Source organism: Endoryza foliicola (genome assembly GCF_050589245.1).
In the GTDB taxonomy this organism is placed as follows: domain Bacteria; phylum Bacteroidota; class Bacteroidia; order Chitinophagales; family Chitinophagaceae; genus Endoryza; species Endoryza foliicola.
The window spans coordinates 115,343-173,013 of the sequence record NZ_JBOBEW010000006.1 but is presented as its reverse complement, the minus strand read 5'-3'; the positions used below and the strand labels follow the sequence as shown (position 1 = coordinate 173,013).

Below are 57,671 nucleotides of genomic sequence, written 5' to 3'. Positions count from 1 at the left end.
CACCTGCTTTTTATCATAACCAAAATGTACCGTCATCCTTACTTATTTTTTAGTTCCTTTTCACTGATCGACCAAGTGCCCATCACTTCTCCTTTGATGCTAACAAACTCAACTTTCATAATTCTTTCACCGGTTTTACCACTAATGGTAATACGAGTATAATTCTGCGCTTCTACCAAGGTATTGGCAATGCGAGCCGGATTGTCTTTTTCAGTTCCAAACACTCGTCCAATTCCGGATGTTAAAGGAGAAGAAGTGATATCAAAGAGTGGATATTTGTCTTTACGCGCATATTTAATTACTTCACTGTGGTGGCGATCCCCTGTTAAGAACACAACACCGGAAATATTCTCAGCATCCAAAAAAGCCATCAGTTCTTCGAATTCAACCGGATAGTCTTGCAAGCAATCAAATGGTGAAGCCGGGTTCAATGTTTGACTACCTGTAACAATGAATTTAAAAGGAGCCTTACTATTGAGAAGGGCATTTTTAAGCCATTCCATTTGAGTGGGGCCCCACATTCTTTTATTAGGGTTGGGTTTGCCATAAACAGTGGGAGTCATATCATCACTGCTTCTATAAGTTCTATCGTCCATTAAGAAGAAATCACAATCGTTCTGGCTCATTCTGGAATAAATGCCTTCGCCATTGAATCCATAGGCCGCATTTGCCCAATAGTTGGTAAACACTTTCCTGCTTTCTTCTTTTAAGGAAAAGCTTTTATCTGCGTCATTTGAACCATAATCGTGGTCATCCCAGATAGCATACTGTGGCATTGCTTTCAGGAAATCCTTTAAAATAGGCATGCTGCGATCTCTGTGAGCACGATACCAAATCCCCCATTTGCTAAAATAGTCGGGCTCTCGTAAATACCAGTTATCTCCCAACCATAGCATGAATCCCGCTTTTTCTTTTGCCATGGTTTCAAAGATCGAAGAGTCGCCACCATAAGGCTTTCCAGGTCGATCGTATTGAGGTTCGTTGAAATAGGCACAACTTCCGGCGAGGAAACTGAAATCAGGAGCAGGTTTTCTCCACTGCCACAATTCAGACGTAGTAAAGGTTCCTTTCCCTGCTACCACTGGCTTCTTCTCTCCCACTCCGGTTACCAAAACTTCATAATCGTAGCTCGTGTTCATGTCTAGACCCACCACATCAAAAGTTACCGGTGCATACCAACTTGATTTACCGGTAGTTTCAGACGTTTTAAACACTTCTTTTCCATCTTTTGTTGACTTCACAACTATGGTAGCCGTGGAGCCGGGCACGAGTTCCACCCAAATCTTAGCCGTGCGTAGTTCAGTATGACCAAGCATGGGGCCTGAAACCAACTGAGCATCTGCAGTATTAATTAAAAAAAGAAGGAGAAAAGTAAAAATTGATGGGAAGAGTCTAAAGCGAACCATAATTTTGGGGATTAAGAGACACAAAGTAAATAAACATCATGAAGAAGCCCTTAATTTCTGCGTTATTTTTCCTCGGAATCTTGACCCTGATTGCTTGTAAACAAGACCGTAAAGTAACCCGAGCCATGTACTATTGGAAAACGGTGTTGGCCGCCAATCCTTCCGACAAGGCTCCCATGGCAGAACACAGCGTTCGGAAATTGTATGTCAAATTTTTTGATGTTACTTGGAATGCCAATTTGAACCGTCCTGATCCGGCGGCAAAAATTCAAATCATTCCCCAAGCTGTGGATTGGCTTCAAAACGACAGCATCGAACTGGTGCCCGCCATTTTCATTACCAATGAATGCATGAAAATGATTGCAGCCAATGCAACCGATGAACTAGGAGAACGCATCAATTATTTGTTAGGCGGAATGCTTACGGTTCAAAACCTTCCAAAAGTAAAAGAGATCCAAATTGATTGTGATTGGACGGAAGAATCGAGGGACAAGTACTTCGCTTTACTTACCTATTTGAAAACACTTCCACTGTTTATGGATTCGAAATTATCGGTAACCGTTCGAATGCATCAGTGCAAGTTCAGTACTAAGATGGGAATTCCTCCAGCAGATAGAGGCCTATTGATGTGCTATAACATGGGGAATTTAAAAGACAGCAAAACCGGAAACTCCATTCTTGAAGCCAATGAATTGGAAAAATACATCGAGAATCTTAACAGCTATCCTCTTCCATTGGATATCGCCCTTCCTTTATTCGAGTGGAAAGTATTGTTCCGTAACAATCAATTCGACGGTATTATTTCAAACATTTCAGATTCAGCTTTGGCGGGCGTTGCCACGGCCTCAGGAAACAATTATACGTTCAACAAGGATACGTTGTTAGTGGGTTATCCTTTCAGAAAAGGCGATGTGTTAAGAGTTGAAAAAAGTTCTTACAACGAAATCATTAAAACCGCCAACTTACTCAGTCCAAAACTGAGAACTGAAGAATTCACTTTATCCCTATTCCACTTAGACTCGACCGTTCTGTCAAAATTCAGCAAAAATGAACTGGAAACGATTTATAACAGCCTCAATAAGTAGTAGTGTTGCAATACTCTTCCCATACAACATTATAGGATGCGCGGGAGGAGACCCGGACCCTTACGATTATTATGTCAATTTCTTTCAGCAGAAGATCAATGGCGACAAGGCCCTAGAGCCCTTCCTGTATACTAATTACCGCTTCCTCTACGATTCTCAGGAGCCGGTTTCAACTGCGGAACTGCTGAGCGAAGAATGGAGCGATTGGTCGAAAAATAGTTTTTCAAAAAAAGATGCGTATTCTTTTCTGATTAACTTTTCGGAAAAGGAAATCAATCAGCTTTATCAATACATCAACAAGAAAACAGCACTCAAAGTTCCTGATTCCGTGAAAGCTAATAAGATGACTCAATTCTTCCTGAATACCAACAATCAGGAAGCTTTGAGATATCTTGTGTATACCAAAAAACTTGAGCCGCTGGTAACAGCCACTTGGAACAGTTGGGAACCGGTTGAAAGAGACCAAGTTAAAATGAATGCGCTTATAACAGAAGGGCAAGAACTTTTGAAAACGTGCAGCAACCCCTTTCTTCAACTTCGATATGGATATCAACTTGTAAGACTGGCTCACTACAATGATCGCTATGAAGATTGCATCAGCTATTATGATGCTTATATCAAAAACAATAAAGAGAAAAGCGTTCTGCACGATTTGAGTGTAAGCTTGAAAGCGGGGGCGCACAAAAGACTTGGACAGAATCAAATTGCCGCCTACTTGTTCAGTCAACTCTTCGCAAATACCGATACCAAGAAAGTTGCCAACTATTTAAGTTTCGTATTTGCCACTTCACGCTTTAGTCAAGCTGAACGAGATAAAAATTTGATATGGTGCAAGAATGGTAAGGAAAAAGCGGCGATGTTAGGACTATATGCACTGGGAAGCAATGCGTCTGAGTTGGCCACTTTGCAGAAAATCTATCAATTAGACCCAACCTATCCCAAACTATCGGTATTGGTTACAAGAGAACTCAACAAATTGGAGGAGTACTACTATACACCCACTTTGAATTTGAATGCAGGTAGAACCTACTATAACTATTCATATGAACAAGTAGAATCAACCGATTCCACCTATTTATCATGGCAGAAAAATGGTAAGAACTTGCTCGAATTTTGTGAGTTGATGGGAAAAAGCAATGATGCAAAAAAGGGCTTCTATACTACGGCAGCAGCTCATACTGCTTATGTAATAGGTAATTTCAGCAAGTCGCAAGAATTGATAAACCTTGCCCAACAACAGTTTACATCAGATGCAGAAAAAGATCAATTACTGATCACTCAAATTCTTGTAACGCTGCAAAATAAAGAATTGAATGAAACACAGAAAGAAGCGCAATTGGTAAAGAGTTTGGAATGGATGGAACAGAAGTCGAAAAAGGACATTGAATTTGCAAAGTTCGCACGCCGTATTCTAACCGAACTAATGGCTCCTTACTACAAGTCAACCAACAACCGAACAAAACAAGCTTTGTGTTATGGTGTTGCCGATAAAATTCAAAAGGGTCCTTTAGCTGAAAGTTGGGGTGGCTATTTCCCTATGTCTATTCAATTCATTCGTGATTCTTTGAGCGGGAAACAAGCGGAAGAATTTGTGGCGTATTTGAACACTCCGAACAAATCGGCCTACGAACAGTTCCTCATCAAACGCAGCGAGTTTACTAAGAACGATCTATTAGATGTTGCGGGGACTGCTTATTTGAGAGAGTTTGAATTCAAGAAAGCAGCTGAATGGTTTCAGAAGATTCCTGCTTCTTATTACAAGGCAGAACCTTATAAAAGTTATCTCGCCGCGAATCCGTTTTCAGATCTTTTAAACGATACGCACAGTCCTACCAAACAAGATACGGTAAAGTATACCAAGCTTTCATTTGCCAAGAAAATGGATCAACTGCTTACTAAATTAATAGGTACGAAGGTGCCGGAAGAGCAAGCGAAAATTTCTTATGAATTGGCAAAAGGCTATTACAATATGAGCTATTGGGGGAACAGTTGGTTGTTGGTGCGTTATAGTTGGTCTACGGGTGAGACCTATGATTTTGAGGGGCAAAAAAGACCAAGTGCTATGGGCGATTACTATACTGTTCAGAAAGCAAAGAATGCTTATTTAAAAGCGAAGGAATTAAGCCTTGATAAGAACTTCCAAGCTAAATGTCTTTACATGGCTGCCAAATGCGATCAAAAAGTATTCGGTAATATTCCATATATGGGCTGGGATGACGAAAAAGGAAAATACAACAAAGAACTACGAAAATGGATCTTCGATTTCAATAGAGAATACAAGTATTACTCGCAGTTGAAGCAATACCAAAACACTCCTTTCTACAAAGAAGCTTTCAATACCTGTGTGTATTTAAGAGATTTCGTGAAAGCAGGAGGAAAATAACTTAACGAACGTAACGTCCACATTTAGCTTTGCCGTTGGCAGCCTGAAAAGGCGTAATGGCTCTGCTACAAGAAGATACAAATACTACTACAGTAGCTACCGCTACTGCTAATCGAATGGTTTTAAACATACTGTCCAGTTTTGATGCGTACGAAAGAGAGAACGAAAATACTCTTTTATAATTGTGGTGCAAGTAAGCGGCCATATTTTAACGAAACAAGTTGGAAGGGGTGGCGGTGGTTGGTTTGAGATGGGGGTATGGGGCTGGTTTTCAGGGAGATAGGAGGGAATTAAGAATTAAGAGTTAAGAATTAAGAATTATGCGCCTTCGGCGCGGAATACAATTTAACGCAAAGGTTAATTTCTGAATTTCGAAGAGTCTTTTACTTAAGATCGTGAAGCCGCTGCGCGGGAATGCGCAACCACGGGGGCACAGGGGCACGGAGGAGTTTTTTCTTATTTCATTTTATGCTTGTCTACTTTTTAACCGTTGCGTCATCTATTGTCCCTCCAAAGCTCCACCAAAAATTCCTTCTAGATCAAGTTTTGAGTGATTGAGTTCTATGTAGTAGGCATTGAGTCTTAAGCTTTTTTTGACCACAGAACACACAAATTAGTACGGATTCCCCCAGATTAGCATCCAATACTCAATCAACCTGACTGCCGGCTGTTTCATTATTAATTATTACTTATTAATTATTAATTAACCCTGGCTGTTCCATTATTAATTCTTAATTCTTCATTATTAATTAAAAAGGGGATCATCTTTTCAGACAATCCCCTTGGTATTTTCAGAAGGACAACGCGTGATTAGCTACAACCCATGCTGTTACCGCAGTTCAAACATTTGTAACAAGTGCCACTTCTGATGGTAATATGTCCACAAGTGTTACAAGCAGGAGCATCGCTTTGCATGCTCTTTGCCGCTGCGTTTACAGCATCCATACCTACTTCGGCTTTCATGGTTTTCACCGCTTTCACAGGTTCAACTTCGGCGGGTTTTGCTTTAGGAGCTACAACTCTTACTTCGCTTAACTCAGGAGTTTTTTTTTCATACTCCAAAGAGGTAGGAATTTCATCCCAATCGTCAGTGCCTGTATTCAAAATCTCAGGTTTGTCGAGAACGTGAACGAGGTCTGTTCTTCCCAAATATTCGTAAGCCAAAGCTCTGAATATGAAGTCTACGATTGAAGTAGTTGTTTTGATATTCGGATGGTCTACCATTCCGGCCGGCTCGAAGCGAGTGAACACAAACTTCTCTACGAATTCTTCTAAAGGCACACCGTATTGCAAGCCGATAGAAATTGAAATCGCGAAACAGTTCAACATACTACGCATGGTAGCACCTTCTTTCGCCATATCGATGAAGATTTCTCCTACAGTACCATCACCGTATTCGCCGGTACGCAAGAACAGGGCTTGACCGTTGATCTTTGCTTTCTGGGTAAATCCGCGACGCTTAGAAGGCAATGTTCTGCGTTCCACAATGCGCGCCAACTCACGTTTCAATTTGGTATCAGGAGAAGCTTGTACACGTTTTTGTACTTCTTCCAACAATTCTTTGATGGTGAGTTGTCCAAGATCAACAATCTGGCTTTCAGTAGCGGCAGGAGCAGCAGTTTCTGCAGCAGCTTCAGCAGTAGCATCTGATTTTTTCTTCTTGTCACTCTTGTTACTCAAAGGCTGACTCAACTTAGAACCATCGCGGTACAAAGCACAAGCTTTCAATCCCAACTGCCAGCTCATCAAATAAGAGTCAGCAATTTCTTCAACAACTGCTTCATTTGGCAGGTTGATGGTTTTTGAAATGGCTCCGCTTAAGAAGGGTTGAGCTGCAGCCATCATACGGATGTGTCCGTGTGCATGGATATAACGCTCACCTTTCTTACCACATTTGTTAGCGCAATCAAATACTTTCAAATGCTCGTCTTTCAAGTAAGGTGCACCTTCAATGGTCATGGTACCGCATACATAATCGTTTGCTGCATCAATATCATCGTCGCTGAATCCTAATGCTTCCAACAAACTCCACTCAAAGTTGAAGTATTGTTCAGGTTTGAAACCTAAGCGTTGCAAGCACTCTTCACCTAATGTATATACGTTGAATACAAATCCAATTTCGAAAGCGGTTCCAACAGCAGCATCCAATTTCTTGATCTCTTCTGCGATGAAGCCTTTTTCACTCAAAGTTTGATGGTTGATACCAGGCGCGCCTGCAAAGGTTCCCGCACCAACTGCGTACTTCACAATTGCATCAATTTCCTTTTCTTTATAACCTAGGTTCTTCAATGCCGTTGGTACACTTTGGTTGATGATTTTGAAATAACCACCACCACTCAACTTTTTAAACTTCACCAACGCAAAGTCTGGTTCAACACCTGTAGTATCGCAATCCATCACCAAACCAATGGTTCCGGTTGGAGCAATTACGGTAGTTTGAGCGTTGCGGTAACCATATTTTTCACCCAATTGCACTGCTTCGTCCCAAGCCTTGGTAGCGGCTTTCAACAAATAGTCGGGGCAATATTGAGCTTTGATACCTTGAGGCTTTACGCTTAATTTTTCATACTCATCAGCATCGTAAGCGGCCAAGCGGTGATTGCGCATTACACGCATCATGTGCTCTTTGTTTTCTTCGTAACGAGCAAATGGACCTTGTACTGCTGCGAGTTCTGCTGATGTTTTGTAGGTGATACCGGTCATGATAGCGGTAATAGCACCTGCAATACCGCGAGCTTCTTCGCTATCGTAAGGAATACCCATTACCATCAACATACTTCCCAAATTCGCATATCCCAAACCGAGGGTGCGATAATCGAAACTCAATTGAGCTACTTCTTTACTTGGGAATTGAGCCATTAATACAGATACTTCTAATACCACAGTCCACAAGCGGCTCATGTATTCAAATCCTTCTACATCGAAAGTATTGTTCTCTTCGTTGTAGAATTTGCGCAAGTTCACTGAAGCCAGGTTACAAGCGGTATTGTCGAGGAACATGTATTCGCTACAAGGGTTGGAAGCGCGGATAGGACCACCTTCAGGGCAAGTATGCCATTCATTGATGGTAGTATCGTATTGAGTACCGGGGTCAGCACAACGCCAAGCCGCATACGCAATTTGATTCCACACTTCACGAGCAGGAATTTTCTTCATTACACGACCATCGGTACGTGCTTTCAATTCCCAATCTTCTCCTTTATCTAATTTCTCAAAAAACTCGTTGGGGATACGAACAGAGTTGTTGCTGTTTTGTCCGCTCACTGTTCTGTAGGCTTCACCCTCATAATCGCTCGGATAACCCGCGTTGATCAAAGCACCTACTTTTTTCTCTTCTTCAACTTTCCAGTTGATGAAGTCCATGATTTCAGGGTGATCGAGGTCTAAGCAAACCATTTTCGCAGCACGACGGGTAGTACCACCGCTCTTGATGGCACCGGCAGCGCGGTCACCAATTTTCAAGAAGCTCATCAAACCCGAAGAAGTACCGCCACCGCTTAGTTTTTCACCTTCGCCGCGGATATTTGAGAAGTTGGTACCTACACCGGAACCGTATTTGAAGATACGTGCTTCACGAACCCAGAGGTCCATGATACCACCTTCATTCACTAAATCGTCTTCAACGCTTAAGATAAAACAAGCGTGAGGTTGAGGACGCTCGTATGCGGAAGTAGACTTTTTCAATTGTCCATCTACCTGATCAACATAATAGTGACCTTGAGGCTTCCCCTTAATTCCATAGCTTTCGTGCAAGCCGGTATTGAACCATTGCGGACTATTGGGAACACAAGCTTGGTTCAAAATGCTGTACACTAGCTCTTCGTAAAACACTTGTGCATCTTCGCTGCTAGCAAAATAGCCATAGCGTTCACCCCAAACCTTCCAGCAATTAGCCATACGATGTGCTACTTGTTTTGCAGAAGTTTCTCTTCCCAATGAACCATCGGGTTGAGGTACACCGGCTTTACGGAAATACTTTTGGGCCAAGATGTCCGTGGCAATCTGACTCCATCCTTTGGGCACTTCACAATTGGTCATTTCAAACACAATTTCTCCACTAGGGTTGCGGATCACGGAGGTACGATAATCGTACTCGAATTGGTCATATACATTCACATCCTCACGTGTGAATCGGCGACTGAACTTCAGGCCTTTCATAGATTGCATAGTGTTCGACATAAGGTTGCCTTAATTTGTTGTTTACGAATTTGATTTTCCAAAAGGGGGAAAACGAAAATAACTGCCCTCAAGGGTTTTTTTCGGTCAGAGATATGCACAGCCTGTGGAAAATAGAGTCTTAAAAATTCGTAGTGCCCGCCCGTGGGCTATTAGGCCATAGAACAGGGTTTTACGCACAAAAGGTGGCAAAAAAATTTTTGGCTGATACCGGAAAAATAGCTAGCCTTTATCAATTCATTAACAATTTCTTAATAATTGTAAAGCAGCGTTTTTCACTTCCAATTTGGGAACCATAGATTTCATGCTCGTTTCACCCATGCAGAATTAATACTATATGATTTTTTGGAGGAAGAAACCCGCATTCCAAGCGGTTTTGAGGGTATTCATTTCTCAATTTCAAATGCATACTTGCCAAAAAATCAAGATTTTACGCCTGTTTCACAGTATTTATTCCTTTTTTTGCGCTATGAAAAAACGGCTTCTCGGTGTCTTCTTTCTTGTTTTTGTTAGCAGTCAATTGGTAAAAGCTCAGGTTCAAGATCGTCATGTAGGATGGTATGGCCTCGTTACTAGTGTGAATCTGAATAAAAAATGGTTTTTCAGCACTGATATCGCGCTTCGCTCGTCAGACAAATGGGCCCATTTTCAAACTGTTTTCTTTCGTCCGGGAATTGGTTATAGAATCAACTCCAAAGCAAGTGTAACTATTGGTTACAACCTTCTTCATTCAAGAGTAGTACTTAGCAATATTGGTGGCTACACCGATGAACACCAGTTCTGGCAACAGCTTGTATTCCGCTGGCCATTGAAACATGTATTACTAACGCAGAGGACTATGTTAGAAGAACGCATCGTTCCAAAAGCTGTATTATCGGGCAACAAAGTAAGCACCGATAGCTATTCGTTTGCAGGAAGAACTCGTATCATGATTCGTGCGATGTTTCCTTTCAAAGGAAATGGTTCCTTTACAAAAGGCTTCTATGCGTTGGCGCAAGAGGAAACCTTCTTCAATCTCTGGAATAAAAAAGCCACAAATAATAGCGTATTTGATCAATCAAGAAACATTGTAGGATTGGGACGACGCTTTTCTACTCACCTCGATATGGATCTCGGGTATCAGTACCGAAGAATTGTTGGGGCTGCGGCAAAGTTCAACGACCATATCATACAATTAGGTATGAATTTGCGTTTATAATTTAGAAATAGCCTTTTTGGAAAAGTTTTTGCATTTTTGCACATAACCAATTATCCGGTCGATGTCAGTGAATACCTACCAATCCATACAACAAAAGAAAGCCAGCGGGAAGAAATCATTTGCCGTACTCATTGATCCGGACAAGATCACTGTTGATGGACTTGATAAGTTGATTCGTTTGGCCGAAGACGCGAAAGTAGATTACATCTTTGTTGGCGGAAGCTTGGTTATCACGAACAGACTCGACGAAGTGGTGCTTCAAATCAAACAACAATCTTCCATTCCTGTAGTATTATTCCCCGGTAGTCCCTCTCAAGTAAGCAAATACGCCGATGCTCTTTTGTACCTCTCATTGATTTCTGGAAGAAATCCGGAACTTCTGATTGGTCAGCACGTAATTTCAGCAGCAGCTGTTAAAAAGAGCGGTTTGGAAATCATGTCTACCGGTTATATGGTGATCGATGGCGGCGCTCCTACCACGGTTTCCTACATTAGCAATGCAGCACCCATTCCTTCCGACAAAAATGAAATTGCCATGTGCACGGCGATGGCCGGCGAAATGTTGGGTATGAAATTGATTTACATGGATGCCGGTAGCGGTGCAAAGAAACCGATCACTGAAAGCATGATTGAAGCCGTTTCAAAAGTAATTGAAGTGCCTTTGATAGTTGGAGGCGGCATCAAAGATCCGGAGAAAGCATACCTCAATTGCAAAGCCGGAGCTGATATGATTGTGATTGGCAACGCCATCGAAAAAGACCCGCAATTGATTTTAGATATGAGTGCTGCGATTCATGGGTTGAGTATCGTGAAATGAGGTGTTAGGCTTTAGGTATTAGGCTTTAGGTGTTGGCGTTCTGAGATTACAGTCAGTTTACTCTACCCCAAAGCTTGAACGATCGCAAAGGTTCGCAACGAATATCTGTATTTCCTTCCTCTTCTTTCACCAAAGTTTTGTTGACTTTCCGAATGCCTCAAAAATAGTTTTGTGTATTTTACCGCAGCGGCGCAGCGGTAACGCAGCGTTGACAGGCTCTCTGTCTTTCCTCGTTCCTCGCTTCCTCTCATCCTCGTCTCCTCATTACCTGTATTCCCCCTGTTCCTCCTCTTGTTCTTTCTCCCCGTCTTCATTCAACGCGATAAATCGACGGCGGATCTTAACCAATATCACTCCGTTCATTCATAAATATCTTCCTCCCCTGTCTTTCCTCGTTCCTCGCTTCCTCTCATCATCGTATCCTCATTTCCTGTATTCCTTTTGTTCTTTCTCCCCTGTATTTCCTCCCTCCTCTATCCTCCTTCCTCCCTCCTGTATTCCGGCTGTTTCATTATTAATTATTAATTGATTAATTATTAATTGTTTTACTACCGTTTGTTCACTTCTAACCCGCGCCACAACTATTTTTCCTTAGTAACCAAATTTTAACCGAAAAAACCGGCATTTATTAAAAAAAATGATTTCTTTTGTGCCGTTAAACTTTTAAGCAACAAGTCATTCTTATCTAGAAGATGCAAAAAAATCTCACCATAATACTCGCTGATGTGGTTGCCAAGGCTACCACTATATTGCGTGGGGTTTTTCCTGTACGCCCTCGTACAGTTTTTGTTAGCCGCCCAATTCCCGTTGTGGTGCGACGTTGATACTCACTTACCATAGTGTCCTTTCAGGTATCGGAACTATGCTCCTTTAGGGAGATTCTATCTTTTTCTTAGTACGTTAACGATTGTATCTCAACCACTTATTTCATTTGAAATGGAACAGCAACAACGCTTCTCTATAGTGATCGCAAACGAATCTCATTGCAGCTTCGCTCAAATTATTTGCGATGAAATGGCTTCCTCTGCCAAAGCCCGCGGAACCGGTATCGCCAAACGCACACCTGAATACGTTCAGGAAAAAATGCGCGAAGGCAAAGCCGTGATCGCTTTCAACCAAGATGGTATCTGGGCCGGCTTCTGTTATATTGAAACCTGGGGACATGGTGAATATGTAGCCAACTCCGGACTTATTGTAGCCCCTGCCTTCAGAAAAGGTGGATTGGCCAAAGCCATCAAAAAGAAAATCTTCGAATTAAGTCGCGCAAAATACCCCGAATCAAAGATCTTCGGTCTTACCACCGGCTTGGCTGTTATGAAAATCAACAGCGAACTCGGATACGAACCTGTTACCTACAGTGAACTTACACAAGACGAAGCTTTCTGGGCAGGCTGTAAAAGCTGTGTGAACTACGACATCCTCATGAGCAAAGAGCGCAAAAACTGCTTGTGCACGGCCATGTTGTTCGATCCAAAAGATCATTATACCCCTCAGGAAACAACACAATACTTCGAAGAAAACAAATCATCCTTCGAGCGTTTGTTCCGTTTCAAACAATGGAAACTATTGAAGCCTTTCCGTAAAAAAGACGGTAAATCAGGTGAGGGTAAGCCCAAATCATTATTACAACTGTTTTTCAACTTATAAATTTCTCCAGGCAAAAATGAGTAAGAAAATTGTTCTCGGTTTCAGCGGTGGATTGGATACCACTTTCTGCGTAAAATACCTCAGTGAAGAAAAAGGATACGAAGTACACAGTGTAATTGTAAATACCGGTGGCTTCACAGAAGAAGAACTTCAGAAAATTGAAGCACACGCTTACAATCTTGGAGTGAAAACTCATACCACGGTAAATGCGGTAAAAGGTTATTACGACAGAATCATCAAGTACCTGATTTTCGGAAACTGTTTAAAGAACAATACCTACCCATTGAGCGTATCGGCAGAACGTTTGAGTCAAGCGTTGCACATCGCAGAGCATGTAAAAAAACTAAACGCCGATGCAGTGGCACACGGTAGTACCGGAGCAGGTAACGATCAAGTTCGTTTCGATATGATCTTCCACATCATGATTCCCGGTGTAGAAATCATCACTCCGATCCGCGATTTGAAATTAAGCCGTGAAGCAGAAATTGAATACTTGAAAGGCAAAGGCGTCAACATCAATTTCGAAAAAGCCATGTACTCCATCAACAAAGGACTTTGGGGTACTAGCGTAGGAGGAAAAGAAACATTGAACTCAAAGGGTATGCTTCCTGAAGAAGCATGGCCAACACAAGTAACCAAATCGGGTTCTGAAGAAATCAAATTGCATTTCGATAAAGGCGAATTGACCGGTGTGAACGATCAAAACTTTGAGCACCCTTCTGAAGCCATTCAATACTTACAAAGCATTGTTGGACCTTATGGCATTGGTCGTGATATCCATGTTGGCGATACCATCATCGGTATCAAAGGTCGCGTGGGTTTTGAAGCAGCCGCACCCATGATCATCTTAAAAGCGCACCACGCTTTGGAAAAGCACGTGCTTACCAAATGGCAATTGCAGTGGAAAGATACCTTGGCTCAGTTCTACGGAAACTGGATGCACGAAGGTCAAATTTTGGATCCTGTAATGCGCGATATAGAAGCCTTCTTGGAAAACAGTCAGCACAATGTAACAGGTGATGTTTTCGTACAAGCCATGCCTTATCGTTTCCAAGTAATTGGAATTACCAGTGCGTTTGATTTAATGAGCAGCAAATTTGGTAAATACGGTGAAATGAACACCGGCTTCACCGGCGACGATGTAAGAGGTTTCTCAAAAATATTCGGCAATCAAACTTCTATCTGGAACGCCGTTCAAGAAGAAAACAAGCAATAAGATGAGCATCAAAGTTGGAATCATAGGTGGCGCAGGTTATACCGGAGGTGAACTCTTGAGAATTCTCATTCATCACCCGGAAGTAAGTTTAACCCATATTCACAGCAGAAGCACTGCGGGCAAACCCATCAGTACTGTGCACAGTGATTTGGAAGGCGACACCGATCTAATCTTTACCGATGATACCAATTTCGTTTCTAATGGAAGTATCGATGTATTGGTTCTGTGTTTAGGTCACGGCGAGTCGAGAAAGTTTTTGCAAGAACATACAGTAGCCGCCAACACCAAGATCATTGACTTAGCGAACGATTTCAGATTAAAACCGCAATCCACACACAACGACATTCAATTCGTTTATGGATTACCGGAATTAAATAAAGAAGCAATTAAATCAGCCAGAGCAGTGGCCAATCCAGGTTGTTTTGCTACTACCTTGCAACTAGGGTTGTTGCCTTTGGCAAAAGCAGGATTACTAAGCGCTGTGTACACTACCGGAATTACGGGAAGTACCGGTGCCGGACAAAGCTTAAGTGCCACTTCTCATTTTAGTTGGAGGGCCAATAATATTCAAGCATACAAAACATTAACGCATCAGCATTTGGGAGAAATCAACCAATCGATTCAACAATTGAATGGCAATCAACCGGTGTCTGTTAATTTCGTACCCTGGCGTGGCGATTTCACGCGCGGTATTTTCATCAGTTCTCAACTCAGCTGCGATGCATCGCTCGCCGAATTGGAAACCTTGTACCGTGAATTCTACTTAAACCATCCTTTTACGCATCTCATCAACACTTCTTTACACCTAAAGCAAGTAGTGAATACCAACAAGTGCTTGATCCAATTAGAAAAAATAGAAAACCAACTCGTAGTTCACAGCGCCACCGACAATTTGCTCAAAGGCGCCAGCGGACAAGCCGTTCAGAATTTGAATTTGATGTTCGGGTTGGACGAGGGAATGGGGTTGAGGTTGAAGGGGAGTGGGTTTTAGGTGGTAGGTGGTAGGCTTTGGGCTTTGGGCTTTAGGCTTTGGGCTTTAGGCTTTAGGTGTTAGGCTTTAGGCTTTAGGCTGATGCCGCATAAAGAAAGGTTGTATACTACAAATAAGAGTTTTTAGTCCGCATTTTGCTTTCATACTTTGATTGAAATTGCAACATGCGAAATTATCGAGACCTCAATATTTGGGTGAAAAGCCATCAGTTAAATCTAACGATTCGTAAGAATATAGTCCAGCACTTGCCTTCTGAAGAAAAGTTTGTGTTGGGAAGCCAATTAAGTCGAGCTGCTTTATCTGTACCCCTGAACATAGTTGAAGGTTGTTCTAGGGATAGTAAAAAAGATTTTGTTCGATTTCTTGAATATTCAATTGGTTCACTACTCGAAACTCAATATTGCTGCTTGCTTGCAAAAGAGTTAAACTATATCTCTATTGAGTTATTCAATGAGATAGACGATAACATTACTCAACTTTTAAAAATGATAAATAGCTTCATTCAAAGCTTAAAACAATTTATAAACGAAAAAAGGCCCAAAACCTAAAGCCTAAAGCCTATCGCCTTGGATGCCAAACTAAAAAACTAAACAACTTAAAACATATAACTTCTATAAACGGCCCAAAGCCTAATGCCTAAGGCCTAAAGCCTATAGCCTTGGTCACCAAAAAAACTAAATAACTAAATAACTTAAAAACTCTACTTAATGCTTCTCTTCGACGTCTACCCCATCAACAACATCTCAATCGTTAAGGCAAAAGGTTCCTATGTGTGGGACGATAAAGGCGAACAATACCTCGACCTTTATGGTGGTCATGCAGTGATTAGTATTGGACATACACATCCTCATTGGGTTAAACGAATTGAAGGTCAGCTGGAACAGATTGCATTCTATTCGAATTCAATTAAAATTCCTTTGCAGCAACAATTAGCTACCAAGCTTGGCAAAATGACCGGCAAAGAAGATTATCAACTCTTTCTTTGCAACAGCGGTGCTGAAGCAAATGAAAACGCTTTAAAGTTGGCTTCTTTCCATACCAACAGAAAGAAAGTAGTCGCTTTTTCAAAATCATTCCACGGTCGTACTTCTCTCGCCGTTGCTGTAACCGATAACAAAGCCTATACAGCTCCGGTGAACGAAACCGATAATGTAACCTTCCTGCCTTTCAACGATGAAGCAGCATTGAACGCTTACTTTAAAAAGCATGGCGATGAAACTGCTGCAGTTATCATTGAAGGTATTCAAGGTGTAGGAGGTATTCATGTGGCTGAAAACAGTTTCTTACAAGCTATTCGTAAGAATTGTGATCAGTACGGAGCCGTTTACATTGCCGATAGCGTTCAGTGCGGTTATGGAAGAAGTGGTAAATTCTTTGCTCACGATTTCGCCGGTGTAAATGCCGATATTTATACCATGGCCAAAGGAATGGGCAACGGATTCCCGGTAGCAGGTATCATCATTGCTCCCCATATCAAACCAAAGCATTTCCAATTGGGAACTACTTTTGGTGGCAACCATTTGGCTTGCGCCGCAGCATTGGCTGTATTGGAAGTAATTGAAGAAGAAAAATTATTAGGTAATGCCGTAACAACCGGACATTACTTGAAAGAAGAATTGAAGAAAATTCCTGAACTGCAAAATGTAAGAGGAAAAGGATTGATGATTGGATTTGATGTTCCGGAAGAACTGAAAGACTTAAAGAAAAATCTCTTATTGAATCAAAAGATATTTACAGGAGAAGCAAAGCCAAATGTAATCCGTTTGTTGCCCTCTTTGGCCTTGAAAAAACGTGATGCGGAAGATTTTATCGATGCGATCAAAGAAGAGATCGAAAAACTCAAGAACAACTAATCAATCGAATATTTTCAAACCCGGTCAACGCACATGAATCAGTTCATTTCAGTTCACGACCTGCCCAACATTAACGAAATGGTGAAGCAGGCGCTTGCTTACAAAGCCAATCCCTTTATAGACCAGCACTTGGGTAAAGGGAAACGCATGGGATTGTTATTTTTAAATCCAAGTATGAGAACCCGATTGAGCACGCAAATTGCTGCGCAACAATTGGGCATGGAAGCCATCGTATTTAATGTGGGACAAGAAGGTTGGGCCCTAGAATTTGAAGAAGAAGCGATCATGAGCGGTACCACCGTAGAACACGTAAAAGACGCGGCTCCTATTCTTGGTAAGTACTTTGATGTTTTGGGCATTCGCACTTTCCCTTCTTTGAAAAACAAAGAAGACGATTACAGCGAGCTCTACATCAAACAATTTATCAAGTACGCCGGCATTCCGGTGGTGAGTTTGGAAAGTGCTACCCTGCATCCATTGCAGAGTTTCACCGACATCATCACCATCTCGGAACAATTGGCCGCAAAGCCATTGAACAAAAAACCGAAGATCGTACTTACTTGGGCACCTCACGTAAAGCCATTGCCGCAATGTGTGGCCAATAGCTTTGCTCAATGGGTAAACGCTTGGGGAGAAGCCGATTTTGTGATCACGCATCCCGAAGACTATGAATTGGATCCGCAGTTCACCAAAGGTGCCACCATTACTCACAATCAAAGTGAAGCATTGAAAGATGCGGATTTTGTTTATGTGAAGAATTGGAGTACGTATGCTGATTATGGTCGTATTTACTGCAATGATCCGGAATGGATGCTCACTGCAGAAAGTTTGGCTTTGACGAACAATGCCAAAGTAATGCATTGCTTACCGGTAAGAAGAAATGTAGAATTGAGTGATGAAATTTTGGACGGACCCAATAGCATCGTTACACAACAAGCCAGTAACCGTGTGTGGGCCGCTCAAACAGTATTAAGTACTATTCTTAAATCCCGATAGAATTCGTTTATGGAACCGCTGTACGTCATAAAAATTGGAGGCAATATTCTCGATGCAACAGAACCACTGCAAGCTTTCTTGAAGTCATTTGCAAGCGTTCCGGGCAAGAAAATATTGATCCATGGTGGTGGTAAAATTGCCACGCGTATCGGCGATCAATTGGGAATTGAATCGAAATATGTTGACGGAAGAAGGATCACCGATGCAGCTACCATTGATTTGGTAACCATGGTGTACGGAGGACTGGTAAACAAACAAGTTGTAGCACAGCTACAAGCATTAGGCACCAATGCCATTGGCATCACCGGTGCCGATGCAAATCTTATCCCGGCCAAAAAGCGACCGGTAAAAGAAATTGACTATGGCTTTGTAGGCGATGTAAAAAGCGCCGCCATACCGCCTGCCTCTTGGCAGGTACTCATTAACAATGGCTGGGTGCCGGTAGTGGCCCCGCTAACACACGACCAAGAAGGACACATTCTCAATACCAACGCCGATACCATGGCGCAGGAAATCGCAAAAGCATTGGCCCCTTATTATAAGGTTCAATTGATTTATTCTTTTGAAAAAGCCGGTGTATTGCTGGATGCGAACGACGACAGTACTGTAATACCGGAAATCAAACCCGACCATTACGAAACATTGAAAGCATCGGGCAAAATATTTGCAGGAATGATTCCTAAACTAGACAATGCATTTGCAGCAGTAAGAGACGGAGTAAACAAAGTGATCATTGGAAACGCTGCGCAACTGGAACTCTTAATCGCCGGTAAAACCGGTACAAGCATCGTACATGAGTGAGTCAATTCAACAACTGCAACAAAATGCAGTAACCTTATTACAACAGTTGATCGCTACTCCTTCTTTCAGTAAAGAAGAGCAGCAAACAGCAGATATTATTGAACGCTTTTTAGAATCGAAAGGAGTGCGTACCAAAACGCATCTCAACAATATCTGGGCACAGAACAAACATTTCGATCCCAATAAACCTACCATCCTTCTTAATTCTCACCACGACACGGTAAAACCCAACAAAGGCTATACCCGCGATCCATTCAAGCCGGATATTGAAGAGGGAAAACTATTTGGTTTGGGCAGCAATGATGCCGGAGGTTGTTTGGTTTCACTGATGGCGGTATTCCTCCATTACTATGAAGAAAGCAATTTGAGCCACAATTTCGTTTTTGCCGCAACAGCAGAAGAAGAAATTTCAGGTCACAATGGAATTGAAGCCTTGGTGCCTAGATTGGGACATATTGATTTCGGAATTGTAGGTGAACCCACCCTTCTTCAAATGGCCGTAGCCGAAAAAGGATTGTTGGTGATGGATGCCACGGCAAAAGGCAGAGCAGGACATGCGGCTCGCAACGAAGGTGAAAATGCGTTGTACAAAGCATTGAAAGATATTGAGTGGATACAATCCTATCAATACCCCAAAGTATCTGACTTATTAGGTCCCGTAAAAATGACCGTTACCGTTATTGAAACGGAAAACAAAGCCCACAACGTAGTGCCGGCGCATTGCAAATTCGTGATTGATTGTAGAGTGAACGAACTCTACACGTTTGAAGAAATACTCGAGATCATTCGTGCAAATGTAGGCAGTGAGATACAACCGAGAAGTACACGTTTGCGCTCTACATCCATTGCATTGGATCATCCATTGATCAAAGCAGGAATCAATTTAGGATGCTCTTATTATGGCTCCCCTACTACTTCCGACAAGGCCTTGATGCCTTTCCCTACTTTGAAAATGGGTCCCGGCGATAGTGCGCGCAGTCATACGGCCGATGAGTTTATCTTTGTAGAAGAAATTCATCAAGGCATTGAAAAATACATTCAACTACTCGATCAAATAGTACGTTAAACCAAGCATCTGTTATGAAACTTTGGCAAAAAGAACAAACCAGTACCGCGGCAATTGTAGAGCAATTCACGGTGGGTCGCGATAAAGAATTCGATCTTCACCTCGCTAAATACGATGTGCAAGGTTCTATTGCACACGTAACCATGCTGGGTGAAGTAGGTTTGATGAGCAAGGCTGAAGCTGACTTAGCAGTATCGGGGTTGAAAGAAATTGCTGCAATCATCGAATCCGGTGCCTTTCAAATTGAAGACGGCGTTGAAGATGTTCACTCACAGGTGGAACTGATGTTGACCAGAAAGATTGGCGAAGCCGGTAAAATGATTCACAGCGGAAGAAGCAGAAACGATCAAGTGGCGGTTGATATCAAACTTTATTTGAGAGCTGAGATTCTGGCCATCAAAAAATCGGTTACCGCTTTATTTGAGTGCTTGCAAACGCAAAGCAATAAATTCAAAGACAAACTCATTCCCGGTTATACCCATTTGCAAATTGCCATGCCTTCATCGGCCGGTATGTGGTTGGGTGCTTATGCGGAAAGTTTGGTAGATGATATGGAATTCCTAGCGGCAGCGTATCAAGTGGCGAATAAAAATCCCTTGGGAAGCGGCGCCGGATACGGATCTTCCTTCCCTTTGAATAGAAAAAGAACAACGGAACTTCTTTGCTTTGGCGATTTAAACTGGAATGCCGTGTATGCGCAAATGACCAGAGGGAAGACAGAAAAATTAACCTCAATGGCATTGAGTAGTATTGCTGCCACAGTTGGTCGTTTGGCTATGGACGGATGTTTGTACCTGAATCAAAACTTTGGATTCTTATCGTTTCCGAATGAACTTACTACAGGAAGCAGTATCATGCCGCACAAGAAGAATCCCGACGTTTTTGAATTGATCCGTGCGAAATGCAATCGCATTCAAAGCATTCCCAATGAATTGAATTTATTGTTGGCAAACCTGCCATCAGGATATCATAGAGATTTACAACTCACTAAAGAAATTCTCTTCCCTGCTATCAATGAATTGAAAGCCTGCATCGATCTAACCATCTTAATGCTTTCGAACATGGAAGTAAAAGACGGTATTTTAGACGATGAAAAATACAAGTACTTGTTCAGTGTAGAGGCAGTGAACGAATTGGTAAACAAAGGCATTCCTTTCCGCGAAGCGTACAAGCAAGTGGGTAATAGCATTGACGCGGGAACCTTTGATTTCGATTATACCAAACAATTGCATCACACGCATGAAGGCAGTTTGGGAAATCTTTGTAATGAGGAGATTAAAGGGGCGTTTGAGAGGGTGAGTGGGAAGTTTGTGTAAGGCTGGGATTTAGGTATTAGGCTTGGGGCCGTTTATAGTTAATAAAGCATTTTCATTTCATAAAGAAAAGAGCCATCGGTTTAAACTTTTTAGTAGTAAACTGATGGCTCTTTTTATTTTTAAATTCTTTTTTCTTCACCGCAGCGGCGCAGCGATCGCAGCGGAAACGCAACGCTCCCCTTGCTCCTCTTCCTGTTCTTTCTCTGTATCTTCCTCGTCTCCTCTCATCCTCGTTCCTGTATTCCCCCTGTTCCTCTTCCTGTTCTTTCTCTGTATCTTCCTCGTCTCCTCTCATCCTCGTTCTTGTATTCCCCCTGCTCCTCTTCCTGTTCTTTCTCCCTCTCTTTCTTAATTCCTCAAATTCCCTGCCTCCACTCTCGTTGGCGTATCTTTCCCTGCTACAATTGTATTCGAACTGATGGCGATGGCGCGGATGATGGCGGCCATGTTCTTCATATCGAGTGTTTCAATTTCATCATCGAGGGTGTGGTAGTATTTGTCGACTTCTTTGTTGAAAGCAGTTGGATCGGGTTCCATACGCGATGTTGAAATGGTATGGGCAGGTACTCCTAAACGAGCCAAAGTGGCATTGTCGGAGCGATAAAACAAGTTCTGTGTTTTGTATGGATCGGGATGGAAAGTGAAATCACTTCCTTGCAAATTCTTTTGCAAGATCTCACCCATGCTCGATTTGTCGTAACCGGTAATATAAGCGGCATTCGGGCCCCACTTACTTTCCGTACCAATCATTTCAATATTGAACATGGCCATTACTTGCTCCGGCTTAAATTGGCGAGAGAAGTACTGTGCTCCGTATCCACCTACTTCCTCAGCTGTGAAAGCTGCAAATATGATGGTACGTTCGTTGTCTTTCTTCTGTGCGAAATAATGCGCCAACATGATCACAGCGGTTGTTCCGGCCGCATCGTCATTTGCTCCATTGTAGATCGAATCACCGGCAGCATTTGGCTTAGCTATTCCCAAATGATCGTAGTGACCACTGAAAATAACATACTCTTCTTTCTTCGATTTTCCGGGAAGTATGCCCACCACATTTTTCAATGGCATGGGTGTGATCTCTTGTTTGAAGTTAATAGCATAGGTAGAGGGCTTCTCTGAACTCAACACCAAAATGATGGAGAAATCGGAAGCAAACATTTCTCTGCGCATGCCTTTCAAGCTATTGAATTGGCGTCTGAAACTGGTATCAACCGTTACCACTGCATTCTTTTTCGCAGCTTGCAAGCGACGCACCACATTGAACAAGGTATCTTTCGGACCTACTGAAACCCAATCGTATCCTGATTTCTCAGTGATGCTCACAGAAGGTTGTGTAGTCAATCCAACGATGTCTTTGCTATCAACAGCAGTTCCATTGATAGTACCATCGGCAGCTACAAATTTTGTGCGCACCATGCTAAACTCCTGAAAATAAGAAGCTCCATTCACGGGCTTCAATCCTGCTTTCTTGAATTCCGATGCAATAAAATCGGCGGCTTTGTCAATGCCGGGAGAGAATGTTCTTCGTCCCTGCATATCATCAGCGGATAAAATTTTCTCAATGCGTTCTACTTCGGCCGGATTAATGATCTTGTCAATATTCTGCGCAACGAGTTTTCCCGAGGCCACTAAAAACAAAACCGGTAACAGTAATTTTTTCATAAAAGAAGATTTAATAAAAAACACGCCGTGTCAGCGTGTTCTTTATTGTTGATTATTTAAAGACTTATAAACTCATCATTTCTTTGAACTTCACCGTTTGTCTGCGGCTCACTTCAATTTTCTCTCCGCCCTTCAATTCCAATAACAACCCGCCATTGAAATAAGGTTCAATTTTTTCAATCAAGCGAAGGTTCACAATATGCTTTCTGTTGGCACGGAAGAAAGTTTTTTCATCCAAACGCTCTTCCAGCGCATTGAGTGATTTTAAGATCAAAGGTTTGTTCACGCCGAAATACACTTTCGCATAGTTACCAACGCTTTCGAACAAACGAATTTCATTCAATTTCACAAACCAGCATCGTTCGCCGTCTTTCACGAATACCTGATCGTTTTCGGAAAGAATGGAACGATTCACATTTACATTTGGATTAACAGGCGCATTGTCTTTTTCTTCCTGCATTTGCAGTTTCTGTATAGCATCGGCCAAGCGTTTGGGCTCTACAGGCTTCAATAAATAGTCCAAGGCATTCACTTCGAACGCCTTCAATGCGTATTCATCATAAGCAGTGGTGAAAATAACATGTGGGGTGCGATCGAGTTCGCTCAATAAATCAAATCCGGTTTTGCCGGGCATTTGAATATCGAGGAAAATTAAATCGGGGTTCAATTGTTCGATCTTCTCCAATCCCTCTCCCACATTGGTGGCTTCGGCCACTACTTCAATTTCAGGGTAGTCGGACAACAATTTTTTCAATTCGTTACGAGCCAAACGCTCGTCGTCAATGATTACAGCTTTTACCATTTCGCAACTTTAGTTTATAGATACAGGAATCATCACTTTCACTTGTACCATGTTTTTGGATTCCTGTGTAATTTGAAATTCAGAATTCGTACCAAATAAGAGCTGAAGTCGGTTTCGCGTGCTGGAAAGGCCAAATCCTTCTCCTTTTATTTCATCACTCAAAATTCCGGGATTCTGTACAATCAGCTCGTGAAATCTTCCATTGTAATCGGAAATGATCCGAATCAAGCCTCCCTTCACTTCTTTTCCAATTCCATGTTTGATGGCATTTTCTACCAAAGTTTGCAGCATCATAGGCGGAACGGGAGAATCGAGCGTGTCTTCATCAATCTGATATTCTACTTTCAACCGGTCTTCAAATCGAATGTATTCGAGCGCCAGATAGTCTTTCACAATATTCAGCTCTCTCTCAAAAGGCACGGTCTCCAACTTTTCAGCCTGCATACTGCTGCGCAGAATATTGCTCAATTCGGTAATGGCATCTCTCGCCCTACCCGGATTTTCATCAATCAAGGCCCTAATACTATTCAAGGCATTGAAAATAAAATGCGGATTGATATGAGATTTGATGGTTTTTAGCTCCAATTCCTTCACCAAACTCTGCAATTTCAGGTTATTCAGTTGCTGACGGCGGCTGCTCTCAATGTAATGATAGAAATAATAGATCAGCATCCAGGGTGTGATCAGCAAACCGGTATTCAAAACCATACCCGTTAATCGAGTAGTGAAATCCTTTGCGCTCTCCTTAACCGCCAGTACTTGGAAGAAAAGGATGATGATCAAACTGTAGAAAATACTGGTTACAATGATGGCCAGCAGCAGGCGCGGGATCATTTTCTCGATCGACAACTGCATCCATCCCTTCTTTTTCAGGTAACTTCTCATCAGGTGGGTACTAATGATCCCCCCGAAAAAGAACACCGAAATACGAGCCAGGTCGAGGAAGCTCAGGTTCTCTCGAAATCCCACTTTGTAGAAGATCATGGAAAACACAATCAAGCCCCAGCCACCAAGCTGACACAACCAATAATTTGATATCCTCGAAAACAGTCGCATAATCAGAGCAAATCTAAAAAATAGGGGCGGCTATGCCCGCCTTTTTGGATATAAGGTGAATTCAGCCCTCTATCGGCCCAAAAAAACCATTAGAAGCAGGAAAATACGGCATTTTCGCAAATATTTGGGCATTCCATTGAACCCCTTTTGGGTAATTTTGTTCTAGCTTTAATACGCTTATTTTTTGGTAATTTTGAACATAAACTAGCACCGATGGAAATAACCCCAGGTCCTTTACTGAAAACCATTGATTCTCCGGCCGATTTGAAAAAACTCAGCCGCGAGCAATTGCATCAGGTTTCGGAGGAATTACGCCAATACATTATCGACATCGTGAGCGTCCATGGCGGTCACTTTGCAGCCAGTTTGGGCGTGGTGGAACTATCGGTAGCACTTCACTATGTTTACAATACCCCTTACGATCAACTGGTATGGGACGTGGGTCACCAAGCTTACGGTCATAAGATCTTAACCGGTCGTCGCGATCAATTTCACACCAATCGTAAATACAAAGGTCTTAGCGGCTTCCCCAAAAGAACGGAAAGCGAATACGACACTTTTGGTGTAGGACACTCTTCAACCTCCATTTCTGCCGCCTTAGGTATGGCCATTGCAGCGAAGTACAAAGGAGAGAACAGAAAAAGTGTTGCTGTAATTGGAGATGGTTCTATGACTGCAGGTATGGCTTTCGAAGCCATGAACCATGCGGGGGTATCTGACAGCGACATGCTGATCATCTTGAACGACAACTGTATGAGCATCGATCCAAACGTAGGTGCTCTCAAAGAATATTTAACCGATATCACTACTTCAGGAACCTATAACAAACTGAAAGACGATATCTGGAATGCGTTGGGCAAATTACCCGTAGGCAAAAATTTCACCCGTGAAATGGCCAGCAAACTGGAACACGGTGTAAAAGGCTTTGTAAACAAGAGCAGTAATTTGTTTGAAGCGTTGAAGATCCGCTATTTTGGACCGATTGATGGACACAACATCACCAAACTAGTAGACACCCTTCAGGATTTAAAAAACATTCCCGGTCCAAAGCTATTGCACATCATCACCACCAAAGGGAAAGGATATGCATTGGCGGAGAAAGATCAAACCAAATGGCATGCGCCCGGTTTGTTTGATAAAGTAACCGGAGAAATTCAGAAGAAAGTATACGACACACCTCAGCCTCCAAAATATCAAGACGTATTTGGTCATACCATTATTGAATTAGCAGAAAAGAATCCTGCGGTATTCGGGGTTACTCCGGCCATGCCATCCGGTTCGTCTTTGAAATTCATGATGGAAAAAATGCCGGATCGTGCATTTGATGTAGGCATATGCGAGCAGCATGCCGTAACGGTAAGTGCGGGTATGGCTACGCAAGGATTGAGGGTGTTCTGCAATATCTATTCATCGTTCATGCAACGCGCTTTTGATCAGGTGGTGCACGATGTGGCCTTGCAGAAATTACCGGTGGTATTGTGTTTAGATCGTGCGGGATTGGTAGGAGAAGATGGACCAACACACCATGGTTGCTATGATATTGCCTATTTCCGTTGCATCCCGAACATGATCATCAGTTCACCGATGAACGAAGCGGAGTTGCGCAACTTGATGTATACGGCACAATTACCCGGAACGAACTACCCGATGGTCATTCGTTATCCAAGAGGAGAAGGGGTGATGCCGGAATGGAAAACACCGTTCCAAGAAATCAAGATCGGAACCGGAAGAAAATTGAAAGACGGAAAAGAAGTAGCGATATTGAGTTTAGGGCATCCCGGCAACTTTGTAACGGCCGCTATTCGTCAACTCAGAGCAGAGGGTTTGGATCCTGCGCACTACGACATGCGTTTCGTAAAACCGCTTGATGAAACCATGTTGCACGAAGTATTCAGCAAATACGATAAAGTAGTAACAGTGGAAGACGGCACCGTATTAGGTGGTTTTGGCTCAGCCGTTTTGGAATTCATGGCCGCACACAACTACAAAGCGCAAATAACCATCATGGGTATCCCCGACCGATTGGTAGAGCACGGAACGCCAAAGCAATTGTACCGTGAAATAGGACTGGATGCAGAGGGCATTGTAGCCACCGTGAGAGCTTTAGCCGGAGTAAAAGAAATGACGATTTCCTGAAGGGATTAAAGGATATATAAGAAAAGTACCGATGATGTCGGTGCTTTTTTGTTTATTCAATAAAAGACACTAGAGATATTTTGTAGTGACAAACTTAGAGACAATAAAGTAGTCAATAATCGCAAATAACAAAACACCACACTGGATAGTATTGCTGGTTGGATAACGAACTTATACAATTAAAAAACCATCTTTTCTGCACACGAATAATTATGGTCTACATTATCATAGAAAGCTCTTTATAATGCATGCTTTATTACACGGGATGAATTCTTCGATAAAAGAATCTAATGAGTATTTATATATGAGACTAAAGAACTAAACAGGCGTATGCGTCATAAAACACAAACCAGAATTGCCTGGCTTTATCACTATCCGTAATAGCTGTTATCATAAAGCCACTGGTTGCCCGTACTCACAGCCTAAAATTTGAAAAACTCTCACCCAACCTGAAAAGAAACCTGTGTAAGAACCTAAGCTATTCAACAACATTCTTGCAAAAACTGAGAGCCGATGGCAACCAAAATTAACAAGGTCATTATTGCTTGAACTGGGCTTGCGCTAATTCGAATCCTTTTTGCAAAAATCCAATTGCTCGATGACTAAATTACCCTCCACAGAAGTAATCAGATAATTCCAATTGAAAAGAACCTTTACAATAGTAGGAATACTTTGAGCATGAACATCACTTTTTAAAGTTGCATAGTTGTGTTCTTGATAAACTTCAAAATAGTGTTTAACAAATACTTCTTCGCCTTTATCACTCCATTCCAAAACTGAACTATCTGGCTCGATCAATTTTGTATTCATCTTTGTCAATTTGGCTTTTGTAAATTCAATAGATTCATTCTTGACTATTTTGTCTTTTATTATTGTGCAATAATTGTCAAAAATAGTAAACCTTCTATCTTTCCTTCTTAGCGAATTATAAAGATTTTTATTCGAAACAACTACGTCCCCTTCATTATTGTCAACTTTTACGCTTATCACTATAAAGTATTTAGCCATGTTTTGGCTTTCAAAAACTTTATCTAAATAAATCAAACGACAATCTGCGTTATTAAAGAAACTTAAAAATAAAAATAGTTGGCTCATTTTTAATGCTTTTTATTTCGACTCCAATCAATTTTCTTAGAAGACAATTGGCCTATTTATATTCACAAGTAGTGAAACAAACACTCTTAAAAATTCAAGTAATTATTCAATCATTTCCTTTTTGTTCTAGAGGATACAGGAAAATCATTAACCCGAACGAGAGTAAATAGAACAAAATTAAAGGAAGAATGGCAGAGCTATTGTCTGGTATGGAAAACGCTTCACGTATCGAAAAAGACAAGTGAATGACCAACAAAAACAAAATCACAATCCAGCCAAACTTATTATTGAATAAAACTTGGAATAGCAAAGGAATTGTAACTATCAAGTCAATAGCCCAGTAAGCAATTCCAAAGGAACTAATTGAATAAAAATTATGGTAATTCGAATTTAGAACCCAAGAAACTATGTATACCAAAAGTGCAGAAAGATAAACCCATTTTTGTATTCGATCTTTAGCCATAATTGTCTAATTAAAGTTTTAGATCCAATCTGTATTACACACGACTATATCCGACAAAATCATGAAGGAAAACCGTTTTGTAATTCTAAAATAAGAACATGCTTTAAATTACTCGCTCTCAACAATTCCTACAATAAATATAAGAAATAGTGATCTAACCTAAAAGAATACTGGAACATAGAACAATGATATGATTATCCGTAATGCTTGCAAACTAGCGCCCTTTGTTTGTAGGCTACTACACAAACATACATCCCCTTTCACCAAGCCACCGCAAAATATTAGTTTTGTAGAGAGAACAAAATTTGTTTCCTATTTAGGAAACCATTATATTTATATGAGATTTCTATGAAACCGCGGTTCAATGTTTTTATGCTCAAAGATGCTGTTGATTATTTAGAAAAGATTGAATCTAAAGCAAAAGAGAAAATCCTATACAACCTTGCCAAATCGCAATTTGTGATAGATAAGGAACTATTCAAGAAATTAAATGGAAATATTTGGGAGTTTAGAACTCGATATAGAGGAAACAGTTACAGACTTTTTGCATTTTGGGATCACACAGATGGGGCGGACACTATCGTAATTGTTACTCATGGAATACTAAAAAAGACTCAAAAAACTCCAGTAAATGAGATTGAAATCGCGGAAAAGCTCCGAGTGCTCTATTTCAAAAACAAAACAAGCAACTAGCCATGGCAACAAAAATCAAAGCAATTCCACTAGAAGCTCTCATCAACAAACACATCGGAAAGCGTGGCACAAAGAAAAGAGAAGCTTTTGAGGCCGAACTGCGTCTAGACCTTCTTGGAGCGGCCATTAAACAAGCAAGAATTCAAAAGAACCTCACTCAAACACAACTGGGAGAATTGGTAGGTGTACAAAAAGCCCAAATCTCCAAAATTGAAAACAGCGTAAAAAGCGCTCGCCTAGAAACCTTGTTGAAAGTTTTTGAGGCGTTGGATGTTAAGATTAGCTTTTCAATTGAGTTGAAGAAATAGCTTTAATAAATCATCGCTGATATCGGTGCATTTCTAATTGACACAATGTATGATAATAGAAATCATTTTGCTATTGTGAAATCAAATACAAGAAACGCAAGGAAGCATTGCCCCTCAATAGAGATGGCTGTAAAGATCGCTGATTAAATCTGCATTTCAGTTGATTACCTGCTCGGCGGCTCTAACAAAATGGTGCTGGATAAAAAACTCATGAAGCGGATGGAAGATATCGAAGGGTTGCCAACAGAAGAAAAAGACAAAGTGTATTATTTTATTGATATGGCTCTCTCACATCATAAAGTAAAGAAAGCTTTCGCTAAATAAATAATAAAGCCCGTCGGCAGTGCCTAGCTTTATGTTGAACTCAAACTAACTATAATTTTTTTCCTGTTATCACACTTCTACGATTTATATTCACAACTACATCAACATCTCCTATTTTCAAATTGCCTGCAATGATTGATTTTCGGGAACTTGTCATGAGCATCCCTGTCGTTGCTTCAACTTCAATTATACCATTTTCTTCTCCTTTCATTTCTACACTATGATTTAAGGCAGTTACTGTTTGCTCAATAGGCGATACAGTTTTTATGTAGGCGATTCCGGCACTGATACTATCAAGAGTATGTTGTGCATTTAGGCTATGAGATTCCCCTATTTCCAATGAGTCTTTACTTAACCATGAAGAGTTTACAAACACCACCTTACTTGGCAATATGTTAGAAATTTTTTCAAAAATATCTTTAAAATCTTCTTCCCTAAAAGAACTATCTGGGATGTCTCCAAAATTGCTCATTTTTATATTTGATGCTTTGAGAGCTATAAATTTTTCTTTAAACTCTTTATAACCATTTATATTCTCAACTCTGCCATCAGCCAAAAGATTAAAACTAAAAGTAGCTCCTTTAAAAGCTTCAATGTTTTTTGGCTGTGAAGTAAAATCTCTTTCAGTCTCTTCTCCTGAATGACTATCCATAATGCAATTCTCAAACTGAACTAAAATCTCATAAGTGTTATTTATCTTTTTTGAGACTTTATACACTAACCCAATTTTGCTATTAATCGTTAGCTGCACCCTATTTTCGCTTCCTCCTATAGCTTGTACAATTTCCTTAGTTTCATCAATCTCATACTTGTATGTTGACCCAACTTCAGGATTAAATGAAATTCCATCACCTTTAAGCAAAATATCAGAACTCATATTCTTACATGACTGTGTTAAAAAGAAAGTAATAAAAATGATTAAAGACCAGCGATTGTAACCCATATAACAATAATGACATCGCATTGCCAGCAATATTTTCCGATATAAATTCAAACCTCGATACATAATGTAGCATATTAATATCCCCAAATTACTGGAGTTGTTATAGTTTTCTTACCTGATGGTTTATTAGTTACAATTGCTCCTGCTTTTGTATGAAAGCTTACAAAAAAAGTTGCTGCCTTAGTAAACATATTTTGCACTGTACGACTGTCTAATGCCATAACTTGTTTTTCTGACATAGCTTGGACTGTTAACGCAACAGAAGTAATAGCTTCTTGAAAACTTTGAGCTGTTATTTTTGCTGCTTCTTGAGGACTAAATCGTCTACCGTCTGCAGTTTCACTTGGAAATTGAACATAAATTGGTTGAAAACTAAATGTCTTATCAGCATTGGGGCCAAATAGGTGAAAGTAACTAACCTCATAATAAAGACCACTTACCCCTGCCTCATACATTGCACTGGTCATAGGAGTAAATACAAATGACCTTGGACTAACATTGCCGCCATCTGTTGGGCTATCACTATTACTGTTAGTACCGTCTGTAGAGTTGACATCTGTTTTGCCTTCATTATTATCATTGTCTAAGGTTCCTTCACTACTGCTTTCTCCCTCCGTCAAACCGCTAACGCTTTCATCACTATTAAAGTGAATTTTGTCTAACCCCAATGATTTCCACATATGGATCCCGTTCATCTTGTCATCCATTTGTCGGTCATGCAACTGCTTGTCAATTGCATTATCTTTAAACCTACCACCCGCCTGTCCTGCAGAACCAATGTATTCCGGCTTGTTTTCTGATGCATACATCCCATCAACGTCAATAAATCTAATTGGATTGTTATAAGCGTAACTGTACGGCGACCATCGTCTGCTTTTACCTGCTAATGGGTCAATATGATTCCATCTTCCAATCTGTGCATCATACATCCTCGCTCCATAATCATACAACTCCAATCCACTCCCATCAGTAAATTCCTTTTCCTGTTTTTCTTTGCCGTTATACTCGTATTTATTATCTAACTTATTAGCTGCTTTCGATGAAATCCCAGCCATCGTTAGTCCAAATGGATAATAATGCGTTTCCTCTGTGATTGCCCCACTGTAATGCTTCACACTCATATTATCAAAAAATACGTCCCATCCGGGTGTTTCATTGTTTACATAAATATACAAATATCCATTCTTTGTTATTGGAATTCCCGTGTACGCTAATGTATTTAACACATTGCTGGCATAATTTCCAACAGCAAGAGCTCCACTTTGAGGGTAACTACTTACATACTGGAACTGTTCATCCAATAATATCCAATTCAGATGGGCACGGGGCTTATTGACAACAGTGGGATTGTTACCACTTATAAAGCTATTCAAAGCGCCTAAAAGAGGACTTGAACTCGTATTATTGAGTTGATCCAGGGTGCCTTTTGACCCACCGGTGAGGCCAAAAGCGCCACTTGCCAGTGCATTCAAAATATCATTCACAGAATTATTCGGCGCCGTATACGTTTGGTCCTTGTAAAATGCTTTAACAGCCACATCTATCACATCACCACTCATGACCTTCAAAACAATTGCTGCTCCTACTTTTTGCCCGCTTCCGTTCAATCGCATCAGTGAATCATTGGGATTGGTGGTGCCATCCACCGGATAACCGGACACTGCCGCTTTGGGATAATTACTTGCTTGTAAGTTGTAGAACAGTTTATTTTCATTACCGCGGTAGGCTGCTTCCATAGTAGCTATGTAATGAGAAGTATCCGTTTGTTCGGTGAGAACCATGCGTACATTACCCAAATGATCTTTCAAAAAGTAGTCGTATTCAAAACTATTGGCAGAACTACCATTTAGGAAGAAACGCTTCGCCCACCGTATTCTACCTTCTTCATGAGCCAGAAACTGCAAAGTATCGTTTTGATAAACAAACCCATTTAAATAAGTAGTAGTGGTGGTAAGGGTCGGCTTTACGGTAGTGTCTACGGTTACTTTTTTCAATTTATTACCCGACCAATCGTAAGTGTAGGTAATCGACCCTTTACCGGTTACCGTCACAACCTCCGGTAAATTCAACTGGTTGTATGAAATATTACTTATTGCTTTATTGTTATCCACTATCATATTGCCATTCACATCGTAGCTATAGTCGGTCGCCTGCTTGGAACCGCTGTACTTAAAATCTCCTAATTTAGATTGTGGATCGTTGGAACCGTCTGCAACTTGAACAAGTTTATTGCTATTCGCTTGATAGGCATATGTCAATTGGTCGATAAACGATGACCCCGTTACTTTGAAGCCCTTTTGGCTCATAGACAAGATATTTCCATTTGCATCGTATGTCAAGCTATTTACTGTAAAATCAATAAAGGAATTATTCCATCCACTTCCAGTGTTCTGTGTAAAATTGGCACCTGTAAGACGATTCACGTTATCATAGGTGAAATCATATTTTCGATTCACGCCATCACCCTTGGTCTTCCACAAGGTGCCGGTAATATTTCCATTGTATTGGGCTGAAGTATACGTTGTTCCACTTAATACAGAATTTGTTTTATCATAGGCAAGTTCCATCCCAAAATAACTATTAGTGGTAGTTCCTGACAAATAGTCTTTGTTTATACTTGTCATCCATCCCCTGATATTATAGTTGTATGAAAGAGTTTCTAAGGGGCCGCCTGAAACAGGTTTAACTCCCAATTTTTTGTCCTTCAATTGCCCCAATTCATTGTAAACATTCTCCACTACTAATTTATCCGTTCCTGAGTTATTCAACTGTTTCCATACTTTAGTAAGTCTTCCTGCATGGTCGTACTCCATTTTGGTCAGAACCTTCACCTCCGACGTTTGTGTTGATGAAGGATTTTGGTGTCTAATATAGGTCGCCAATACTGCCCCTTTTGCATCATATTGCATGGTTGCATAATCAGTTCCGCCTTTATAGTTGTATTGACGCGTTTGGAGTACTCGTCCATTTTGTTCATAGTATGTAGCAGTAACTATTCCATTTCCGGTTCTATCCCATACACCTGTAACCGCCCCTTGATTCATATTAGATTGAGTTAGTGGTTGGGCGTAAGGAGCAGTAGTATTGCTTGCTGTATAAAAATAAGTATCATAACTATTATCTTTCACCCCTGTAAATCCATACCAAGTAGACCAAGAGTAATCATCGTAGTAGGTAACCGATTGAACATCAGCATAAGCAACCACAGGAAAGCTCTGATTTAAGGTATACAAAGGCAAACTGGAAGTTTGAACTGACTCATAAGCTGCTAAGTTTTGTGTATTCAAAAACCCTTGCATGGAAGATTGTGTGGTATATGTGGAATTTGTATAAAAACCACTCATGATCGGACGGTTAAGCTGATCAAATTTTGTAAAAATCCATTTATTCTGCAGTCTCAATTTTGCGTCCTGTGTTAAAATGGGTTTGTCCCACTTGTCGTACACCATCCAAACCTCGCCAGCGCCGGGAACTTTTTTGATGATCATCCTCAACCTGTAATCGTATTCATATCTGAAACACAATTCATCAGCGATTCCAGTTGAAATCACCCATGTTGCATTTATCAGTTCGACGGCTCTTGGTTGAATTACAAATCGCAGTTGCCCCAAATCGTCGTATACATAATAAGTACAAAGCCAGCCTTGGTATGCTGTACCTGGGCTATTAGAAGATTGAACTTTCTTCAGAATTACTTTACCAGATTTATCCTTGTATTCTATGATCTGTTTGCCGTTTTCATCAATGGATACAGATTTAATAAGCTGGCCCGCTTCATAAATGGCAGAACTAGTTGGAATACTCCCTACCGATGAAGCAATGGTCCAAATCCTGACGCTGTCACTTAATGTATTCACCAAATATTGATTGGACAATCCTCTTGAGGCTCCGACCCAGTTTGCACCTGGCGCAAAACTATTTACAGTGCGGCCTAAAGGAGATGCTTCAAAGCCAACTTGTGAATAGTAAAATGATTCACCCGGAAATTGAGAAGAATTAAAACTATTCTGTTCCACTAACGGCGATGATTTGAATTTACCATCAGAACTCGTGGAAACATACGGCAAGTATTTATTTACCTCCCGGCTAAAATTATCATAGACAATTGGAACCACCATGTCTTTCATTTGCGGCGTAACCTGCTTATTAACCGTCTCAACGGGCCGGCCCAATCCATCAAAGTATTGTGTCGTCTGTTGCTTCTGACCTGTCGCTAATTGATCTGCTTGAATCCATGTTTTCACACCATATATCCAGATTTCATTAACTCTAACATAATTAAGGTTCTCAGAATTAGTTGATGTGTAATTGACTGTAAAATTCAACTCATTAGAATACAACACGTCATTTCCACATACCACTTTTCTTCTTATTTTGGTGTTCCCCACTATTGCCGGAGCTGTAGTAGGATAAGCTGCACCGGAGCCAATATTTTGCCACGCTCCTCCATCTACAGATTGCTGCCACTCGTAGTTTAAACTAGAACAATAACCGCCTGTAGCAGGATTTTGAGAAATACTTGGCTGCGTGTTGTAAGTTAAATTCGTTACGGACGCACTGATGGACCCAGACGTTAGGGGTGCGATACTTACTAAAGCGACAGGACTGTACACATTGTCGCCATTGAATGATAAAACACGACGATAATAAGCTGTTTGTAAAAAAGGATTAACAGTCAAGTTCTGACTAGTTGCGCCACTCACAGTAGTAAATGGTCCTGTAGCACTTGAAGATGTTTCCCACCAAAATGAATAAGAAGGAGTACACCCCGCACTGGGTGCGCCGCCGGTTAAGGTGGCACTGGAATTATAAGCAACTACTTGACTGGAAGGACTAACTGTATTAGGAACTGTAATCACAGTCACAGTCTTGGTGTTTGATCCTAACACTTGAACCGTAACTTGAACAGAAGCACTTGCAGGATTGGCATTCCAAACCACTCGAATGGAGGGGCCAATGGAGGCTATCGTTCCACTCTTAGAAGTATTACTGGTGCCTGCAATTACGCCACCTGTAACAGTCCAACTAATGGTATAACTAGCTTGATAAGAACCAGATATTGTATACTGGTATCCCGTAGTTCCACCATTCACTACACAATTTGAGCCAGACATCGACAATTGGGCACTTGAAAAAAGCACAGACAGGAGCAAAACTGGCACCAATGTTAGGCTTTTAAAAGACTTCGGTTTGATCTGCATAAAAAGATGCTATTGAGGGTCAATAGAAATAATGTTTGAAAAGAGTAGGTTCCCGTTTACGGATAGTACTCGACGGTAAAATTTTTTACCTTGATTTACTACCACGGTTAGATTTTTATCGGTTGCTCCATCGATGCTTTCAAACGGACCACTAATTGCATCTGCCACTTCCCACCAAAAACTACTGAGGGGTGTACAGATTGAACTTGAAGGCCCGCTCCCTGTAATAGTTATTGTTGTCCCAACATTTATTAATCCGTTAGGTAGAGAAATCGAATTTGGAAAATCAACGATTTTGACAGACAATTCAGAGTCCCCAAGTCTAGAATTGGTCAATTTAATTGTACCATTCGAAACGCCCTTATTCCATATTATTCGTATTGTTGACCCAGAAGCGATGACCGAACCATTGGTAGCAGAATTCTCTGAACCAACAACGGTTCCGCCGGTTACCTTCCAGCTGAATACGTCTTGATCAGACATGCTACCAGTAGCATTGTACAGGTAACCAACTTCACCACCTGACACAACACAAGTTGCACCGCTTATGGAAACTTGAGCAATAGTATTTTGACTATTGAGAACAAATAGTGTCAAAAGACAGCAGAATATACTTTTTCGCATAGTTAAAAATTCAAATGATTTGTTACTTTTTATAGTTGTACTCAAAAGTTTTAATAATATTTCCATCAATGTCTCTGATAAGGCGAAGCCTGCTAAACTCGTCGTAGTTATAATAGGACACGATATTGTTAACCGAGCATTGGCTTGTAGTACCAACTAATGGCAGATAAGTTAAGGTCTCCATTTGTGCGGCAACCGGATACAATCTTAATTCATCGATGACATTGGCATTCGAAGAACTGAGAGTAATACTTCCACCTGTTGTTCTAATTTTGTGCTCATAGTAAGTCCAACCATTTTTAGTCAGACCGGCTTTAACTGCAAGGCTAGTCGCCCCGCTTAATGTTGCCTGCCCATTTTTCGACCAGTAGGAAACATAAAGATCCAAGTTGGTTGTACTATTCGTGTAAACGATATTGTTTGTTGCTTTTAAAACAAAAGACTGATCCCCGGTCAATCCTTCTTTATTTCTCATGGTGTCTGTAATAGTCCAATAACCCGTATTACCCGTTTCAAAACTCGTATACGCCACTTGTGATAGCGATGCGTTGGTAATCTTCGCTATTGGATAAACATTATTGTAATCCCAAATAAAAACAACGCCTGTACCTGTTCTCGGTGTAAATTGAATGGGGTTACCGACTAAATCATAGGCATCAAATTTAACAACAGATTCGAGGCCATTACTCAGTGTTGCAGTAGAGATGGTGTCAGGCAACACTAATGTGTTTGACTGCCATAATTTGAACTGTGTTTTTACTTGGGACATCAACACATTGTTATTGTAGATTTTTTGTCCAATTACGGTAGATACCATGTTTCTAGCCATCATCGTATCATAGATCACTCCCGAATAGTCATATGGATAAGAAATCTCTGTTCGAATCAATTCGTTCTTACTATTGTAAGTCTCCGTTTTACTAAGTTGTTTGTAAGTTGATAAAGGAGTGTAGGTGTTTTTAGTAATAGTAGAAATCGAGTTAGTGACACCAGAGCTTTCGTAACTAATCTGCCGCGTAGAATCTAGAAGTATCTTCTCTGACTGTACTGAAGGGTAAATGAATCCAAAAAATTCTATTTCAACTCCTGGGTTTCCAACGCCACCAACACAACTAGAAAAATCCTTCAACCCAGGAGGGTTCACATTGTCTAGCTTCATACTGTATACAAGCTTTCTGTTGTAAGAAGAGTAGTAATTTAACTGTTCGGCTACTTTAATGTAATTGCCCCCTGAAAGTCGATAGTCAATTTTCGCCTTTAGCTGTCCATTTTTACTAGAACCAATATTGTTGATTCCCGGTAATCGAAGACGATTAAAATTGATGATCGTATCAGGCAAATTATGATACTGATAAACCGTTTTACCAAGCGTATTAGACTCGTTTGTAGGGTCAACTACGTATTCAGTAACCTGATCATACGCAATCGCATTTCCGGATGTAGTTCCTGTAGTTCCGATGACACTAGAACCAAACCTGGTAAGACTCACACATCCCGTTGACCACCCTTGACCATCTGTACCTCTCAATAACTCAAAACGTGTATATGAAGGTCTAGAAATTAGTTTCCCATAGCTGTACTCTTCATTTATCCCATTACCATCTCTATCTTCAAAATAATGATAGTCATACTTTCTCTTCTTCACTGCTGTGCCCGACTCATTGTAATCGGTGATGGATTTTATTCTTAAACCCCCACCAAGAATCACCCCATACGTAGCTCGACGAAGTTGTTTCCATCGAATAGTTACTGTAATGTCTTGGAAGTCCGTGGTAGTTATTGAAGGGCTTATAAAAGTAGCCAGATTGTAAGTTGTGCCCGATGATACCGAGTACGCAACCTCACCCGTAGCCCAAGTAGAACCGGAAAGGGTTAAACTATTGCTATTGATATCTACAGTGTTACTAAACACACTAGCGTAAATTTGACCGCTAGTATTGTGCAAAGTATTTGCAACGGTACTGTTACTACAACGAAATGCCATGTTCACCCAAACTTTTGGGCCATACTTGTTAGTCAGATCAACCGTATTATTGACTGTTCCTCTATTTGAAATGGTGTACGTTACAGAAGTATCGAAATAGTTTATTTCTTCATAATCGGTTTGTCCTTGCAAGAACGATTTCTGCTCGTCATAGTCATTTCCTTCCAATTCAAATACCGATTTACCTCCAGTTGGATACACAATAGTGTTTAAAGAGAAAAGCTGGGGTTTCACAAGCTTTGGATTTCGATCTGCCCCATCAGTCAAATCCCACCAACTTGCTGGAGGTTGACCAGGAGCAGTTCCGGCAGGTGGATTAAAATACCCGTAAAATTTGGGGTAAAGGAATGAATTAGCTACGGCGTTATAATAGCCCCAATGATCAATACTTTTTGACGTTTTTCCTGTCAAAGATGTTGCTTCATACGTATCATCATAATACACAAATTTGTAGGGAGGTAAGATAGAAGCTCCAGATGATTGCTTTACACTATCAAGTTTGAGTCTCTTAAATTCTGTAGCTGGAACACCTACATAACTATTATTAAAGTAAGAATAGTAAAAATTATAAGAAAATATTTCAGTGGAATCGTTAGATACCAATTTTCTAAACACTGAAACTTTATTAAGCTTTTTTGCATTCGTTTGATCTACTCTCGAATTATCGAAGTAAAACTGAACTCTGCCATTTGTGAACTCAATGCTTTCAAGATAAATATTTTGATAGTAAGTAGCAGCTGTGGCAGTGCTCGTTGTTCCAGTATTAACAGAGCAAGCTTGTCGAGATATATCAGAGAATGAACCAGCACTAATAGTAGTTGGACCTTGTGAATTATAATTAAACTGTACCGTACGACCGGTTGGCGAAACAATCTGGCTCAAATACCATGAACTAACCGGACTAGAACCATCTCTTTGCGCATACTCCTTTGAAGAAAAAAGAAATCTAAACCCTTTATCATCTGTTATCGTGAATGAAGCAGCATTAGCAGTGTACTGGATTTTAATGTTGTCTTGATTTTGAATAACCGGTACACCGTCTCTCCCGATTATAAATTTACCGCTAAACCCCGGGAAATTATAACTATAAATATCAGCCTCCATATCATAAGCATTCGGATTAATCAAGGGCTGGCTAAAATTCAAATTACCACCGGTAGTATAAACCAGATAATCACACCAAAAATCATACATGTAGGGATTCAGTTGAATCGATGTAATAGATGGTACTGGGTGAGCAGTAGGAGTAGTGTTAATCTCTGGAACAGCCGTTGTGAAATAACCGGCATCCCAATCATCGCGACCCATTATTGTACGAGAAATCATGCCACCTGCACTAAGAGCCCAACCAAGTCCAACCCAACTCGCTTCCTCGCTCAAACGAATTCCTGTTGTATTATAAGATAGCGTAATTGGCACTGTAATATCACCGCTTTGCACTGTATAAATAGGAACAGACACACCCGCACTTCCGGTATAATAACTAACCGGAATATCTCCAAATTTAATCAAAGAGGCCGCGTTTGGAGATGGTGGTAACACCTTGGGAATGTATCGATCAGCTTCACTTTGCGCCAAAATCGAACTACTCCAAAAAAGGACAAATAACAGTCCAACAGTATTAAAAATCGTTCGCATTGTATTGTTTTTCTTTTCTTTGAACTTCTTACGATTTAGAAAGTATAACCGACACGGAATTTAAGCGGTTGAGTAACGGGCCTCTGCGAGTAACTAAGAAAATCCCAGAGTAATTGAACTTTTGTCTTCTTGAAAATCTTACTCTTAATGGAAACAATCTTAGTTAGTCCCGCTAAGCCACTTTGTTGCCAATTATTCACACTCTTCAATTGAGTCAACACATTAAAAGGTTGTTGGTAGTTGTATTCAAACCCAGCTGAGGCAAAAAAACTGCCTTTAATCTTGGTGTCAAAAAAAGACCGCAAACCAATACCCTCATGTGTAATCTCAATATGCCGGATATCTTTGCCCCATCCAATGCGATAACTCATCCCAACACCTAGAACTGTTTTAACTGAAAACTTATAACCAACTGACAAACCAATATCTGTAGAAATAGGAAAATAATAATTTGAGCGACTGGACTGTAGGTTGCTGCCATATTCTAAACGCTTCCAAAATGACTTAACTTTTTCATTGTTATAGCGCTTGTTTGGCATATCAATATCACCCGTTCCGCCGCCCAATTGATTAATCTTGTCTTTGAGTTGCCCCAATTTTGATTGAGCAACTTGTATATTCTGTTGAACTACTGTCATTGAACCTGGCCCCGAGCCTACTTGATTCAAAACAAGCTGGCGAACTTGATCAATGGTCTGTAGTCCGTTAACACCCTGTACCCCACTATAAGCAGTGGGTACAGAAAACAGTCCTGACAGCTCAGAATGTTCTTTTAAAAAAGATGCAAAAGCAGGTAACTTATGAAGAAGAGCTAATGCGCGCAAGGTCAGTTTATCAGGATCATTAAGTAACTGTCGGTATTCTCTAATTTGAAGAGAATAGTAATTCAATTGTTGATTGAACCCGTTAAATTCGTTTGTTAAACTTTTTGGCAACTTCGAGTAAGTTCCTAGTGCGAGTTTCAACTGCTCCCGCCGCTCTTGAATAAAGCGCTTAATCCCATCAGATTGGTTGAGTCGGGATTGTAGACTACTAAAATCTTTAAGCGTAGTATTAATCTTCTGTTGAATTTCGGATGAAGAGTTGAGTAAATCGGGTCGGTCGTTTATAAATGAAAGTATTCCTTTTAATGAATCAATATAAGGTAAATATTCCCCGGATACCCGGCCCGCAGATTCAACAGGATTTCGCAGATTTTTAAGTACAGCATCATATTTAGCTTCGCTTTCGGCCATTAAAGAAAATGCCCTTGCAGAATCAACTTTCTGCAACTTGCGATAAATCTTTCTTTCCTTTTTTGCTAATTTTTGCAGGTAGTTCTCCGTTTTCTTCAACAACTTTTCTTCAAGCTGAGATGACTTCCTTTGTAACTTAACTATAAATTTTTCCGGAAAATCAATAACCTTATCAAATGTAGATACTGCTTCTTGAGCGTGTGAGGTAATTTCACATGTGCACAGCAAAAAAAGAAAGAGAAGCAAACGCAATCTCATATCAATCGTTTTAGTTGCCTAAGATTCCTTAGAATGAAGGTTTTATCGAAGGATTTTAACCATCGAATAATTGAATTTAAGACAAATATTCATATCTCTAACAAATATTCGAAATTATTTTTGAAAATAAAACGATGTTTAACTGTGTACCATATACGCGTAGAAACAAAAGTAATCATATCCAGTGCCTAAATCAATTCGCAATAACAACTGTTAAGCACATGTGCATTATTATATCACTGTCAGCAATGTTCAAACGCCAATATCCCGGATGACAACAAATAAATAGCACCTATCGAATTCTTTTGAATAATCCCTCTGGACATCAAAATGAACAGCTAACCATCACATTTATCATTAGTTAGATTTTTTGCATTTTATCAATAATTGAATAATTCATTCCTACACTCCCCAACCGTTAAAAAATCCCTAAGATCATTCCCCTGCCTATGGAAGATTCCCCGAAATGCATCAGATTCGCTGCACCATTCACATGAAACTAGTCAAACGCCTACTCCTCTTACTCCTTTTGGTACTGCTCACAGGCACTGTTTGGTACCTCAGCCGCATGCGTTCCTTTGCGGCTGGTGGAAGAAAGTTTGTGCCAACAACGCAAAACAAAATTTCTAATGCAACAATAAATGAGGCACTTCAATTCTGCAAAGACAAACAATTCAACACTGAAGTCGCCTTCCTTATAAATATGGAAATAGAAAGCGGAGAAAACCGCTTCTTTGTGGTAGACCTCGCTTCAAAAAAGATCCTCAAAAGCGGACTGGTAACACATGGACGCTGCAATCAAAACTGGCTGGTAGGAAGAAAATACGGCAATGCCGTTGGCTGTGGCTGCACTTCTCTCGGAAAATACAAAATTGGAAAACCCTATCACGGCAGGTTTGGACTGGCCTATAAATTATACGGTCTCGATATCACCAATAACAACGCCTTCGCTCGTTTCGTGGTGCTGCACTCCCATGAATGTGTACCTGAAAAAGAAGTAGCGCCCGCGCCTATCTGCCAAAGCGATGGTTGCCCAACCGTTGCTCCGGCATTTTTGAAAGAATTAGCGGCGGTGATTGATAAGAGTGAGAGGCCGGTGTTGTTGTGGATTGAGGGTGGGCGAATTAAGAATTAAGAAGTAAGAATTAAGAATTCCGATGTTCGGAGAGGTGGCGTGTGAGCTAGCTGTTTAATGATGTAGGTTCTCGAATTATATAATTATTTTTTCACCGCGGCGGCGCAGCGATCGCAGCGAAAACGCAGCGCTGGCAACCTCTCTGTGTTTTCACCCCCTGTTCCTCCTCCTGTTCTTTCTCTGTATTTCCTTGCATCTTCCCTCCTGCACTCCGGCTGTTTCATTATTAATTATTACTTATTAATTATTAATTACTCCCGGCTGTTCCATTATTAATTACTAATTCTTAATTATTAATTATTTCCTGCTCCTCCTCATTCCACTCCACAATAAAATTATTCATCCCTTCTCCCACCATAATTTTCATGTACTTCTGTTGTACCAATTCCAACATCGATAAGAACATGAATATGGCGTGAATGCGGTCGTTACAAACATCGAAAATTTTTTCGAAAGCCATTACGCGTTCGCGCTTCACCGTTTCTAACATGTACTCCCTGCTTTCTTCCATGGTGTAATTGTACTGCACCACCGTGTGAACCGGCTTCTTGTTGCGGTCTTCCATGCGCTTCATAATGCGCTCGAACGACTTCATCAACTTAAACAGCGTAATGGTTTGAATTTCGGTGCCCTCGCCGGCTTCTTCACCAATTTCACTCAACTCCTTCTGCATATTACCACGCTTCACCATCAACTGACGAATGGCTTCCATTTCAGCCATCTTCGCCGCAGCTTCCTTGTAACGCTTGTACTCCAAAATTTTGTCGACCAACTCCTGACGAGGATCGATCTCGTTTCCTTGCGCATCCAATTCTTTTCTTGGCAACAACATTTTTGCCTTGATACGCATGAGCGTTGAAATGAAGAGAATGAACTCACTCGACAATTCAATGTTCAACTTCTCCTGAGCATGAATGTACTCGAGGAAGTCGTTGGTAATTTTAGTAATAGGAATATTATAAATATCCAGTTCGTCTCTTTCAATGAAGAACAACAACAAATCGAAAGGACCTTCGAACTGCGCTAGTTTAATTTGATAAGAAGCCTGACTCACGTGTCTCTTTTTTGGTGTAAAAAATAAGTCCCAATCTTAATGATCGGGACTTGGCAAATCTACAAAATATTGATTAGAACTTAGCAGCTACACCCACGCCTAATAAAGAGCGCATTTGGGTTCCTGCTGAGTTTTTGTTAGGTCCAAATTGTTTCACATCGTCGTCGTAAATGAGGTCGAAGTTATAAGTCACTTGTAACCACTTGTTTACCTTCATGCTGATGGTGTTGGTCCAGAAAACATCCACGTTTTTCGCTTGAGATTTGGTTTCGGTTACGGCCAATTGGTCGGGACCGGTTGCGGCAAAGCGATAACTGGTTAAGTAGTTGGAATACAAGTCTAAACGTGATTTATAGTTCACATTCTTCACTACTTCTTTGTTGAAATTAATTGACACAAATCCACCCATTTCAGCACGAACTTCGCGAGTAGGATCTACGCCATACAAAGTTGAAAGCGGGAGTTCATAGCCACCGGCCGGAATAACACCCCCTTGATAATAATAGCTTTTGGGTTTATTGGTCACCACAATCAAACGAGCAGAAAGAGGTGAAATGAATACACTGAAATAAGAAGTAGGGCGAATATCAATACCCGGAGCCAACGTAAAGTAAGCCGGAGCGAAGAAGCCTGAATTGCGGCGCTTCAACCCTTGTCCTAAATAATCGTAATTCGTACCATCTGTAAATTGTGAGCGGAAACTACCAACTACTGAAAGATTGATATCTTTTGCAATGTTTCTTCCCAATTTTGAAAAGAGGTCAATTTTATCATCATTCTTGCGAGCACCAAGTGAGCTGGTGTTTACGAACGCATATCCAAGATCAAGGGTATTATCCCAACTCCATTTTCCAATTTGACGGTTGGCATATAAACTAGCGTAAGTTGCTAAAGAGAACGAATATTTTTCAGCACCGGCCGCCCAGTTGCGGCTTCCCCCTTGTCCGAAATTGATCGAAAAAGTTCCACCGGTTTTCCAAACCTTTTTTGCCTTTGATGTATCGGCAGTTTTTCCTCCTCTAGCAGCTTGACTCTGCATTTCTTTCACAGCAGCATCTTGACCGAAGGCAACAATAGAACTAATAGATAAAGCAGCCAGTAAGATTGATTTTCTCATACGAGCGTTTTGGTTTTGGTAATTAAAAGGGCATTCTGGTGACCCAAAATGCCCTACAAATATAGCGTCTTTAGGCTTATTTCTTAAGCGAATCGCGGATTTCGCGCAATAAAACTATGTCCTCTGCCGGTGCCGGAGGAGCCGCAGGTGCTGCTTCTTCTTTCTTTTTCAAGCTATTAATTCCTTTTATCACCAGAAACATTACGAATGCCACGATGATAAAGTCAATTACCGAGGTTACAAATGCTCCCCAACTTAAAGCAACTTCCGGCGAAGCACTAGTTGTAACCGTGCCGCTTGCGTCCTTTACCTCTTTTACGGCATCCTTTATCACGTATTTTTTGTCATTAAGATCAATGCCACCAATTAACAAACCTACAATTGGCGCAATTAATTGCTCTGTAAACGAAGTGACTACTTTTCCGAACGCACCCCCCATTACAAAAGCCACTGCGATGTCTACGAGGCTGCCACGCATGGCAAATTCTTTGAATTCCTTTAGCATTCCCATAAAATAAAGTTTTAGTTGTTAGATACTAATGTATAAAATAAATTTAAACTAAATGCTTATTGGATAGCTGTTTACACTTAATAAGTTCTCCCCATACCCATTTACCCTTTTTTCAAGCCTGGGAACTGCATGTCTAAACTTTTCAATAGATCTCTCAATGCTTTTGCAATCACATACTCCTTGTACCAGTTCTGGTCGGCAGGAACAACTATCCAAGGCACTTCGTTGCAAGCTTCAAAACAGTCTTCATAATACTGCATATACTTATCCCACAATTTCGCTTCTTCAAAATCCTTCTCATTGTATTTCCATTGCTTGGTATTATCGGCCAAGCGTTCTTTCAATCGCTCTTGTTGTTCTTCGGGAGAAATATGAAGGTAGAACTTGAGAATATGGGTATTGTTATGGTCTTTCAATAGTTTTTCAAAATCATTGATCGCCTTCATTCGCTTTTTGGCGGTTTTATCGTCGCACCAACGATGCACCCTTGTTACCAAAACATCTTCATAATGACTTCTATTGAACAATTGAATCATCCCTTTGGCAGGTGCCACTTTATGAATGCGCCAGAGAAAGTCGTGACTCAGCTCTTCCGATGTAGGGGCTTTAAAAGAAGCAACGGTAACGCCTTGAGGATTCATCGAGCCAAACACATTACGAATGGTGCCGTCTTTACCACTGGCATCCATACCCTGAATTACTACCAATACACTGTACTTGGAAGAAGCGTACAATAGATTTTGTAACTCATCCAATTCTTCCAGAATTTTAGCAGTTTTTCCTTTGGTAGCTGCTTTATCGAAATCTTTAGGTGCGCGCGTGCTGATTTCTTTCAAGATCAATTTTCCCATGAGAAGAGGTTTGGTGTAAATTAATGAAAAAAGAACGAAGAGGGATAATTAGTGAATTTGAGAATTTGAAGAGAATTAGTGAATTAAGCGTGTCCTAATATTGAAATGAAGCTCTCAAAATTTCATATCAAACTTGTTAAAGAGCGATTGCGTCATATAAAAGTGGAATCTCGTATCCAAGAGGCTCTGCCAAGCGATATTTTGAGCTTGACCTTCGAGGTCCCTGAGCGGTCCCTGAGCGCTCCGAAGGAGCAGTCGAAGGGCAGACCGTAGGTCTAGTCGAAGGGCCGATAAAGGTCCTGCGAAAAATATCGAACAATTCATCTAAAATCACCCGGTCATTCCGAACGAACGAGACAGCGAAGCAGTTGAGCGAGAGAGGAAACTCAAAACGTTTTGTTATAGTACAGGCGCTTTTGAAAGGGACTTTTTTCACAAAACTCGTTGATGAGTTTTTGAGTGGTTTGGTTATTTAGTTTTTGAGTTTGGGGCTATGAATAATGTCGGAGCGTTGAAAGGTGCTTTTTTAAAAAAGGCATTTTCGTGAGAAGAATTCGCTGTTGAAACGACTACTTAAAAACTAAACAACTCAAAAACTCAAAACTTATTTACAGTAGACTTCATTGCTTTAAATTCGGATTCTTGCTCCAAAGCTTTTTCCCAGTTTCCTCTCTGTCTTTTTGTTGTTCATGAATCAATGGATGCTATCAACCAATCCCTCTATTGTTCGCAATTCATTTCCACACTCACGAATTCCCAAATTCACCAATTAATTTCCTCTCATTCTTCTTGCAGGCTCACAAAGATTTCTCAATTTGCACCCAATGTCTAACACCGGTCACCAAAGCCCGTTTGTAAAATGGGGACTTTTCTTACTGCTTTCGATAATATGGGGTAGCTCCTTTATACTCATGAAACGTGGGATGTTTACTGCCAATGGCAGCCCCACACTCAATGCCTTTCAAGTAGCAGCCATTCGTATTTTGAGTGCAGGTATTGTACTCATTCCCGTTGCTATTCAGGAATGGAAAAAACTCGATCGTTCTAAACTAAAACCAATTTTCTTGTCTGGATTTTTGGGAAGTTTTATTCCTGCTTTTCTATTTTGCTTAGCAGAAACCAGAATCAACAGTTCATTGGCCGGATTCTTAAATGCACTGACTCCCATTTTTACCATCATTGTTGGAATAGTATTCTATCAATCACCTGTTCAACAGAAGAAATTATTAGGTGTTGCGATTGCTTTCTCAGGCATGTTGATTTTATTCTTCGCAAAATCGAGCCTTGCCGGAAATTCATTTAGCTATTCTTTACTCGCTGTAATTGCCACTGTTTGTTATGGCTTCAATGTTAATATTGCACACAAATATTTGCAAGGCATTCCGTCCCTAACTACGGCGGCATTCGCTTTTGGAATGTTGATTGTTCCGTCTCTTCTAGTATTGTATGCCACGGGCTACTTCGCGCTTCCTTTGCATGAAGAAAAATTCATGCTGAGCACGCTCTCTTCTTCAGTATTGGGCATTATGGGCACCGCGGTTGCCACCGTGCTCTTTTATATTTTGTTGAAACGAGCCGGAGCACTTTTTGCTTCCATGGTTACTTACGGAATTCCATTCATTGCATTGCTTTGGGGGCTCGCCGATAATGAATCGATTGTGCCTCTTCAACTGCTAGGCTTATCCGTAATTCTATTCGGAGTGTATTTCAGTTCTCGTGCAAAATAAAACTGCCATCGCAAGCGACGGCAGTTTCAAAGTTATTCCTACAGAACTGATTATACAGTCATGATTTCTTTTTCTTTTGATGCAAGGTACTTGTCTACCAACTCAATGAATTTGTCGGTGGTTTCCTGAACATTTTTTTCTGCATCCTTACAAACATCCTCGCTCAATCCATTCTTTTGAAGCTTTTTGATTTGCTCCATTGAATCTCTGCGAATACTTCTGATCGCTACTTTTGAATGTTCCCCTTCTCCCTGACTTTTCTTCACCAATTCACGTCTTCTTTCTTCCGTCAAAGGAGGCAAGAACAAGCGAATCACCAAACCGTCGTTTTGAGGATTCAGGCCAATATTGGAAGCGATGATAGAACGCTCAATTGGTTGGAGCATGTTTTTCTCCCAAGGCTGAATTACCAGCGTACGCGCATCGGCAACGGTAATATTACCAACTTGGCTGATAGGCGTAGGATTGCCGTAGTAATCTACCACAATACCATCGATGATTCCCGGAGTTGCTTTACCGGCGCGCACTTTGGCCAATTCAGACTCTAAGTGCACGATCGCTTTTTGCATGAGATCAGTTGTTGTGGACTCGATCTTTCTTAAATCTTCTGACATATCTCTATTTATTAAAATGGGTACAAACCTACATCAATAAAAAAACCGGACAAAGCCGGCTTTCAATTTTTTATTAAATGAGTTCTTAATTCTTTTGTTCCAATATCGAATTGTCTGTAATGGAAACCATTCTTGCCTGTCGAATGGTAGCTTTTTGCTGCGAAGGTCGAACATAGATTCTGCTGTTCTTCTTGCGACTGTAATACAGAACTGCAATAGCGCTAAAGAACACCCCTACAATGCCGGAAATAAGCAAGGTAGAGCCCACTGAACGAAGCAAATAAACAGCAACAATTACTGTAATATTGGCGCTTACCAAGGTAAGTGTAATGGCACGGTGGTTCATTCCCATATCGAGCATCAAGTGATGCACGTGGTTACGATCGGGGCTGAACGGCGATCTGCGGTTGAAAATACGAATCGCAAACACGCGCAAAGTGTCGAGCAAAGGAATCATCAAAATGGAGAACCCTATTGCCGGAGCTGCCGTAACCGGAACGATACTCGTATTTTGATCGGCCAAACTGATGAATTTGATGACCAAAATGGCCGAGACCAGCCCTATCAGCATGGACCCCGTATCTCCCATGAAGATCTTGGCCGGCTGATAGTTGAAGATCAAAAAGGCCGAAATGCTGCCTGCCAGAGCGAATGACAACACCGAAAAGGCGAGCATATTGGCTTGTAAAAAATAAACCCCTAAGAATGAAGTTACCATCAGGCCTAAGCTGCCTGCCAAACCATCAACCCCATCAATCAGATTAAATGAGTTGATAATCACTAATATGGTGAAATAAGTTAATAAGAGACTGAAAGTTTCGGGAATTTGGCCTTCGAAACCAAAAACGCCGTGCATACTTTTAATTTGAATGCCTCCTTTATAAACAATGAGGAAAGCCGCCAGCACCTGGCCAATGAATTTCTTAACGGGTGAAATAACGAGAATGTCGTCTTTTAAACCTAGAAAGAAAATAACAAATGCGGAGGCTAGAAAGTATTGAAATTCAACGGCTACGTGGAATTGAACCGCCATTAGACATGCGATTACAAAGCCGGCGAATATTCCGAGACCACCCAATGAAGGGATGGGGGTTTGGTGAACTTTACGCTCATCCGGAATATCGAACAACTTCTTTTTTTCTGCAACTGTAATGATTACCGGTATGGCTAAAAAGGTTATCGTAAAGGATATGGCCACAGAGAGTAATACATCGAATACGTTTAGCATTAGCTACGTTTTGATTCTTTAATGGATCTACGTGCTACTAATCCAACCAGTTGGGTGCCATCACCCTTGAACTGAGTGCAAATTAATGCAAGTATATTGAATAACAACATTTAGCACCACTTTATTGTGATATTAAGTGTTTATGACCCGAGCCGTTCCAAAAAGTTTAATGTTCTGTTCCCGTGGCTAAACAAATTCCTGTAGTTTTGCGCCCACAACTATATTTTATGCCCAGTTTACAGGATGTTGCTACTCAATTAAGACGTGATATTGTTCGCATGGTTCATGGTTCTGCCAGCGGTCACCCCGGAGGTTCTTTGGGATGTGCCGATTATTTCGCGGCCCTCTATTTTAAAGTGATGAAACACAACCCTAGCTTCAATATGGACGCTACCGGTGAAGATGTGTTCGTACTTTCCAATGGTCACATTTCACCCGTTTATTATGCAACTTTGGCCCGCGCCGGTTATTTCGATGTAAAAGAATTGGGCACCTTCCGTAAACTGAATACCCGCCTCCAAGGCCACCCCACTACCCACGAACACCTTCCGGGCGTTCGAATTGCCTCCGGTTCTTTGGGACAAGGCATGAGCGTAGCCATCGGTGCCGCACTTACCAAAAAGCTCAATAAAGAAAATACAACAGTTTTCTCTTTACATGGCGACGGCGAATTGCAAGAAGGTCAAATTTGGGAAGCCGCCATGTTCGCTGCTCACCATAAACTAGACAACCTTATTTCAACTGTTGACTGGAACGGTCAGCAAATTGACGGCCCTACCGATAAAGTAATGAGTCTCGGCGATTTAGGTGCCAAATTCGCAGCTTTCGGCTGGGAAGTAATGGTGTTGGAAAATGGAAACGTAGCAGATGAAGTGGCTGCCGCATTAGAGAAAGCAAAAACCTTCGCCGGAAAAGGCAAACCCATCGTTATTTTGATGAAAACAGAAATGGGTAAAGGCATCGATTTCATGGAAGGAAGCCACGAATGGCATGGTATTGCTCCTAACGATGAACAGTTGGCCAAAGCCTTGGCGCAATTACCGGAAACCTTGGGAGACTACTAGTTTAGTTTCGCGGAATAACTTCGTTTGTAAAATATCAGGCGATGAACTTGTATTGAAAGAGCAACGACTCTGTAGTGCAGGTTCATCGCTTTTTTAATGCATCGGCATCCTAATTCATAAACCGAAGCACAGACAAATGAATTAGGATTTCAATTCAATGGCTTGCAAACTAGCCTTTCGAGCCGGGAACCAAGAAGCCAATACGGTTACGATCACTACCGTTACTGCTATCAAACTGGTATCGAACAGGTGAACAGAAACCGGATAATGATCGAGCAGAAACGTACCGCCTTGTATTTTGATGAGATGGAATTTTTGTTGCACAAAACAGATTCCAATGCCGAGGATTAATCCGGCTATTACTCCAATACCCCCTAATACTAACCCTTCACTTAAAAAAGTTCTTTGTATCCAGCCTTGTGATGCTCCAAATGACTTCAGCACTTGTATGTCTTTTTGCTTCTCCATTACCAACATGGTAAGTGCACCAACCATCGTGAAAGCAGCTACAATCAACATAAGCGTCATTAATCCATACCCTGCCCACTTCTCCATTTGCATAACGCGGTAGAGGCTTTTGTTTTGTTCGTAGCGAGTTTCCACTAATACTTCTTTACCAAAAATGGATTGTAGTTCTTTTTTTGCTGATTCAAGATCCTTGCTTTTCTGAACCGCCAATTCAATAGCCCCGTATTCATTGGGCTTCATTTTCAGCAAGTTTTGCATCAATCCAATATTCGTGAGTGCGTACTTGCTGTCGATATCTTGCTGGATAAAGAAAGTACCGGCACCTTGTATGTTCTCGGCTGAAAATGATTGATAGGGATCGATCTCACTAACGGGAACGCCACGTCGAAATAGATATACAGTGAGCGGATATATACTTCTTTCAACATCTGCCGCTACTGCGTGCTCAATACCACTTCCCAATACTATGGCGGGTTGGTCAGTGCTACCTAAAAAATACTTTCCTCGGATGATTTTCGCCGGAATATCGGTTACTAACTGATATGAATCTTCGACTCCCTTTAAAAACACAATGGTTTGCAAATCCTGATTCTGTAACAACGCTTTTTCTTCAATTATACGGCTAGCAGCTTTCAACCCTTTTATTTGTTGTACGCGTTGCCATTGTGCATCGGAAACAAAAATCACTTTTCCGTTGGCCGGTACTACCCGAAGGTCGGCGTAGAATGAAGCGTAGAGCTCTTTCACCAAACCTTCGAATCCATTGAAAACACTCATCATGATTACAAAAGCGGCCGTAATAATTGCGATGGCCACTACACTCACCCAGGCAATCACATTAATTGCTTGTGTGGTTTTCTTTGCTTTAAAGTAGCGCCAGGCAAATAGAAAATTCAAGGAAGAAATGTTTAAAATGATTAGGCCTCGTCGGTCTTCTTGCCCTCGTCCTTTTTAATTTGTTGGAGCAGGTTTTCTATTTTGAATACTTGGTCCAATGTATCGTCGTGGTAATAACGAATCTCGGGCATTCTTCTGAGCTGTTTAGCAACGCGTGCCGTTAACTCTTTTTTGATTTCCCAACCGCGATCCTCGATCTTTTTCATGGTGATTTTCGGATCGGCCACTTGAAACAAGCTAATGTAAATTCGAGCCTCCAATAAATCGGGGGTTACTTTCACTCCCGAAATGGAAACCATGCCACCATCCATCATGGTGAGTCCCAATCGCTGAAAAATGGCATTCATCTCTTCTTGGATCAATCCCGCTACTTGTTTCTGTCTTTTCCCTTCTTGCATCTCTTTAACTATTTAATCGCTGTAAAATTACTTACTTTGCATGGTTTAAATTTAGACATGAAGCGATTTTCGACGATTTTAAGGTATTTATCCGATCAAAAAGGCAAAATAGGCCTCTATTTCATCTTTATATTCCTATCAATTTGTTTCTCAGTTGTTTCTTTAGCCGGTATAGGACCCTTTCTCCAAATGCTGTTTAAAGATGCACCTCCACCAACCGTACCACCTGTACTTGAGTTTTCCTCTGAGTCGGTTGGAAAATATATCAATTACGAATTAGGACAGTTGATTCTTACACATGGAAAAGGCGCAGCTTTAGCCTTCGTTTGTTTATTGGTAGTGGGAGCAATTCTGCTAAAGAACGTATTTGTGTACTTGAGCTATCGTGTAATGGCCCCCATTCGAAACCACGTAATGACTCGTTTGAGAGCAGGTTTGTATGGCAAGATTCTGGAACTTCCTATTGGTTTCTTCACAGAACAACGCAAAGGTGATATCATTAGCAGAATGAGCAATGATATGAACGAAATTGAGTGGAGTGTAATTGGAACTTTGGAAGGATTGATTCGTGAACCACTTACTATTCTTGTGTTTTTGGGAACCTTGATATTTCTCAGCCCTTATCTTACTCTAATTGTATTGGTACTGTTACCAATTGCAGGACTTATCATTGGTCGCTTAAGCAAATCTCTTCGCAAAGATTCCGGCAAAGCACAACACGAGCAAGGAAATTTGATGAGTATTTTGGAAGAAACTTTGAGTGGATTGCGTATCATCAAAGCCTTTAATGCAGAGCGTAAAATTGGCGATCAGTTCTATAGCACCAATACGCGATTGAATAATTTGAGAAATCAAATTGCTTTCCGAAGAGACATGGCTTCTCCTGTTTCAGAAGTGTTAGGTGTATTGGTATTGTGTACCATTCTTTGGTGGGGAGGCTCACTGGTATTGAATCATGAAATTGGATTGTTGCCTGAAAGCTTTATCACCTATATCATTGTATTTTCTCAAATCATCAACCCGGCCAAATCATTGTCTACAGCCTTCTACAATGCCCAACGCGGAAGCGCCGCCATTGAACGCATTGAAGAAGTATTGAAAGCACCTATTGCAGTAAAAGAAGCTGAAAACCCTCTTAGCTTGAATGAGTTCAAAGAAGCCATCGAGTTCAAGAACCTCACCTTTAAATACGAAGACCAAACCATTCTCGACAATATCAACTTGCGCATTGAAAAAGGGAAAACTGTTGCCCTTGTAGGTGCTTCCGGTGCAGGAAAATCAACCTTGGCAGATCTGGTACCACGCTTTCACGATGCTGCAGAAGGAGAATTGTTGATCGATGGAGTAGACATCAAAAAATATTCTCTCGAATCGCTTCGTAAACACATGGGCATCGTTACCCAAGAGCCCATTCTCTTCAATGATACCATCGCGGCGAATATAGCACTGGGTGTTCCCGATGCAAAGCTTGATGCAATTGAAGCAGCCGCTAAAGTGGCCAATGCACATAATTTCATTGTGAAAAAAGAAGATGGGTACGAAACCAATATTGGCGACCGTGGAATGAAATTAAGTGGAGGTGAACGTCAGCGTGTAACCATTGCCCGCGCCTTACTTAAGAACCCTCCGATTCTAATCTTAGACGAAGCCACTTCTTCACTAGATACCGAAAGTGAAAAATTGGTGCAAGATGCCATCAATACCATGATGCAGAACAGAACCAGTATTGTAATTGCGCACCGACTAAGCACCATTCGTCATGCCGATGAAATCATCGTTCTTCAAAAAGGTAAAATTGTAGAAAGAGGCAATCACGAATCCTTATTGGCACAAAGTGGTGTTTACAAAAGACTGATCGAGATGCAAGAAGTAAAATAACTTTTGTTAACGAACTAGCTCAGTCTCAGTCGCTTTAGAGTAAAACTACCCAATACCATTAGTATTTTCTGCAAAAAAATACTTAGAAAAGTTTGTTGGTATCGCCTTCGGGAATTAGTTTAGCACCGCACCATTTGACTCAACTATGAATTTTTCTGTACTCATGAGAACCACGGTTCTCAGTGTAGGTTTATTGACCTTATCTAAAGCTGCTTTATCACAAAACGGCTCTCTGCATTTCGACGGGAATGGACGATACGTTCATTTTACCCAGAATCCCATTGCACAATTATCGGGCGACCATACCATCGAAACTTGGTTCTATTTCCAAGGCGGTGGACCATGGCAACGTATTATAGGCTTCGGTAACAGCGATATCTACATTGCACTCATGCCTAATATTGCCGGCGGAGGTATATGGTATGCGATTTCGAATACCACGGAATCGCAACAGCAGCTCTTGGCAACCTCTACGCCCCTCCAAACTAATATGTGGCATCATATTGCCATCACGGTAGAACATGCAACCCATACCGGGAAAATGTATCTAAATGGAAGTTTGATTGCTACCAATACGAGCATGACATTGCGTCCTTCGCAATTAACGAGTTTGTATAATTTCCGTTTTGGACGCTCTAACTTCTTAGGTGATCCATTCTTCCATGGATACATCGATCAAATTCGCTTCTCAACAACCGTGCGATACAATAGCAATTTCACGCCTTCAAAAGGGGACCTTGCTTTGGACCATCACACATCTGCCCTTTGGTTGTTCAATGAAGGAAGTGGTCAAACGCTTCACGACGCTAGCCCCAATCATTTCGATGGCATTATCGGAAGCACCGGCGCAGCAGATTCAGAAGACCCCACTTGGTCTTTCTTCTCAGCGCTGCCCATCAAGTTTCAAGACTTCACTGTTCATAAGAAATCGGGATCACATTCAATTAAATGGTCTACTTCCAAAATTGACAATGATGCGAAATTCATTGTTGAAAGAAGCGATGACCGCCAAGCCTTTACTCCCATTCATACCGAACATGTAAAGGAGAATCAACTTCAAACGAATTTTGAAATTGCAGATCACCGCGCCACCGGGTCAACGGTTTATTACCGAATCAAATTGGTAGAACCCGCAGGCGAGCATTATTCAAAAGTGATTGCTATCAGAAATCAGTCAACTGAAGACTTCAAAGTATTCCCAAGCCATACTACAGGCACACTTTACATTAATACCAGCATTCCTACTCAATTCACGATTGTAGACTTGAATGGTAAAATTGTAAAGCAATTCAATGCAAATGGCAATACTTCGATTGATGTTTCGGTGTTAACTCCGGGCATCTATCACATCCAAAATGGAAGTGGCAAAACCACCAGTTTTGTAAAACAGTAAGCTTTCTACCGACTATACCATGGGTTTAGACTGATTTCCATCAGTTTAAACCCTTTTTCATTTCCTCTTACCACTCTTCTAAACAACAGAAGTTCGGTGTCATTTTTTTGTACATTCATGCCTCAATTTATTCGAACATGAGAAAAATGACCCTTCCAGCATTGGTGATCGGGCTCAGCCTTCTGAGTACCCTCAACACCTATGCACAGAAAAAAGCATTCACCTATGAACAATTGTTCAAAGGCGCCGCTACCAACATCAACCAACCCCTTCCTGCAATTACCGGTTGGGTAGACGACACACACTACATTGAAAGAAGAAAGGATGAAGCCGATGGAAAACAAAAGCTTTACAGCATTGATGTAAAAACAGGCACAGCAGTTTTGTATACTGCCCCTGCTACAGAAACGGCAGCACCTCCGGCTCCTTCGCTTACTATCAAAGACGCTAGAAACATCACTTACTCGCCCGATAAAAACTGGGCAGCTTATACAAAAACTGATAACAACCTTTACATCTATGATGTGGCGGCTAAAAAAGAGTCAGCCGTTACTACTGACGGAAGTGCTACCATATTAAATGGTTATGCTTCTTGGGTGTATTATGAAGAAATTTTAGGAAGAGGAAGTCGCTATAAAGCATTTTGGTGGAGTCCCGATAGCAAGCAATTGGCCTTTATGCGTTTTGATGATGCCAATGTGCCTGTGTTTCCGATTTACTGGAGTGATGGTCAGCACGGATATTTGGAAAACGAGCGCTACCCCAAACCCGGAGACAAAAATCCCGAAGTAAAAATTGGAGTGGTATCAGTAGCGGATGCTACCAAAACTACTTGGGCCGACTTCAATCAAAAAGAAGATCAATACTTCGGAGCGCCTTATTGGACTTTAGACAGCAAGTTATGGGTTCAATGGATGAACCGTGGTCAAGATCAACTAATCATCTATCAAATTGATCAAGCAGGTGGCAAAACACCTATTTATAAGGAAGAACAAAAAACCTGGATCGATTTGGATGAAGCAAGCAGAATAGAGTTTCTAACTGCTAGCAAGCAATTCATCTTAAAAAGCGACAAGGATGGTTGGGAAAACCTTTACCTCTATCAAAATGATGGCAAGTTGGTGAATCAAATCACTACCGGAAATTTCTGGGGAACTTCTATTTATAAAATTGATGAGAAGGCCAAAGTACTTTACTTCCGCGCAAGAAAAGAAAACTCAGCTCGCTTCGATTTCTATAAGATCAATTTAAATGGAACAGGGCTAACACGTTTATCATTTGGTGATTATTCGCACGACCAGGTAAACCTTTCACCTAATGGAAAATACTTCATTACTACCTATTCAAATGTAAGCACACCGCCAACTATGGCCTTAGTAGATGCCAAAGGAAAAGTGGTAAGAGAATTAGGCAAAGGAGTAACCGCTACCATCAATGAGTATGAAATTCCGAAAACGGAATTGGTTCGTGTGAAATCAACCGATGGATTGTTTGATCTACCTGTTTTAATTACCTACCCAACCAATTTTGACCCTAACAAGAAGTATCCTGTTTTGGTAAGCATCTATGGCGGACCAAACGCAGGTACCGTTTACGATCGTTGGAGAGGAGTAGGTGGCGCAACACAATGGTGGGCTCAAGAAGGAATGATTCAAGTTGCTTTCGATAATAGAAGCAGCGGTCATTTCGGCAAAGTTGGATTGAATTATATCCACCGCATTTTGGGTAAGTATGAAATCGAAGACTATATGGCTTGCGGAAATTGGCTAAAACAACAGCCATGGGTAGACGGCACTAAACTCGCGATTACCGGCGGTAGTTTCGGTGGTTATATGACCTGTATGGCGCTTACCTACGGTGCTTCTGTGTTCACACACGGTATTGCCAATGCGTCTGTTACCGATTGGCAATTGTACGATACACATTACACAGAGCGCTTCATGGACACACCTGGCGAAAACGC

At 41.1% G+C, this 57,671-nt stretch carries 43 protein-coding genes (2 of these 43 running past the window's edge); 22 read left to right on the top strand and 21 right to left on the bottom strand.

Annotated elements, in window-relative coordinates; translation table 11 throughout:
• Positions 1 to 36 carry the 5' end (the start) of a YcxB family protein gene (locus ACQ2HE_RS14790; protein WP_430900079.1) on the bottom strand. 441 nt of this gene lie to the left of the window's left edge, so the window shows 36 of its 477 coding nt (coding positions 1-36); the start codon lies at positions 34 to 36; its stop codon lies off the left edge, out of view.
• Positions 37 to 38: 2 nt separating this feature from the next.
• A complete protein-coding gene (locus ACQ2HE_RS14785) occupies positions 39 to 1,406 on the bottom strand; it encodes an alkaline phosphatase D family protein (protein ID WP_430900081.1) in 1,368 nt (455 codons plus the stop codon).
• A gap of 38 nt (positions 1,407 to 1,444) precedes the next feature.
• Between ACQ2HE_RS14785 and ACQ2HE_RS14780 the strand changes: the two genes are divergently transcribed.
• Together ACQ2HE_RS14780 and ACQ2HE_RS14775 are read left to right on the top strand one after the other, a co-directional pair.
• Positions 1,445 to 2,491, top strand: a complete 1,047-nt coding sequence (locus ACQ2HE_RS14780; protein ID WP_430900083.1) for a hypothetical protein — start codon at positions 1,445 to 1,447, stop codon at positions 2,489 to 2,491.
• Positions 2,454 to 4,874, top strand: a complete 2,421-nt coding sequence (locus ACQ2HE_RS14775) for a hypothetical protein (protein ID WP_430900085.1) — start codon at positions 2,454 to 2,456, stop codon at positions 4,872 to 4,874. The genes ACQ2HE_RS14780 and ACQ2HE_RS14775 overlap by 38 nt, the downstream gene beginning before the upstream one ends.
• Before the next feature lies 1 nt (position 4,875).
• On the opposite strand, the gene ACQ2HE_RS14770 is transcribed toward ACQ2HE_RS14775, so the two are convergent.
• Both ACQ2HE_RS14770 and ACQ2HE_RS14765 read right to left on the bottom strand, forming a co-directional pair.
• Positions 4,876 to 5,004, bottom strand: coding sequence for a hypothetical protein (locus tag ACQ2HE_RS14770; RefSeq protein WP_430900086.1), 129 nt, complete (start codon positions 5,002 to 5,004; stop codon positions 4,876 to 4,878).
• Between the two features lie 680 nt (positions 5,005 to 5,684).
• Positions 5,685 to 9,053: a vitamin B12-dependent ribonucleotide reductase gene (locus ACQ2HE_RS14765; RefSeq protein ID WP_430900087.1), complete on the bottom strand. Its 3,369-nt coding sequence runs from the start codon at positions 9,051 to 9,053 to the stop codon at positions 5,685 to 5,687.
• Positions 9,054 to 9,519: 466 nt separating this feature from the next.
• Between ACQ2HE_RS14765 and ACQ2HE_RS14760 the strand changes: the two genes are divergently transcribed.
• The 11 genes from ACQ2HE_RS14760 (at position 9,520) to argH (ending at position 20,951) form a co-directional block, all read left to right on the top strand.
• Positions 9,520 to 10,248 (top strand): DUF2490 domain-containing protein, encoded by a 729-nt coding sequence (locus tag ACQ2HE_RS14760; RefSeq protein ID WP_430900088.1) that lies wholly within the window; start codon positions 9,520 to 9,522, stop codon positions 10,246 to 10,248.
• Positions 10,249 to 10,309: 61 nt separating this feature from the next.
• On the top strand, positions 10,310 to 11,065 hold the full coding sequence (locus ACQ2HE_RS14755; RefSeq protein WP_430900090.1) for a phosphoglycerol geranylgeranyltransferase: 756 nt from the start codon (positions 10,310 to 10,312) through the stop codon (positions 11,063 to 11,065).
• Positions 11,066 to 12,001: 936 nt separating this feature from the next.
• A complete protein-coding gene (locus ACQ2HE_RS14750; protein WP_430900092.1) occupies positions 12,002 to 12,712 on the top strand; it encodes a GNAT family N-acetyltransferase in 711 nt (236 codons plus the stop codon).
• Between the two features lie 16 nt (positions 12,713 to 12,728).
• Positions 12,729 to 13,928 carry an argininosuccinate synthase gene (locus ACQ2HE_RS14745; RefSeq protein ID WP_430900094.1) on the top strand — a complete coding sequence of 400 codons (1,200 nt, stop codon included), beginning with the start codon at positions 12,729 to 12,731 and terminating at the stop codon, positions 13,926 to 13,928.
• Between the two features lies 1 nt (position 13,929).
• The gene (gene argC / locus ACQ2HE_RS14740) at positions 13,930 to 14,919 is read left to right on the top strand and encodes an N-acetyl-gamma-glutamyl-phosphate reductase (protein WP_430900096.1); all 990 of its coding nucleotides are present in this window, start codon (positions 13,930 to 13,932) and stop codon (positions 14,917 to 14,919) included.
• A gap of 164 nt (positions 14,920 to 15,083) precedes the next feature.
• Entirely contained in the window at positions 15,084 to 15,467 is a 384-nt protein-coding gene (locus ACQ2HE_RS14735; protein ID WP_430900098.1) for a four helix bundle protein, read from the top strand.
• 159 nt (positions 15,468 to 15,626) lie between these two features.
• The gene (locus ACQ2HE_RS14730; RefSeq protein ID WP_430900100.1) at positions 15,627 to 16,772 is read left to right on the top strand and encodes an aspartate aminotransferase family protein; all 1,146 of its coding nucleotides are present in this window, start codon (positions 15,627 to 15,629) and stop codon (positions 16,770 to 16,772) included.
• A 33-nt stretch (positions 16,773 to 16,805) separates the two neighbouring features.
• On the top strand, positions 16,806 to 17,768 hold the full coding sequence (locus ACQ2HE_RS14725) for a Rossmann-fold NAD(P)-binding domain-containing protein (protein WP_430900102.1): 963 nt from the start codon (positions 16,806 to 16,808) through the stop codon (positions 17,766 to 17,768).
• Between the two features lie 9 nt (positions 17,769 to 17,777).
• Entirely contained in the window at positions 17,778 to 18,569 is a 792-nt protein-coding gene (gene argB, locus ACQ2HE_RS14720) for an acetylglutamate kinase (protein WP_430900104.1), read from the top strand.
• Positions 18,562 to 19,635 (top strand): M20 family metallo-hydrolase, encoded by a 1,074-nt coding sequence (locus tag ACQ2HE_RS14715; RefSeq protein WP_430900106.1) that lies wholly within the window; start codon positions 18,562 to 18,564, stop codon positions 19,633 to 19,635. The genes argB and ACQ2HE_RS14715 overlap by 8 nt, the downstream gene beginning before the upstream one ends.
• A 14-nt stretch (positions 19,636 to 19,649) precedes the next feature.
• Positions 19,650 to 20,951 carry an argininosuccinate lyase gene (gene argH, locus ACQ2HE_RS14710; RefSeq protein WP_430900108.1) on the top strand — a complete coding sequence of 434 codons (1,302 nt, stop codon included), beginning with the start codon at positions 19,650 to 19,652 and terminating at the stop codon, positions 20,949 to 20,951.
• A gap of 348 nt (positions 20,952 to 21,299) precedes the next feature.
• On the opposite strand, the gene ACQ2HE_RS14705 is transcribed toward argH, so the two are convergent.
• From ACQ2HE_RS14705 to ACQ2HE_RS14695, 3 genes are all read right to left on the bottom strand, one after another.
• Complete coding sequence (locus tag ACQ2HE_RS14705; protein WP_430900112.1) at positions 21,300 to 22,613, bottom strand: M28 family peptidase; 1,314 nt, start codon at positions 22,611 to 22,613, stop codon at positions 21,300 to 21,302.
• Between the two features lie 64 nt (positions 22,614 to 22,677).
• Complete coding sequence (locus tag ACQ2HE_RS14700) at positions 22,678 to 23,415, bottom strand: LytR/AlgR family response regulator transcription factor (protein WP_430900114.1); 738 nt, start codon at positions 23,413 to 23,415, stop codon at positions 22,678 to 22,680.
• A gap of 9 nt (positions 23,416 to 23,424) precedes the next feature.
• A complete protein-coding gene (locus tag ACQ2HE_RS14695; protein WP_430900116.1) occupies positions 23,425 to 24,471 on the bottom strand; it encodes a sensor histidine kinase in 1,047 nt (348 codons plus the stop codon).
• A 213-nt stretch (positions 24,472 to 24,684) separates the two neighbouring features.
• On the opposite strand from ACQ2HE_RS14695, the gene dxs reads away from it, so the two are divergent.
• Positions 24,685 to 26,607 carry a 1-deoxy-D-xylulose-5-phosphate synthase gene (gene dxs, locus ACQ2HE_RS14690; protein WP_430900118.1) on the top strand — a complete coding sequence of 641 codons (1,923 nt, stop codon included), beginning with the start codon at positions 24,685 to 24,687 and terminating at the stop codon, positions 26,605 to 26,607.
• Between the two features lie 561 nt (positions 26,608 to 27,168).
• On the opposite strand, the gene ACQ2HE_RS14685 is transcribed toward dxs, so the two are convergent.
• Complete coding sequence (locus ACQ2HE_RS14685; RefSeq protein ID WP_430900120.1) at positions 27,169 to 27,702, bottom strand: hypothetical protein; 534 nt, start codon at positions 27,700 to 27,702, stop codon at positions 27,169 to 27,171.
• 835 nt (positions 27,703 to 28,537) lie between these two features.
• On the opposite strand from ACQ2HE_RS14685, the gene ACQ2HE_RS14680 reads away from it, so the two are divergent.
• Positions 28,538 to 28,858: a type II toxin-antitoxin system RelE/ParE family toxin gene (locus ACQ2HE_RS14680; RefSeq protein WP_430900122.1), complete on the top strand. Its 321-nt coding sequence runs from the start codon at positions 28,538 to 28,540 to the stop codon at positions 28,856 to 28,858.
• A gap of 2 nt (positions 28,859 to 28,860) precedes the next feature.
• A complete protein-coding gene (locus tag ACQ2HE_RS14675; protein WP_430900124.1) occupies positions 28,861 to 29,166 on the top strand; it encodes a helix-turn-helix domain-containing protein in 306 nt (101 codons plus the stop codon).
• Positions 29,167 to 29,539: 373 nt separating this feature from the next.
• Here the strand turns inward: ACQ2HE_RS14675 and ACQ2HE_RS14670 are convergent, their stop codons facing one another.
• The 5 genes from ACQ2HE_RS14670 to ACQ2HE_RS14650 all read right to left on the bottom strand — a co-directional run bounded on the left by ACQ2HE_RS14670 (position 29,540) and on the right by ACQ2HE_RS14650 (position 41,373).
• The gene (locus ACQ2HE_RS14670) at positions 29,540 to 30,367 is read right to left on the bottom strand and encodes a DUF6263 family protein (RefSeq protein ID WP_430902463.1); all 828 of its coding nucleotides are present in this window, start codon (positions 30,365 to 30,367) and stop codon (positions 29,540 to 29,542) included.
• Between the two features lie 140 nt (positions 30,368 to 30,507).
• Positions 30,508 to 35,547, bottom strand: a complete 5,040-nt coding sequence (locus tag ACQ2HE_RS14665) for a DUF6443 domain-containing protein (protein WP_430900128.1) — start codon at positions 35,545 to 35,547, stop codon at positions 30,508 to 30,510.
• A 96-nt stretch (positions 35,548 to 35,643) separates the two neighbouring features.
• Positions 35,644 to 36,231 carry a hypothetical protein gene (locus tag ACQ2HE_RS14660; protein WP_430900130.1) on the bottom strand — a complete coding sequence of 196 codons (588 nt, stop codon included), beginning with the start codon at positions 36,229 to 36,231 and terminating at the stop codon, positions 35,644 to 35,646.
• A 49-nt stretch (positions 36,232 to 36,280) separates the two neighbouring features.
• Positions 36,281 to 39,880, bottom strand: a complete 3,600-nt coding sequence (locus ACQ2HE_RS14655; RefSeq protein WP_430900132.1) for a hypothetical protein — start codon at positions 39,878 to 39,880, stop codon at positions 36,281 to 36,283.
• A 35-nt stretch (positions 39,881 to 39,915) separates the two neighbouring features.
• Positions 39,916 to 41,373, bottom strand: coding sequence for a BAR domain-containing protein (locus ACQ2HE_RS14650; protein ID WP_430900134.1), 1,458 nt, complete (start codon positions 41,371 to 41,373; stop codon positions 39,916 to 39,918).
• A gap of 466 nt (positions 41,374 to 41,839) precedes the next feature.
• On the opposite strand from ACQ2HE_RS14650, the gene ACQ2HE_RS14645 reads away from it, so the two are divergent.
• Positions 41,840 to 42,508: a murein L,D-transpeptidase catalytic domain-containing protein gene (locus tag ACQ2HE_RS14645; protein ID WP_430900136.1), complete on the top strand. Its 669-nt coding sequence runs from the start codon at positions 41,840 to 41,842 to the stop codon at positions 42,506 to 42,508.
• Positions 42,509 to 42,794: 286 nt separating this feature from the next.
• Here ACQ2HE_RS14645 and ACQ2HE_RS14640 read toward each other — a convergent pair whose 3' ends face one another.
• The 4 genes from ACQ2HE_RS14640 to ACQ2HE_RS14625 all read right to left on the bottom strand — a co-directional run bounded on the left by ACQ2HE_RS14640 (position 42,795) and on the right by ACQ2HE_RS14625 (position 46,041).
• Complete coding sequence (locus tag ACQ2HE_RS14640) at positions 42,795 to 43,562, bottom strand: segregation and condensation protein A (protein WP_430900138.1); 768 nt, start codon at positions 43,560 to 43,562, stop codon at positions 42,795 to 42,797.
• Positions 43,563 to 43,635: 73 nt separating this feature from the next.
• Positions 43,636 to 44,679 carry a DUF3078 domain-containing protein gene (locus ACQ2HE_RS14635; RefSeq protein ID WP_430900140.1) on the bottom strand — a complete coding sequence of 348 codons (1,044 nt, stop codon included), beginning with the start codon at positions 44,677 to 44,679 and terminating at the stop codon, positions 43,636 to 43,638.
• Between the two features lie 76 nt (positions 44,680 to 44,755).
• Entirely contained in the window at positions 44,756 to 45,190 is a 435-nt protein-coding gene (gene mscL / locus ACQ2HE_RS14630) for a large-conductance mechanosensitive channel protein MscL (RefSeq protein WP_430900142.1), read from the bottom strand.
• A 101-nt stretch (positions 45,191 to 45,291) separates the two neighbouring features.
• Positions 45,292 to 46,041: a PPK2 family polyphosphate kinase gene (locus ACQ2HE_RS14625; RefSeq protein ID WP_430900143.1), complete on the bottom strand. Its 750-nt coding sequence runs from the start codon at positions 46,039 to 46,041 to the stop codon at positions 45,292 to 45,294.
• Between the two features lie 824 nt (positions 46,042 to 46,865).
• On the opposite strand from ACQ2HE_RS14625, the gene ACQ2HE_RS14620 reads away from it, so the two are divergent.
• Positions 46,866 to 47,768 (top strand): DMT family transporter, encoded by a 903-nt coding sequence (locus ACQ2HE_RS14620; RefSeq protein ID WP_430900145.1) that lies wholly within the window; start codon positions 46,866 to 46,868, stop codon positions 47,766 to 47,768.
• A gap of 50 nt (positions 47,769 to 47,818) precedes the next feature.
• On the opposite strand, the gene frr is transcribed toward ACQ2HE_RS14620, so the two are convergent.
• Positions 47,819 to 48,382, bottom strand: a complete 564-nt coding sequence (gene frr / locus ACQ2HE_RS14615; RefSeq protein WP_430900147.1) for a ribosome recycling factor — start codon at positions 48,380 to 48,382, stop codon at positions 47,819 to 47,821.
• Between the two features lie 85 nt (positions 48,383 to 48,467).
• On the bottom strand, positions 48,468 to 49,610 hold the full coding sequence (locus ACQ2HE_RS14610; RefSeq protein WP_430900149.1) for a glycosyltransferase family 4 protein: 1,143 nt from the start codon (positions 49,608 to 49,610) through the stop codon (positions 48,468 to 48,470).
• A gap of 227 nt (positions 49,611 to 49,837) precedes the next feature.
• Here ACQ2HE_RS14610 and ACQ2HE_RS14605 point away from each other — a divergent pair, with 227 nt between their 5' ends.
• Positions 49,838 to 50,674 (top strand): transketolase, encoded by an 837-nt coding sequence (locus ACQ2HE_RS14605; RefSeq protein ID WP_430900151.1) that lies wholly within the window; start codon positions 49,838 to 49,840, stop codon positions 50,672 to 50,674.
• A gap of 141 nt (positions 50,675 to 50,815) precedes the next feature.
• On the opposite strand, the gene ACQ2HE_RS14600 is transcribed toward ACQ2HE_RS14605, so the two are convergent.
• Positions 50,816 to 52,039 (bottom strand): FtsX-like permease family protein, encoded by a 1,224-nt coding sequence (locus tag ACQ2HE_RS14600; RefSeq protein ID WP_430900153.1) that lies wholly within the window; start codon positions 52,037 to 52,039, stop codon positions 50,816 to 50,818.
• A gap of 20 nt (positions 52,040 to 52,059) precedes the next feature.
• Positions 52,060 to 52,437, bottom strand: coding sequence for a 30S ribosome-binding factor RbfA (gene rbfA / locus ACQ2HE_RS14595; RefSeq protein WP_430900155.1), 378 nt, complete (start codon positions 52,435 to 52,437; stop codon positions 52,060 to 52,062).
• 57 nt (positions 52,438 to 52,494) lie between these two features.
• Here rbfA and ACQ2HE_RS14590 point away from each other — a divergent pair, with 57 nt between their 5' ends.
• The 3 genes from ACQ2HE_RS14590 to ACQ2HE_RS14580 all read left to right on the top strand — a co-directional run.
• Positions 52,495 to 54,315, top strand: a complete 1,821-nt coding sequence (locus ACQ2HE_RS14590) for an ABC transporter ATP-binding protein (protein ID WP_430900157.1) — start codon at positions 52,495 to 52,497, stop codon at positions 54,313 to 54,315.
• Between the two features lie 163 nt (positions 54,316 to 54,478).
• Positions 54,479 to 55,708 (top strand): LamG-like jellyroll fold domain-containing protein, encoded by a 1,230-nt coding sequence (locus ACQ2HE_RS14585; protein ID WP_430900159.1) that lies wholly within the window; start codon positions 54,479 to 54,481, stop codon positions 55,706 to 55,708.
• Between the two features lie 137 nt (positions 55,709 to 55,845).
• Positions 55,846 to 57,671 carry the 5' portion of a S9 family peptidase gene (locus ACQ2HE_RS14580; RefSeq protein WP_430900161.1) on the top strand. It continues 292 nt past the right edge of the window, so 1,826 of the gene's 2,118 nt are visible here — the first part of the coding sequence; its start codon is at positions 55,846 to 55,848; the stop codon falls past the right edge of the window.

What these genes read in the sequence shown, in the direction of transcription:
- ACQ2HE_RS14785 (WP_430900081.1), bottom strand. Translation starts at nt 1,406, where the DNA reads ATGGTTCGCTTTAGACTCTTCCCATCAATTTTTACTTTTCTCCTTCTT.
- ACQ2HE_RS14780 (WP_430900083.1), top strand. Translation starts at nt 1,445, where the DNA reads ATGAAGAAGCCCTTAATTTCTGCGTTATTTTTCCTCGGAATCTTGACC.
- ACQ2HE_RS14775 (WP_430900085.1), top strand. Translation starts at nt 2,454, where the DNA reads ATGAACTGGAAACGATTTATAACAGCCTCAATAAGTAGTAGTGTTGCA.
- ACQ2HE_RS14770 (WP_430900086.1), bottom strand. Translation starts at nt 5,004, where the DNA reads ATGTTTAAAACCATTCGATTAGCAGTAGCGGTAGCTACTGTAGTAGTA.
- ACQ2HE_RS14765 (WP_430900087.1), bottom strand. Translation starts at nt 9,053, where the DNA reads ATGTCGAACACTATGCAATCTATGAAAGGCCTGAAGTTCAGTCGCCGA.
- ACQ2HE_RS14760 (WP_430900088.1), top strand. Translation starts at nt 9,520, where the DNA reads ATGAAAAAACGGCTTCTCGGTGTCTTCTTTCTTGTTTTTGTTAGCAGT.
- ACQ2HE_RS14755 (WP_430900090.1), top strand. Translation starts at nt 10,310, where the DNA reads ATGTCAGTGAATACCTACCAATCCATACAACAAAAGAAAGCCAGCGGG.
- ACQ2HE_RS14750 (WP_430900092.1), top strand. Translation starts at nt 12,002, where the DNA reads ATGGAACAGCAACAACGCTTCTCTATAGTGATCGCAAACGAATCTCAT.
- ACQ2HE_RS14745 (WP_430900094.1), top strand. Translation starts at nt 12,729, where the DNA reads ATGAGTAAGAAAATTGTTCTCGGTTTCAGCGGTGGATTGGATACCACT.
- argC (WP_430900096.1), top strand. Translation starts at nt 13,930, where the DNA reads ATGAGCATCAAAGTTGGAATCATAGGTGGCGCAGGTTATACCGGAGGT.
- ACQ2HE_RS14735 (WP_430900098.1), top strand. Translation starts at nt 15,084, where the DNA reads ATGCGAAATTATCGAGACCTCAATATTTGGGTGAAAAGCCATCAGTTA.
- ACQ2HE_RS14730 (WP_430900100.1), top strand. Translation starts at nt 15,627, where the DNA reads ATGCTTCTCTTCGACGTCTACCCCATCAACAACATCTCAATCGTTAAG.
- ACQ2HE_RS14725 (WP_430900102.1), top strand. Translation starts at nt 16,806, where the DNA reads ATGAATCAGTTCATTTCAGTTCACGACCTGCCCAACATTAACGAAATG.
- argB (WP_430900104.1), top strand. Translation starts at nt 17,778, where the DNA reads ATGGAACCGCTGTACGTCATAAAAATTGGAGGCAATATTCTCGATGCA.
- ACQ2HE_RS14715 (WP_430900106.1), top strand. Translation starts at nt 18,562, where the DNA reads ATGAGTGAGTCAATTCAACAACTGCAACAAAATGCAGTAACCTTATTA.
- argH (WP_430900108.1), top strand. Translation starts at nt 19,650, where the DNA reads ATGAAACTTTGGCAAAAAGAACAAACCAGTACCGCGGCAATTGTAGAG.
- ACQ2HE_RS14705 (WP_430900112.1), bottom strand. Translation starts at nt 22,613, where the DNA reads ATGAAAAAATTACTGTTACCGGTTTTGTTTTTAGTGGCCTCGGGAAAA.
- ACQ2HE_RS14700 (WP_430900114.1), bottom strand. Translation starts at nt 23,415, where the DNA reads ATGGTAAAAGCTGTAATCATTGACGACGAGCGTTTGGCTCGTAACGAA.
- ACQ2HE_RS14695 (WP_430900116.1), bottom strand. Translation starts at nt 24,471, where the DNA reads ATGCGACTGTTTTCGAGGATATCAAATTATTGGTTGTGTCAGCTTGGT.
- dxs (WP_430900118.1), top strand. Translation starts at nt 24,685, where the DNA reads ATGGAAATAACCCCAGGTCCTTTACTGAAAACCATTGATTCTCCGGCC.
- ACQ2HE_RS14685 (WP_430900120.1), bottom strand. Translation starts at nt 27,702, where the DNA reads ATGAGCCAACTATTTTTATTTTTAAGTTTCTTTAATAACGCAGATTGT.
- ACQ2HE_RS14680 (WP_430900122.1), top strand. Translation starts at nt 28,538, where the DNA reads ATGCTCAAAGATGCTGTTGATTATTTAGAAAAGATTGAATCTAAAGCA.
- ACQ2HE_RS14675 (WP_430900124.1), top strand. Translation starts at nt 28,861, where the DNA reads ATGGCAACAAAAATCAAAGCAATTCCACTAGAAGCTCTCATCAACAAA.
- ACQ2HE_RS14670 (WP_430902463.1), bottom strand. Translation starts at nt 30,367, where the DNA reads ATGAGTTCTGATATTTTGCTTAAAGGTGATGGAATTTCATTTAATCCT.
- ACQ2HE_RS14665 (WP_430900128.1), bottom strand. Translation starts at nt 35,547, where the DNA reads ATGTCTGGCTCAAATTGTGTAGTGAATGGTGGAACTACGGGATACCAG.
- ACQ2HE_RS14655 (WP_430900132.1), bottom strand. Translation starts at nt 39,880, where the DNA reads ATGCGAACGATTTTTAATACTGTTGGACTGTTATTTGTCCTTTTTTGG.
- ACQ2HE_RS14650 (WP_430900134.1), bottom strand. Translation starts at nt 41,373, where the DNA reads ATGAGATTGCGTTTGCTTCTCTTTCTTTTTTTGCTGTGCACATGTGAA.
- ACQ2HE_RS14645 (WP_430900136.1), top strand. Translation starts at nt 41,840, where the DNA reads ATGCATCAGATTCGCTGCACCATTCACATGAAACTAGTCAAACGCCTA.
- ACQ2HE_RS14635 (WP_430900140.1), bottom strand. Translation starts at nt 44,679, where the DNA reads ATGAGAAAATCAATCTTACTGGCTGCTTTATCTATTAGTTCTATTGTT.
- mscL (WP_430900142.1), bottom strand. Translation starts at nt 45,190, where the DNA reads ATGGGAATGCTAAAGGAATTCAAAGAATTTGCCATGCGTGGCAGCCTC.
- ACQ2HE_RS14625 (WP_430900143.1), bottom strand. Translation starts at nt 46,041, where the DNA reads ATGGGAAAATTGATCTTGAAAGAAATCAGCACGCGCGCACCTAAAGAT.
- ACQ2HE_RS14620 (WP_430900145.1), top strand. Translation starts at nt 46,866, where the DNA reads ATGTCTAACACCGGTCACCAAAGCCCGTTTGTAAAATGGGGACTTTTC.
- frr (WP_430900147.1), bottom strand. Translation starts at nt 48,382, where the DNA reads ATGTCAGAAGATTTAAGAAAGATCGAGTCCACAACAACTGATCTCATG.
- ACQ2HE_RS14610 (WP_430900149.1), bottom strand. Translation starts at nt 49,610, where the DNA reads ATGCTAAACGTATTCGATGTATTACTCTCTGTGGCCATATCCTTTACG.
- ACQ2HE_RS14605 (WP_430900151.1), top strand. Translation starts at nt 49,838, where the DNA reads ATGCCCAGTTTACAGGATGTTGCTACTCAATTAAGACGTGATATTGTT.
- rbfA (WP_430900155.1), bottom strand. Translation starts at nt 52,437, where the DNA reads ATGCAAGAAGGGAAAAGACAGAAACAAGTAGCGGGATTGATCCAAGAA.
- ACQ2HE_RS14590 (WP_430900157.1), top strand. Translation starts at nt 52,495, where the DNA reads ATGAAGCGATTTTCGACGATTTTAAGGTATTTATCCGATCAAAAAGGC.
- ACQ2HE_RS14585 (WP_430900159.1), top strand. Translation starts at nt 54,479, where the DNA reads ATGAGAACCACGGTTCTCAGTGTAGGTTTATTGACCTTATCTAAAGCT.